Below are 51733 nucleotides of genomic sequence, written 5' to 3' on the forward strand. Positions count from 1 at the left end.
TCGTCGCCGAGCAGGTGATGGCTGAAGCCGGTCGCGAGCTGGGCCAGCTTCTCGTTGATCTCGGCCATGCGCGTCTTGGCCTCGTCGGACAGGCCGGCGCCGGACCGGTGGAAGCGGGTATAGGTGCGCTCCAAGAGGCGGAGCTGCTCCGGTGTCAGACCGAGACTGCCGCGGTTCTCGTGCAGCTGGGCGATGCGGCCAAACAGCACGGCGTTCATCATGATCGGATTCCAGTGCCGCGCCATCCGCAAGGAGACCTCCTTGTCGATCTCGAGGATGGCCGGGTTGGAATGCGCCGAGACCAGGTCGTAGAAGACCGAGGCGACCTTGCTGAGCAGCTTGCCGGAGCGTTCCAGCGCCGTGATGGTGTTGGCGAAGTCGGGCGCAGCCGGATCATTGGTGATGGCCGCGATCTCGGCGGAGTGATCGGCGAAGGCCTGCTCGAAGGCCGGCAGGAAGTGCTCCGGCACGATCTCGTTGAAGGGCGGGGTCGCAAACGGCGTCACCCAGGCCTTCAGTAGCGGATTGGTCTCGGCGTCCGTGGTTTGGCGGGGGTCTGACATCGCAAGTCCCGTTTTTTGAGGCGATTTGTTGGGGCCAGCTATAGCACGCGATGGGGCTTTTTTGGGCCATTTGGCCTTGCTCCCGCCGGGCTTTTCGGGGAGATTGCGGCCCTCGAAACCACGGACCTCAACGCCCATGAACGCGCCCTCCTCGTCGTCCCGTCAGATCGTCTGGCCGAGCGTCATCACCGTCATCAGCGCCGCCATCCTGATTGGCGCCGAGGTGTTCGGCGCCGCGTTTGCCGGCGGCTGGGCGCTCGCCATTCTGATCGGGCTCGGTGACCAGGGCGCGCACATCCTTCAGGCCGTGCTGTTCGCACTCGGCGTGCTGGTCATGACCGCCTTCATCCGCGCAGCTCAGCGCGTCGAGCCGTTCTTCAAGCGCCGCTGAGTCGTCTTGCGCGACGCCGTCACGCGCGCGACACCAAAAAATTAACGCACGTTCATCTTCCGCGTCGCTCGCGCACCACCGCGCAAGCAGATGTTAGGCAATTCTGTTCTCAGCCTAAAAAAATTCTTGCGAAGCCGAGTCAAAACCCTTATGTGCGTTTTTGCCCAATTTCGCACGTGCCTGTGGTCGTGTGTCAGTCGGTAGGTATCCGGACAAGAGGCCGGACAGCCGCCAAGGGGTGAAGAAGCCGAGGGGCTCTTCGGAAGTGCAGAAGTCGAGGACTGAAAAGTCGAACGACTGACGGCAAACCCGGAGCGCCCAGCATCTCTCTCAAAGAGATGCCTTGTCGAAGGTGACTTCGCTCTTTGCAACCGTGACTGGCAGCCGGAGGCGAACCGGCGCACCCCGCTCTCAACGGGGGACGCGACTTAAAGCAACGACGGATCGGGCTTTTTTGGTCTCTACCGGCATTCCACCGCCGGCGCGGGCTACTGAAAAGGCTTGTCCTTCATTGCCAGGTGAGCGGGCGGGAGACTCTCCCAACCAATCCACGGCAGCACAGTCTGGTTTGAGTCTTTTGGCTTCAGCGCGCCTCCATCGCGCGATGTGGCCGAAGCACTCTTATCCGACGTCACGTTGATGCGGATCCTGTCGCTGGGACCGTTGGAGAGTGCCATGACCGAACGAATCCAGGAATTCCTGCGTAACCGCCGCAAGGAAGGTCTCGACACCGAGCCGTGCCTCGTCGTCGACCTCGAGGTCGTGCGCGACAACTACCAGAGCTTCGCCAAGGCGCTGCCCGACAGCCGCGTGTTCTACGCCGTCAAGGCGAACCCGGCGCCGGAAGTGTTGTCGCTGCTGGCTTCCATGGGCTCCTGCTTCGACACCGCGACCGTCGCCGAGATCGAGATGGCGCTGGCCGCCGGCGCGACGCCCGACCGCATCTCCTTCGGCAACACGATCAAGAAGGAGCGCGACATCGCGCGCGCCTTCGCGCTCGGCATTCGCCTGTTCGCGGTGGACTGCGTTCCCGAGGTCGAGAAGATCGCCCGCGCCGCTCCCGGCGCCAAGGTGTTCTGCCGCATCCTCTATGACTGCGCCGGCGCCGAATGGCCGCTGTCGCGCAAGTTCGGCTGCGACCCGGAGATGGCGGTCGAGGTGCTCGACGCCGCCAAGCGTCTGGGCCTCGAGCCGTGCGGCATCTCGTTCCATGTCGGATCACAGCAGCGCAAGGTGAAGGCGTGGGACCGCGCGCTGGCAATGGCCTCGCAGGTGTTCCGCGACTGCGCCGAGCGCGGCATCAACCTCTCCATGGTCAACATGGGGGGCGGCTTTCCGACCAAGTACCTGAAGGACGTGCCGCCGGTCGTCACCTACGGCCGCTCGATCTTCCGCGCGCTGCGCAAGCACTTCGGCAACCAGATTCCGGAGACCATCATCGAGCCAGGCCGCGGCATGGTGGGCAACGCCGGCATCATCGAATCCGAAGTCGTGCTCATCTCGAAGAAGAGCGACGAGGACGAGGTGCGCTGGGTGTACCTGGACATCGGCAAGTTCGGCGGTCTCGCCGAGACCATGGACGAGTCGATCCGCTACGCCATCCGCACCCCGCATGACGGCGCGGACATGACCCCGTGCGTGCTCGCCGGCCCCACCTGCGACAGCGCCGACGTGCTGTACGAGAAGACCCCGTATCCGCTTCCCGTCACGCTCGAGATCGGCGACAAGCTGCTGATCGAAGGCACCGGGGCCTATACGTCGACCTACTCGGCGGTGGCGTTCAACGGCATCCCGCCGCTGAAGACGTACCACATCTAAGCGCCTCGCTGCTCCGAGGCACGACGAACCCGGGAGCCGGCTTGCCGGCTCCTTACCCGACATTGCCATTCTGACGACGCTTGAGCTCGCGTGCCTTGGTGCGCGGCTTCAAGCGGGGACTGACGCGCCATGACTGCTTTTCGGAAGCCACAAGTCGCCCTCACCTCGAAAGCCGCTCCGTTCGCGATCCGAAGCGAGCGGGCTGTCGACGTCGCCGCCCGTGAAGCGCTGCTGGATGCCTGCTTTGGCGAGGATCGCCATGACCGCACCTGCCAGCGCCTGCGCGACGGACGCGCACCTGCCGCCGGCCTCGCGCTGGCCGCCGTGCGTGAGGGAAAGCTCGTGGGAACCGTGCGGTTGTGGCACGTCAGCGCCGCAGGCAGGCCCGCTCTGGTCCTCGGACCGCTGGCGGTGGACCCTGCCTGCCGCGAGCTCGGGATCGGCGCCGCGCTGATGCAACAAGCGCTGGCCGCCGCCCGGGCGCGCGGGCATGACGCCGTGATTCTGCTCGGCGATGCGCCCTACTACGCCCGTTTCGGCTTCTCGGCCGAGAAGACCGGCGCGCTGCTGCTGCCCGGCCCGTTCGAGCGCGACCGTCTGCTCGCGATCGAGTTCACCGACGGTGTGCTTGATGGCGCCGAAGGGATGATCGTCCCGACCGGCGCGGCCCTTCCCAAACGGAGGGTAGTTCGCGCCCTCCAGGCGCGCGCGGCGTAAGGACTTGCCATGATGGCGACGACCGGAGCCGCACTGGGTGGCTTCGCCCGACCGCGTCTCCGTTAAGCTCACGTCCTTTGGGGTTGCGCGGGCCCGGAAATTGCCCATAAACCCCACGAAATCCCCTTTCAGTCGAGGCCGAATCCATGCCCCGTCGCCTGATTTCCACCGGCTCCCCCCTCGAAAAGAGCGTCGGCTACAGCCGCGCCGTGATCGACGGCGAGTTCGCCTTCGTCGCGGGAACCACCGGCTATGACTACACGACGATGACGATGCCCTCCGATGTCACGAGCCAGTCACGCAACTGCTTCAAGACCATCGAAGCGGCCCTGAAGGAGGGCGGTTTCGAGATGGCCGACATCGTCCGTGCGACCTACTACGTCACCGACGCCGGCTACATCGATGCCCACTTCGCCGTCTGCGGCCAGGTTCTCGGCGACATCAGGCCGGCAGCGACCTTGCTGGTCGTCAGCGCCCTCGCCAAGCCCGAGATGAAGGTCGAGATCGAAGTCACCGCCAAGCGGCGCAGCGTCTGACAAGCGCCGCGCCTGATCCACCCACCAGATGTCCGCCAGCACGTTCCGGAGAAACTTATGAGCCCTCCCTCGCAGATCTACGCGAAGATCACCGGTCCCATCGTCATGGTCGGCTTCGGCTCCATCGGCAAGGGCACCTTGCCGCTGATCGAGCGGCACCTCGATTACGACAAGTCGCGCGTCACCGTGATCGATCCCAAGGATGAGGGCCGCAGGGCGCATTGCGAGAAGCACAATGTGCGCTTCATCCAGAAGGCCGTGACCAAGGACAATTATCGCGAATTGCTGACCCCGCTGCTGACCGAAGGCGGCGGCCAGGGCTTTTGCGTCAACCTGTCGGTCGACACCGGCTCGACCGACATCATGGAGCTCTGCAACGAGCTCGGCGCGCTCTATATCGACACCGTCAACGAGCCCTGGCTCGGCTTCTATTTCGACGCGTCCAAGGGCCCCGAGGCCCGCTCCAACTACGCGCTGCGCGAGGTGACGCTGGCCGCCAAGCGGGCGCGCCCCGCCGGCTCGACCACGGCCGTGTCCTGCTGCGGCGCCAATCCCGGCATGGTCTCCTTCTTCGTCAAGCAGGCGCTGCTCAACGTCGCCGCCGACCTGAAGCTCAATGCGCCGAAGCCGAAGACCAAGGCCGAATGGGCCGACCTGATGCGGCAGGCCGGCATCAAGGGCATTCACATCGCCGAGCGCGACACCCAGCGCGCCAAGAAGCCGAAAGAGCCTGACGTCTTCGTCAACACCTGGTCGGTGGAAGGCTTCCTGTCGGAGGGCATGCAGCCGTCCGAGCTCGGCTGGGGCACCCATGAGAAGTGGATGCCCGAGAATGCGCATACCCACGAGGCCGGCTGTGGCGCCGCCATCTATCTGATGCAGCCCGGTGCCAACACGCGCGTGCGCACCTGGTGCCCGACCCGCGGCGCGCAATACGGCTTCCTCGTTACCCACAACGAGTCGATCTCGATCGCCGATTACTTCACGGTGCGGGACGCATCGGGCAAGGCGATCTACCGGCCGACCTGCCACTACGCCTATCATCCGGCCGACGACGCCGTGCTGTCGCTGCATGAGCTGTTCGGCCGCGCCGGCAAGATGCAGGAGAAGCACCACATCCTCGAAGAGGACGAAATCGTCGACGGCATCGACGAACTCGGCGTGCTGTTGTTCGGCCACGACAAGAACGCGTACTGGTACGGCTCGCAGCTCTCGATCGAAGAGACCCGGGAGCTTGCCCCCTATCAGAACGCCACCGCGCTGCAGGTGACCTCCGCCGTGCTCGGCGGCATGGTGTGGGCGCTGGAGAATCCGAACGAAGGCATCGTCGAAGCCGACGAGATTGATTTCGATCGCCTCCTGGAGATCCAGCTGCCGTATCTCGGCCCGGTGAAGGGTTTTTACACCGACTGGACGCCGCTGACGGATCGGCCGGGCCTGTTCCCTGAGGACATCGACACCAGCGATCCCTGGCAGTTCAAGAACATTCTGGTGCGGTGAGCGGGCTCGCTGACAAAACAGCGAAAACAACCCCATGCACAGTAGACCGCGCAATGGCAGGCCATTGCGCGCCTGCGGCAAAAACGCGTGCGCTGTCTACTGCTTATCCTTGATCGGCGGCGCGATCTTCTCGGCCGGGGCCGGCGGCAGCGCGGGCTTGGCGGCTCCCGCCGCGCCCTGCCCCCCCCCCCCCCCCCCCCCCCCCCGGGGCGCGCGGGCTCGGGCGCTGGCGTGGTCGGCCGGTCGCCGCCGGGTTTTGCCTCTGCGGGCGTCTTGGTCTGGTCGTCGGAAGGCGTGCCCTGAAGCGGCTGGGTGGCCTGCGCCAGATCCATCCGGCTTTGGGCGCGGATTTGCGCCAGCGACATCACGGACACCAAGACACCCGCTGCGAACAGCGTGCAGGCGATTGTGAGGTCGAGCTTCAGGTTTCGCTTGTTGTTCTGGCCGGTCATGTCGATCACCGCCTTTGTCCACGGGATCAACGAAACTGGAGCCGGCGGGTTCCGCGCTGGGAGAGGCGGGAACCGGGCTCAATCCGTCGTGCTGACTTCCCAGGTGGCGTGACGGACGCCGGGCAGGTGCTGGAGCTCGGTTGCCACCGCATTGAGCTCGTTCGGATCGACCGCGGTCGCGACCAGCTCGGCGACGATCTCGATGAGATCGTCCCCGGTCTCGACAACCTCGACGTCGGCGACGGGATATTTGGCATCCTCGAGCTTGTCGACGAGCCGGTCGCGCATGTCAGGCAGGGCATCCATCGCAACCGCGAGCTTGAAATAATAGGTCGCCTCGAGCGCCTTCGCGTTCAGCGGAATGCGGTTGATGGCATTGACCAGCGGACGCAGCATCGTGTTGCCGGCGATGACGAAGACGGTGAGCGCCGCGGCCTGTGCGACCATGTCGGCGCCGGCGCAGGAGCCGACAGCGGCCGAGGACCACAGCGTCGCCGCGGTGTTGAGCCCACGCACGTCCATGCCCTGCTTCATGATGACGCCGGCGCCGAGGAAGCCGATGCCGGAGACGACGTAAGAGATGACTCGCACCGCGCCCTCGGCACCGTCCAGATGCATGGCGAGATCAACGAAGGCCGCAGCGCCGACCGCGACGAGGACATTGGTCCGCAGGCCAGCCGTGCGCTGACGATATTGCCGCTCGGCGCCGATCAGTGTGCCGAGCACGAAGGCCGTGAACAGGCTGACCAGCGTGTCCGCGAAGTCGGCGAGCTGGAAGGTCGTCAGAAAGCGCATGAATGTGAACTGCCGTAGGGTGGGCAAAGCGAAGCGTGCCCACGGCCTCCCTCAAACCAAAAAAGATCGTGGGCACGGCGCAAGAGCGCCTTTGCCCACCCTACGGCTTGAACCATGACAGATTAAAGCGCCAGCAACCCGCCGTCCCCATTTTCGTCGGCGAAGGCGAGCAGCGTGCCCTTGGCGTTCCAGGCAAGCCCGGCCACTGGCGGCGTGCCGTTGCGGCGGACCAGGATCTCGGCGCCGTCTTCCATCCGCACCATGAGTATGGTGCCGTCGCTGTAGCCGGCCGCCAGGATGTCGTTCCTGGGATGGCAGGCGACGACCGCGACGCGCGCCTGCAATGGCGCGAGCATCGCGGGCTCCTTGCCCATCGGGCCGTCCTTGCTGGCGAATGGCCAGATGATGACGGTGTCGGCGCCCGAGGTCGCGAGACCCTTGCCGCCGGCGCTCCAGGACATCGAGCGGACGCGGCCGGGATAGCCGGTCATGCGCATGTGCCTGTTGTCGGCCAGCCGCCAGCCATGCAGCGCCGCCTCATGCATCGAGGTGACCAGGAACTTGTTGTCCGGGCTGAAGGTGACGCCGAGATGCGAGCCGGCCCAGGGCAGGAATTCGGCCGAACCTTCCATGTTCGGGAACCACAGCGTGGCGCCATTGTAATGCGCGATCGCGAGCCGCAGGCCTTTCGGGGCGAAGGCGAGACCGCCCACGGTCGAGGGCACGTCGAGCGACTTTTCCTCGGCCTTGCCGCTTCTAACGGTCGCCGTCTTGCCGGCCGACCAGGCAAAGGCACCATCAGGATGCAGCGCCACTGCATCGATCCAGCGCCGCTTCGGATCGGTGGCGAGCAGCGTCACCTCGCCCTTGGCGTCGAGCGCGACGACCTTGCCGTCGTCGCCGCCCATGATGAGACGCTTGCCGTCGGAGGCGGCCGAGAGAATGCCGCCGCTGTGCACGGCAACCTTGGTGACTTCGCCCTTGTCGTCGACGAACGCAACGTTCTCCTCGCCACCGGCGAAGGCGGCGCGGGGACCAAGGAAGTGCACGGAGGTCACGCCCATGCCGAGCGTCACAGGCTTGACGCGGTCGGTGACGGAGACGATCGAGGCGGAATCGGGAGGCGGCGTAAACTCTTTCATCACGAAACGATGCAGCTCTCGAAACCTTCGCGAATGGCCTTCTCCGGCAATTCGCGGCCGATGAAGACGAGGCGGCTTTCGCGCTTCTCGCCGTCCTTCCACTTCCGCTGGTGGTCGCCCTCCAGCATCATGTGGACGCCCTGGAAGACGTAGCGGTCGTCGTCATCGTGGAAGGCGAGGATGCCCTTGGAGCGCAGGATCTTGCCGCCCTCGACCTGAACCAGGTTCTGCAGCCAGGGCATGAACACGTTCGGATCGAGCGGCTTGTCGGTCTTGAGCGACAGCGACTGCATGTCCTCGTCGTGATAGTGCTTCAGGCCGTGGCCGTGATCATGGTGGTGATGGTCGTGGCCGTGATGATGGTGATCGTGGTCGTGATCATGATCGTCGGCCTCGAGGAAATCAGGCTCGATGTCGAGAATGCGGTCGAGATCGAACGCGCCGCGGTCGAGCACGTCGGCCAGCGCGACCGAGCAGCGCTCGGTGCGATGGAGCTTCGCATAGGGGTTGATGCCGCGGATGCGGGCCTCGACTTCGGCGAGCTCGCCCTTGGTGACGAGATCGGTCTTGTTCAGCACGATGACGTCGGCGAAGGCGATCTGGTTCTTGGCCTCGGGCGCGTCCTTGAGCCGATCGGACAGCCATTTGGCGTCGGCGACGGTAACCACCGCATCGAGGCGCGCGTTCTTCTGCACGTCCTCGTCGACGAAGAAGGTCTGGGCGACCGGCGCCGGATCGGCAAGGCCGGTGGTCTCGACGATGATGGCGTCGAACTTGCCCTTGCGCTTCATCAAGCCGTCCATGATGCGGACGAGGTCGCCGCGCACGGTGCAGCAGATGCAGCCATTGTTCATCTCGAACACTTCCTCATCGGCGCCGATGATGAGGTCGTTGTCGATGCCGATCTCGCCGAATTCGTTGACGATGACGGCGTATTTCTTGCCGTGGTTCTCCGACAGGATGCGGTTCAAAAGCGTGGTCTTGCCGGCGCCGAGATAGCCGGTCAGCACGGTCACGGGAATTTTGGAGGCGGTCGCTTCAGACATAAGAACTCCGGACGTAGGCTTGTCGCGCGACGCACGGCGGGGTCGCCGCGAGGGGTGGCCCCTGCCCTAATGGTCAAGCGCGCTGGTCAGGGCCTTTATATTGTGCCTGACCATGTCAATGTAAGTGGGTGCAGGGCCCTTTTCGCCGGTCAAACCGTCCGAAACCAGGGTCCCACCGACCTTGGCGCCGGTCTCGGCCGCGATCCGGCGGATCAGGCGGTCATCGCTGATATTTTCCAGGAAAACGGCCGGGATTTTTTGGGCCTTGATCTGCCCGATAATGGTGGCGATGTCCCGTGCGCTGGGCTCGGTTTCGGTGGAGACGCCCAGGGGCGCGATGAACTGGATGCCGTATTCGGCGGCGAAATAGCCGAAGGCATCGTGGGTCGAGATCACCTTGCGCCGTTCCGGCGGGATTTTTGCGACGGCCTCGCGGACCTCGCGGTCGAGCGCTTCGAGCTTTTCCAGATAGGCTTTTGCCTGGGCACGGAAGACATCCGCATCATCAGGGTCGGTGGCAGCCAGCGTGCCTGTGATGTTGGCGACGTAAATCCTGGCATTGGGGATGGACTGCCAGGCATGCGGATCGGCGGCCGAGCCGAGCTTCAATGGTGCGATGCCAGCGCTCGCGGTGACAACCTGCGCCTTGGCCCCTGATGACTGCACAAGACGCGGCAGCCAGCCCTCCAGCCCGAGGCCATTGACGATAACGAGCCGGGCCTCCGCGATGCGCTTCGCATCAGCCGGCGCCGGCGTGTAGACATGCACGTCGCTGTCAGGACCCACCAGCGTCGTCAGGTTGATCTTGTCTCCGCCGATCGTGCGGACGAAATCCGCCAGGATCGAGAAGCTCGCGACGACGTTGAGCCGTTCAGCCGCTTGCAGTGGCGAGGCCATCAGCAGCGATGCCAGAAGCAAAAGGACGCGCATCGTCACGCCTCCAGATGCCGGCCGGGAAACATCTGCCTGACGATGCCGCCGACGCGGCCGAACAGGACCGAGGCGATGTAGATCGCCGTCGCCACCAGGATGATCGCCGGGCCCGAGGGCACGCGGGTCTGGAACGACAGCACGAGGCCGGCATAGCCTGAGACTGCCGCAGCAACCACGGCGATGCAGATCATGACGGTGAGATCGCGCGACCAGAACCGCGCAATGCCGGCCGGCAGGATCATCAAGCCAACGGCGAGAAGCGTGCCGAGCGCCTGGAAGCCGTTGACGAGGTTGACGACGACGAGCGCGAGGAAAGCGAGATGCGCAGGGCCGCCAGCCCGGCTCACGGTGCGCAAAAATAATGGATCGACACTCTCGATCACCAGCGGGCGATAGATCACCGCGAGCACCAGCAGCGTCACAGTGGCGTTGAAGGCGACCACCAGCAGCGTCTGGTCGTCCATCGCCAGGATGTTGCCGAACAAGACATGGAGCAGGTCGATATTGGTGCCCTTGATCGAGACGATGGTGACACCGAGCGCCAGGGACGCCAGATAGAAGGTCGCAAGCGATGCATCTTCCTTCAGCCCGGTCGAGCGCGCCACCACGCCGGCGAGGATTGCGACGGCAAAACCCGCGATCAGGCCGCCGGCCGTCATCGCGAACAGATTGAGGCCGGAGAGCAGGAAGCCGATTGCGGCGCCGGGCAGAATCGCATGCGCCATGGCATCGCCGACGAGGCTCATCCGCCGCAGCATCAGGAACACGCCGATCGGCGCGCCCGCCAGCGACAGCGCGATGACGGCGGCGAGCGCGCGCCGCATGAACTCGAATTCGGTGAACGGACCGATCAGCGCGTCATAGATCATCTGGAATCACGCCGCCCGCGAGCTGATATCGTCAGCCGCGCAGGCGGTGGCGCTGTCGTCGAAGGCCTCGCACATCCGCATCGCGACCATCAGGTTCTCCGGCGTCAGCACCTCCGCGGTCGGTCCCCAGGCCACGGGGCCGCGCGCCAGCACCAGGGTCTCGCTGAAATGGGTGCGCACCATCTCCATGTCGTGGAGTGCGGCGATCACGGTGCGGCCTTCGTGATGCCAATGCTTCACCAGCGCGAGCAGGTCGGCAATGGTTTTGCTGTCGATGGCGTTGAAGGGCTCGTCGAGCACGATCAGGCGCGCATCCTGGAGCAGCACGCGCGCGAACAGCACGCGCTGCATCTGCCCGCCCGAGAGCGTGCCGATGGGCCGGTTCTCGAAGCCGTTGAGGCCCACCGACGCGATGGCGCGAAGGATCTTTTCGCGCGCAACCCTGCCGATGCCGCCAAACAGGCCGGCCGCGCGCCACAACCCGGTGCTGACGAAATCGAATACCGAGATCGGGAAGCTGCGGTCGATGTCCGCGCTCTGCGGCAGATAGGCGATGTCGCGGGCGTCCAGCCCACCGAGATGGATGCTGCCGTCGAGCGGCCTCAGGATGCCGACGATGCCGCGCAGCAGCGTCGATTTGCCGGCGCCGTTGGGGCCGATCACGGCCACGAGCGCACCTGATGCGACCTCGCCATTGAGATGGTGCACGGCCGGGTGGCGGTCATAGCCGAGCGTGACGTTGCGGAATGCGAGCTGGGCCATGGTCACCTCATCGCCAGGAAGACGATGCCCCAGAGCGCGGCGCAGACGGCCACAGCGGCCGCAAGGCGCCCGGCCATGGTCATGCGCAGGATCGACCAAGGCGCATCCTGGGCCGGATGCGGCGAGGCGGCGTCATGGACATGGGCGTGGGTGTGGTCATGCCCGTGGTCATGGGAGTGGCCGTGAGAGTGGCCAGAATGACCATGGGCGTGGCCGTGATGGTGGGAGTGGGACGCGGCGGGAACCATGCAGAGATGTTATATTATAACATTACAGGTGTCCACCGCAGGGAAGGGCCGACGCAGCAAAAAGGCGACCGCGTAGCGACCGCCTTTCTTGTCATTCCGGGGCGGCGCGTTAGCGCCGAGCTATGGTGCGCAATTGCGCACCTGAGAATCCATCCGGCGTCAATCCGAATGGATAAATGGATTCCGGGCTCGCGCTCCGCGCGCCCCGGAATGACGCTCAGACCTTCTCGAACAGGGACTCGACGTATTCCCAGTTCACGAGGTTCTCGACGAACGCCTTGAGATAGTCCGGACGGCGGTTGCGATAGTCGATGTAGTAGGAGTGCTCCCAGACGTCGCAGCCGAGGATCGGGGTGGCGCCGTGCACCAGCGGGTTTTCGCCGTTCGGAGTCTTGGAGATCTCGAGCTTGCCGTTCTTGACCTGGAGCCAGCACCAGCCCGAGCCGAACTGGCCGACGCCGGCCGCCTGGAAATCGGTCTTGAACTTCTCGAAGCCGCCGAGATCCTCGTCGATCTTCTTCGCGAGCTTGCCCGGCAGCTTGGTGCCGCCGCCATTGGGCTTCATCCAGCTCCAGAAGTGGATGTGGTTGTAGTGCTGGCCGGCATTGTTGAACACCGCAGGGTTCTTGCCGAATGAGCCCTTGACGATCTCCTCAAGGGACTTGCCTTCCCATTCGGTGCCCTTGAGCGCGTTGTTGCCGTTGGTGACGTAAGCCTGATGATGCTTGTCGTGGTGGAATTCCAGCGTCTCCTTCGACATGAACTGGCCGAGGGCGTCATAGGCGTAAGGGAGTGGGGGCAGCGTGAATGTCATGGGTTCTTGTCCGCAACTGGTGGGAACGTGTTCTAACGGTCACCCCTTATAGAAGGTTCCGCCGCTGTTAAATACCGCCAATTTGCGAAATTGCGTGATGCGACGGCTTGGCCGGATTGCATAAAATCAACGCAAGCGACCGCAGCAACGTGACAAGCCGCAAAATATCATTGCCTTTGAGACGCTTATGGGAGAACGAACCAACCACGACGCGAAGATACGAGAGAGAAGGCGATGAGCATCGAGATCGACATCCTGAACGGCGATGCCTCGTGGAAGACCGCCGAGCCGCTGCATCAGGCGGTCTGGGGCCCGCAACAGCTCGCAGACAAGCCTTGGAGGCACGTCAAATGGGCCAATGCCGATTTGCGCGTGCTGATCGAGACGCCCGAGGACGGGCTCGTCTGCCATGTCGGCATCTACTTCCGCACCGTCACCTGGAATGGGCAGAAGGTGCATGTCGGCGGTATCGGCGGCGTCTGCACGCGTGAGGATCGCCGTAACAGGGGTTATGCGACCATGGCGATCGACGCGGCGGTACATACGATGCGCGCCAATGAGGCCGTGAAGTTCGCGATCCTGTTCTGCGAGCCGCACAACGCCGCGTTCTACCAGGCCCGCAGCTGGCTGCCCTTCAAGGGCGAGGTCTATTGCGAGCAGCCGGAGGGACGAATCCGCTTCGATGTCATGGCGCCCTATGTCTTCAACGTCGTCCGCGCGCCGACGCTCGGCACCATCGACCTGTGCGGCCTGCCCTGGTGACAGATTCGCCGGGGCAAATGCGCGCGGGAATTTGATTCCATCAGGCGTTGCACGATTCGAATTTGCTGCTATGGAGACGCCTCCATTCCGAGGTCCCTCCCCCATGTCCTGCAGATTTGCTGTTCTCACCGTCCTTCTGGCTGCCCTGTCGGGCGCGACAACCGCAATGGCGCAGAGCGCCGAGGCAAGCGGGACCTGGCTCACCCAGGCGGGCGATGCCCGCGTCAAGATCAGCAAATGCGGCGGCGGCATCTGCGGCCACATCGTCTGGCTGCGCGAGCCCACGGACACCGCGACCGGCCAGCCCGCGACCGACAGCAAAAATCCCAATCCCGCGCTCGCCAAGCGATCGATGATCGGACTGCCGCTGTTCTCCGGCATGCAGCCCGCAGGACCGAACAAATGGTCGGGCCAGATCTACAATGCCGACGACGGCAATACCTATGCCAGCAGCGTCACCGTGACGGGAGCAGAGACCTTGCGGGTCGAAGGCTGCGTCGGCGCGCTCTGCGGCGGCGAGACCTGGAGCCGCCTGTCGCGCTAAAGCACGATGAGACTGGGATGAATCAAGCCGCTGCGGACTCGGTGCACCTCTCCCGCTTGCGGGAGAGGTCGGCGCAACGCGCCGGGTGAGGGTTCTCTCCCCTGGGGGAGTGTCCCGTTGCGGAGAAACCCTCTCCCCAACCCTCCCCCGCAAGCGGGGGAGGGAGCGCACCTCCCACGTCGCGGCAAATGAAACCTAATCTCATGATGCTCTAGCGCGCTGCGGCTGCCATCGCCTTTAGCGCCGTCGCCGCCGAGGCGTAGCCGCCGCGCGCGCCATCGATGAAGTGGACGTGATCGCTGCGCAGCGCCGAGGGCGTGAAGCAGGTCATCATCGCCGCATCCTGCGGATAGAGACCGTAGCGCACGACACCGTCGCGCGCAGCGGTGGCGAGGCGATCGCTCAAGGCGCGCTCGAGCTCCGGTGTGCAGTCGAGGATCATGCGCAGGCCGTCATCATATTTGCGGAAGTCGGAATTCTCGACCACCTGGCGCTTGTAGACCTTTGGCAGGAAGCTGCCGGCCTTGATGTCGAAGCGCATCAGGACATAGGCGAAAAACGTAAAGGCGAGCAGGCTGGCGCGGCGCATGAACAAGGAGCCGCCACGCATCGCCCGTGCCTCATAGTCCAGCCCCTGCGGCGGCCATTTCAGCGGCGGCCCCTGCGGCGGCACGGGACGGCCCGCGTCCGGACTGCGCTCGACCAGATGGATGATGTCCTCGATCACCTTGCGGAACGCAAGCGGATCGGCCCCAGCAGCCGGCATCACCAGCACCGACAGGATCAACCCGCGCGAGGCCGGCATCTCCTCGAAGCGGCAGGACAGGCCGGAGAGATCGGGCTGCGTGCCTGACGGCGCCTCGGTCACCGCGAACTCGCCGCGCTTCATCGCCGCATCGGCAAAGGCGAGCCCGCCGCCGGAGAACATCGCATAGGACAAATTGGCCGACGGACCGAAACGCGCAACGCGTACATCAAGGCCCTGGGCCCTTATTGCGCTCACCGGCACCAGCGCGACGCGCATCTTCAGATCAAGGTCTTCCCGCACCCATGTCGCGGTCGCGGCCAGCGCTTCGCGCGCCAGCTCGAGATCATCAGGCGCAACCGCAAAGCTCGCGCCGTCACCGCCGAACACGAAGGGGAATTCGCGTCCCTCCAGCGCGTTCGTCACCGCCGCGATCACGGCAGCGCCCGCCATGTTGACGGCCTTGTAGCGCTGCGCCGCGATCGCCTTGGTGGAATCAACGATGTCGGCGACGCCGATGCTCCAATCCTCCGGCAGCGGCGAATAGAGTTTCGGGTCCATCAGGCTGGTGAAGCCGCGGAAGACAGGGATGCTGCCGTAGAAGGATGCGGCGCTCATTGCAGAAGCCAGTCTGGTTTCAGGTCAGACGAGATACGTGGCAGGATGGATCGGGGTTCACCCCGGGGTGTCCCATTCGAGGTCTCGATCTTTGGCTGAAATGGCGCCCGACGACAAGGTCGCGCCGTGCCGCAATGCCGCATCTCGTCATTGATCGGCATCAAACAGCCGGCCGGAGATCACGCCTACGGTTGGCTTGTCTATGGATCACATGGGACATCAGGGGTGTCTGACTTCGACAACGAGGATTCCGCCCGTCCGGTACGTCGACGTACCGGCCTGGACATCATCAGCGCCGTCAAGATGCCGGAAGGGCTGACTGCGGCCGTGGACGCCTGGGCCGAGGCGCAGCAATTGTCGCGCGCCGACGCAATCTGCAAACTGGTCGAGCTGGGTCTCAAGATCGCTCCGGCAGCGCCGACGTCACCACACATCGCGGTCGGGTCCGACGCCGCCAGGATCGAAGAGGTCGCCGTGCACGAGATCGAGGGACTGCTCGATCCCGCTCTGCCCGCCAACGAACGCGAACGCCGCATTCGCCGTCTGACAGAGGGGCCGCCGGAATTCTCGCACGCACGGATCGATCTTCCGAAACCCCAGACGTAGGCGCGGGCGCGCGCTAATGCAGTTTTTCGCTCTCGCGCTTGCGCAAGGCGTCGAGGGCAGGATCATGACAGCCGATCAGCCGCACGAATTGCTGCGGATACATTTCGTGGCCGTGGCTGCCGGAATTCTGATGCGACATCGGCGGGCAGCGCACATCGTCCAGTTTCGCAGGCGATGGCTCCGCGGATCCCCGCCCCTTGATCGCAGCCTTGACGCTTGGCGTTGCCATGGACTGCTCCCTTTCCTTTAGGGCAGTTCGATTGACGTAACCCAATCGATGAGGCGGCATCTTACGACCAAATCCGGCTCGTTGTCATTGCGCCGGATCAACGTCATTTTGTCGGGTGGGATTCCGTCTCAGGCCGTGTTCCCGGCGTCGATCGTGAACACGGCGCCTGTCACGTTGCGACCGCCCTCGCCCAGCAAATATTCAACCATACGCGCGACGTCCTCGGTCTCCGGCAGGCGGCGCAGCGCGCTACGGCCGGCGATGCGCTTGCGACCCTCGTCGGAGAGATTGTGCGTGAGCTCGGTATCGATGAAGCCGGGGGCAACCGCGTTGACCGTGATGCCGAGCTTGCCGACCTCTCGCGCCAGCGAGCGGGTGAAGCCGGTCGCCGCCGCCTTGGTCGCACCATAGACCGAAAGGCCGTTATAGCCTGTCGTCGCGATGATCGAGGAGATGTTGATGATGCGGCCCGCGCCGTCGGCCATCATCTGGCGCGCGACATATTTGGTGAGGATGATCGGCGACAGCACGTTGAGCTGCACCAGCGCTTCGATCGCCGAATTGTGCATGGTGGCGAGCAGGCCTTCGGTGCCGAGGCCGGCATTGTTGACCAGCCCGTAAATCGGGCCGAATTCGTCGCGCACGAGCTTTGCGAACGCGGGGATCGCATCGATCACCGAGAGATCGCAGGCACGGAAATGCAGACGCCCCTCGGAGGCGGCGATCGCCGACTTGAGTTCGTCGCTCTCGCGCCGCGCAGCCGCGATCACGTTGTAGCCGGCGCCGACGAGGCGCCTGCCGATCGCAAGGCCAATGCCGCGGCTGCCGCCGGTGACAAGAACGTTATGCATCGGTGCGCGCCAGTTTGCCGGCCGGGGTGACGTCGAGCGCCTCGACAAAGCGGATCACTGCCGGCACCTTGTGCGAGGCGAGCTGGGCGCGACACTGATCCAGAATCTGGTCGCGGATCTCCTTCGCGCGTGCCGGATCGGTGCCCTCAGTGAGGATCACGTCGGCGACGACGATGCCGCCGGTAATCGGGCTGCGGCGCGACTTTGCCCGCGACATCCTGACATCGGGATGCCGATTGATCGCCGCCTCGATCTCTTCGGGGTGGACCTTGAGCCCGCCGATATTGATGATGCCGCCGCGGCGGCCGACGAAATAATAGCGGTCGCCGCGCAGCTCGACGATGTCGCCGCTGTCGACGAATCCGTCCGCATCGGTGAGCGCGGCGGCATTGCGACCGATATAGGCGTGCGCGGTGCGCGTCGAGCGAATGCGCAGCGAGCCATCGACGACCTTCATCTCGACGCCGTTGCGATTGCCGAGATAGTCGGCCGGGAAACCTTCGAGCCCGTCATTGACGGCGAAGCCGACGCCGGCCTCGGTCGAGGCATAGGCATGGCCGACGGAAGAGTTCGGGAAAGCTGCCTTCAGACCATCGAGCACGGCCTGGTCGGCGATCTCACCGGAGAGCCGAACGTAGCCGGGTGCAAACTTTGCGGCCGAGCCGCTCATCAGGAGCTTGCGCCAATGCGATGGCGTGCCGGAGATGTGGGAGACCCCGCGCGCGTTCAGCCGGGCAACGTGATCGGCGAGCGCTTCAGGCGGGTCCGACAGCACCATCGAGCCGCCGGAGAGGATGGCGCGGAGGAAGATCTGCAAGCCGCCATAGCGGCGGATGTCATAGAACGTGGCCCAGACCGGCGCGGGTCCCTTGGCAGGGCCTTCGGCAACGATCGCGCCGGTGAGCGCTTCCAGCGTGTGACCGGCGATCTTCGGCACGCCCGATGTGCCCGAGGTCAGCATCAGCCATTCGGTTGCGCGTTCGGTCTTCGCGGGCGAGGTGGCTCGAAGCGGCAATTGTGCGGTCACGACCAGCGACACGCCGGCGTCGGCCCAGCGATCGGGCTCGTCGGTGACGACGGCATCGATCCCGGCATCGGCGATCAATGCGTCAAGATGCGCCGGATTGAGGTCGGGCGGGCACAGCAGCATGCGACGGGCGATGCCGTCGAGCTCGATCATGGCAAGGCCCGAGCGGAGCTGGTCGGACAATTTCAACAGGACGGCGCGGCCGGACAGTTCGCACAAGCGGCCGCCAAGGACCGTCTGCGACAGGATATCTGTCAGCGAAACGCAATGATGAGCGTCCGACAGCGTGCGCCCGGTCAGCTCCGGACTCAGATAGTCCCGAAGCGCAAAGATCTCACGCGGGGACATTTTCGTAGGCCCGCACGAAATCACCCACGGTGGCGGGGAACGCGGCGTCCTCGGAAATGGTGAAAGGGTCGACACCGGTCTCGTCCTCGAGACGGGCGACCAGGATCGCGAAGGCGAGCGAATCAAAGCCTGTCTCATGCAGGGACAGATCGTCGGTGAGCGCGGGAAGCGCGACGTTCTGTTCCTTGGCGATCTGCTTGATCGCCTCGATGACCTTGGACCTTACCGACATGGCTGGCTCGCCTCTTCCTGAGTTAATCGATCGTGTGTCTTGCGGCGGCTCTTGATGACCGCCTCCCATGCCGGCCTGTTTACCCGACAGAAGTAAATGGGCTCTTGGACAATTCAGATAAAATTGGACCTATCTGCCGATTTTGCCGCGCCTACAGCCTGATCGTACCGTTCAGGACTTGCGCATATGCACCTGGATCGAGCGCAACATACGCGCCGGATTTCGGCTCGAGCATGTACAGCGGTTCGGCGATGCCGGCGGGGTCAAAGCCCTCGCGGGCGAGATCGCCCTTCTTCTGCTTGAAGGTCTCGGTGGCATCGAGCTCACGCGAGATACGGATGAAAACCGGGCGGGCATAGGCCGGCAGGCGCCGGGCGAGATGAGCCGGCAGCGCTTCGATGTCAAAACCCTCGTTAACCACGATCGCGCTCATGCCGGCACGGCCGTCAGTGCCGGGAATGCTGACGCCATAGGTCGTGGCATCGACCACGCCGGTGAAATCGCGCACGGCGTCATTGACCTCAGAGGTCGCGACGTTCTCGCCCTTCCAGCGGAAGGTGTCGCCAATGCGATCGACGAAATGGAAGAAGCCCTTGTCGTCGAGCCGCATCAGATCGCCGGTGCGGAACCAGGCATCGCCCTTGGTAAAGACGTCGCGCAAGATCTTCTTCTCGGTCTCCTCAGCATCGGTATAGCCCTCGAAGCGGCCGCCGCCGTCCTCGGCCTTGCCGATGCGGCCGATCGCCTCGCCGGCGTCGCCGCGGGCGCAGGCGATGCAGAATCCCTCGTCATTGCGCAGTGGCGTGCCGCTGTCGGGGTCGAGCTTGACGAGACTTGCCGGAAAGCGATGCGCCAGCAGCGGCGGGATGCGGCCGATCGCGCCCGGTTGGCCCTCGACATTGAACAGCGAGAAATTGCCTTCGGTCGCCGCATAGAATTCGAGAATGCGGGGAATAGCGAAGCGCGACTGGAAATCCTCCCAGATGTCGCCGCGCAGGCCGTTGCCGCAGACGAGCCGCAATCGGTGACGGTTCTCGTATTCCGACGGCGGCGCCTTGAGCAGATAGCGGCAGAGCTCGCCGATATATTGAAACAGCGTGCAATCGTGCCTGACGATGTCGGGCCAGAAATTCGACGCCGAAAACTTCTCCGCGATCACCACCGAGCCTCCGGCGGCCAGCATGCTGCACGGCGCGACGATGCCGCCGACCGAATGGAACAGCGGCAGGCAGTCATACAGCCGGTCCTGCGGCGTCGTGCCGGCAAGGCCAGCAAACCAAAAGCCCCAATTGAGGATGCGGCGATGGCTGATGCTGGCAGCCTTCGGCAGGCCCGTCGTGCCCGACGTATAGATCAGCAGCGCGCGGTCATCGATGGTGACGTCGTCGCGCTCTGCAGGCGACAGCGCCCCGTCATCGAGCGCGGCGAGGGCAACATCGATCGCGCGCTCCCTGCGGGCATCGCCATGGGTCCAGATTTTCGCCTCGGTCTTTAGATGCGGAATCGCGCTCTCGAGCGTCTCCGTCAACGTGTGCGCGACGATGAGATGCGAGGGCTTTGCCACATCGATGCAATGCGCGAGCGACTGACCGACAAGTTTGGTGTTCAGCAGCGCCACCACGCCGCCGACCCGGCTGATGCCAAGCCAGGCCGCGACGTAATCGATGCCGTTCGGCATGATCAGGCCGATTGTGTCGCCCTTGACGACGCCAACCGAGCGCGCCCAGCGGGCATAGCGGATAATGCGCTTCGACAGACCGTCATAGTCGAGCGTGGCATCGTCCGTGACCAGTGCGACGCGGTCGGGCTGGCGCCGCGCCCAATCCTCGACGACGTCGGCGAACAGGCGGCCGGGCAGCGTCTCGATCCGCGCAGTCAGCTCGATCGCCTTCAGCCAGATCTTTGAGGCCGAAGGCGCGCGTCCGGCCTTGGCTTGCTCGATGACACCAGTGGTCATGCCGTTCATTCTTTCGGGCGGTATCCGCTTGGTCCCGGCAGCTTATCTCGCGCGGCCTGCTCAGGTGTTAAGAGACAAGGTAAAACCCGGTTAGCTCTCGATTAACCGCGATCATCCTTTACCAAGCCGGCGGGATCGGCGTGCGGCCGCGCGCGATTCTTGCGATAGCAAATCCAGCCATTCGGATGCGCGGCGCGCGCGATGAGCTGGAGGCCACGATGATCACCAGGCGACGTTTCCTTCAGACCGCGACCTGCGCTGTGGCTGGGCTCGCAGCGCCGCGCGCCTTTGCGATCGGCAACCCCTCCTATCCCTCGCGCAGCGTGAAATGGGTGGTGCCTTACGCACCGGGCGGGGCAACCGACGTGCTGTCACGGCTGATTTGCCAGCGGCTGTCCGACCGGCTCGGCCAGACATTCATTGTCGAGAACAAGCCGGGCGCCGGCAGCAATATCGGAACGCAGGCCGTGATCAGCTCCGCACCGGACGGATACACGCTGCTGCTGACCTCGACCGCGAACGCGATCAACGCCTCGTTCGATCCGGCGCTGCCCTATGACTTCGCCAAGGGCATCGCGCCGGTCGCCGGCGTCGCACGCATCCCGCTGCTGCTGATCGTCAACAACGACTTGCCGGTGAGAAACGTCGCCGACTTCATCGCCTATGCCAAGGCCAATCCGGGCAAGATGTCGATCGCCTCATCGGGCATCGGCACCTCGCTGCATCTCTCCGGCGAGCTGTTCAAGTCGATGGCCGGCGTGCAGTTCACACATGTGCCGTATCGCGGCTCCGCGCCTGCTCTGACCGACGTGATGAGCGGCCAGATCCAGGGCATGTTCGACAACGTCACCTCGTCCTTCGAGTTGGTGCGCGCGGGCAAGCTGCGCGCGCTCGGCGTCTCTACGCGCGAGCGTTCGGACGTCCTGCCTGACGTGCCGCCGATCGCGGACACGCTGCCCTTCTTTGAAACATCCTCGTTTTACGGCGTCGGTGCGCCCTATGACACACCGCGCGAGATCGTCGACCTGCTCAATCGCGAGATCGATACGGCGCTCTCCGATGCCGAGATCAAGGCGCGCATTGCCGAACTCGGCGCGATCCCGCTGCATGGCAATGCCGGCGAGTTCGGCGGCATGCTCGCCGCCGAGACCGAGCGATGGCGCAAGGTGGTCGAGCTATCGGGCATCAGGAAGGAATAGCTCGCCGCTTCAGTACACCTTCTTGTGACGCCTGCGTTCCGGCGGCGGCTCATTGAAAGCGAAGTACGGATTGAGGTCGCAGCTGGCCGCGCGGCCCGATGCCGAGGCGCGGCACTGCTCCAGCGACGTGAATGTGCATTCGAACCAGCCGCCGCCACCGCCACCGCCGCTACCGGTAGCGCCCGAGTAGACGTGCATGCAAACCGGATAGTTCGGATCATACGTCTGGGCGCTGGCATCCGCCGCGACGAACAGCGCGGCAATGGCGGTGAGAGACAGGAGTGGGAGGCGCATCGGACATTTCCTCAAATCGGTGGCGTCGACGGATCCGACGCCGACGCCCTCCTATGGCACAACACCACGTCGGAGGCGACTGTTCCTGGGGACAATGACGGCAAGGTGAGCGCGGCTCGCACTACCCGCCCAGCCCCTGCAGCACCAGGCGGTTGAGCCTCGCCGCAAACGCTGCCGGATCTTCCGGCAGCTCACCATCCAGGATCTGCGCTTGTTCGAGCAGGAGCAGGCTGAGATCGTCGACCGTCGTCGAGCCGGCCTGGGCCCTGGTGATCGCCGTCACCATGGGGTGACGCAGATTGATCTCCAGGATCGGCTTCGTGCGCATGCCGCGGTTCTGCTGCGCCAGGATGCGCTCGAGCTCGCGGCTAGGGCCCTGGCTGTCGGCGACGAGGCAGGAGGCGGAGCTGGTGAGGCGGGTCGAGGCCTTGACGTCGCTGACACGCTCGCCGAGCGCCGCCTTGATCACCGCAATGGTGGCGGCCTCGTCCGCGGCAGGCTCGTCCTTCTTCGCCTCGTCCTTGTCGTCGACGCGCGGGATCAGGTCGAGATTGAGATCGCCCTGGCTCAGCGACTTCAGCGGCTTGCCCTCGAACTCCGATGGCATCGAGGTCCAGAACGCATCGACCGGATCGGACAGCAGCAGCACCTCGATGCCGCGTGCGGTCGCAGCTTCCAGCCGCGGGCTGGACTTCAGCCGTTCGATGCTGTCGCCGACGAGATAATAGATCTCGGTCTGGTTCGGCTTGAAATCGGCGACGACGTCCTTCAGCGCGCGTTTCTCGCCTGACGTCGTGGTGAAGCGCGACAGCGCCAGCAGCTTCTCGCGGCGCTCGAAATCCTCGTAGATTCCCTCTTTCAGCACTGCGCCGAAGGCGTCCCAGATCTTTGCGAAATTCTCCGCATCCTTCTCGGCGAGGCTTTCGAGCTCGTTGACGACACGGGTCGCCACGGCTTTGCGGATCTGCACCAGCTGCGGGTTGTTCTGCAGCATCTCGCGCGAGATGTTGAGCGGAAGATCCTCGCTGTCGACGACGCCGCGGATGAAGCGGAGGTAGCCGGGCAACAGATCTGCATCGTCGGTGATGAAGACGCGGCGAACATAGAGCTTGACCCGGCCCTTACGGTTCGGCTCGAACAGATCGAACGGCTTGGTCGAAGGCGCAAACAGCAGCACGGCGTAGGAGTAGCGCCCCTCCGCGCGGTAGTGCAGCGTCATCGCGGGATCGTCGAAGGCGGAGGCGATCTGCTGATAGGCCTTCTTGTAGTCTTCCGCCGTCAGCTCGGACTTGGCGCGCTGCCACAGCGCGCTCGCCGAATTGATCTGGCGCGGCTCACCCTCTTCCGGCACCAGCTCGATGGGAAACAGGATGTTGTCGGAATAGGCGCTGACGATGCGCTCGATCTCGTAGGTTTCGAGATATTTCTTGGCATCATCCTTCAGGTGCAGGACGATCTCGGTGCCACGTGCGACGCGCGCCGCTTCCTCGTCACTGGCGCGCGCGATCTCGAAGCCGGAGCCGCCCGACGACGTCCAGCTCCACACGTCGCTTTCGCCGGCGCGGCGGCTGATCACGACGATCTTCTCGGCGACCATGAAGGCCGAATAAAAGCCGACGCCGAACTGGCCGATCAGGCCAAGCCCGTCCTTCGCCTCCTTCAGCTTCGACACGAAGGCCTTGGTGCCGGAGCGGGCGATGGTGCCGAGATGGTCGATCAGCTCCTGCCGCTCCATGCCGATGCCGTTATCGGCAATGGTCAGCGTCGTGGCTGCCTTGTTCGGGATGATACGGATCTTGAGCGCATCGCCCTCGCCCAGCAGGGCCGGATTTGCGATCGCCTCATAACGCAGCTTGTCGCAGGCATCCGAGGCGTTGGAGACCAGCTCGCGCAGGAAAATGTCGGTCTCCGAATAGACGGAATGCACCATCAGGTGCAGCAGCTCGGAAACCTCGGCCTGGAAGGGCTGCGTATGCGTGGCGGTATCGGACGTCGTCATGCGTTTACCCGGTCAATCCAAAATGGAGAAAGCCGGGATATAACGCGATGGGAGAGCGGATCAAGTGGACGCGCAAAGCCGCCCCCCCGGCAGGAGGACGTTTTTTGCGCGAGGGCCAAGTCGATCAGGTCGATCAGGTCACGCAGCGACCGGGCTGCAGCAGCTTGGCGACTTCGGTCAGGGAGCTGACCATCGGCTCGCAGGCGATCGTCGGCTTGCGACCGGGCGTCAGAAGCAACGACGCCGGCTTGGCGCTGCCGGTCTCGGTGGTCGCGGGGACCCGCAGCAGCACGGACGTATCGGCCAGGTCGTTCAACCGCATCGAGACCGTGCGAGTCGGAACTGCGGCTGGCTTCAGATCGGCGAGGCGGTCTGACTTGCTGGTGCGGTTGACGTTATGACTGGCGAGGTTGCGGCCCGACGTCTGGCCCGGCTGATCGGCGACCGCTTCCCAGCGGTCGGCCAGATCCTGGCCGGAAGCCAGTTGCACGGCGCCGACCTGGACGGCGCCAAGCGTCGCGACGAGCGCGACGGCACCAAAAAATACCTTTTGAATCTGTGACATGACTATTGGTCCCTCGCCCCATGGCGATCGCGGGAACAACGCGAGGGGAGGACCGGAGTTTCCCAAAGGTTAAGATCACTTAACCGTGTGCCAAATTCACGCCAGAGCGCACAAAAGGCCGCATAAAAAATTTTGGCCCGCCTGGAACGACTCTCGTGCCCGGGAGTCGTCTCAACAGCCGGCTATTCCCCCCTGCCCCATAAGCCGGCGACGTAGGGCGCGACTGTGGTGATGCCAGTCGCGCCTTACTTTTGTCTGGTGCTCACTTTGCCTGCAGACTATTTGGCCTTCCCCGCCAGCCAGTCCCGTCCCTCACCATAGAGCTTCTCGACCTCGGGACCGATCAGGCCCGGCATGTCGCGCTTGACCTTGTAGCCGATCAGCTCCTGCATGTAGGCGAGATGCCGATAGCCTTCGGGCAGTGCGGCGAGCGCCTGCTGGTCGAGGCGAAGGCTCGCGGCGGGGTCGACCGGGTCGATCCGGTCCTTCTCATAGATCGGCTGGCGGCGGACGATGCCCCACCGGCCCTTTCGCTTCTCCAGGAAATCGTAGAAGCGACCGGTGCAGACGACGTCGCAAAGCACGTCGTGTACCAAGGCGCGCTGCGAGATCGTCATCTTGGTTTGCGCAATGGCACGCTCGCCGGCAAGGTCGATGCTGGTCCCGCCGAGGAAATGCAGGATGCGCACACCCCTGGCAAAGCCCTCCTGGCTGACCCGCATGAACTCCCGCGCAGGCCCCTGAAACCAGGTCGCGGACATCCAACCGTCCTCGTGCCAGACCGTGGCAAAGCGCTCCCAGTCGCCGGCATCGCGCCAGACCGCCCAGTTCTCGACGAGATCGCGGATGGCGAGGCGGTCGAGGAGCTGCTGGTCCATGCGAAATCTCCGGCTTGAAGTGGCGATGAGCGTCGTCGCCGCGAGATATCAACGAGGCAATGAGGTTGCAGTCAAGCACACGCTGACTGCCCGTTTGTTCGAATTGCCCACAACGATGCAAACGCAGTGCGAGCAGTAAGCCTTGCAATCAACCGCACCGCGATTAGTATCGGCATTGATGCAGATGAAATTTCCCCTACTGGTCGCGCTCCTTGGATTGCTGGCGACTTTTCCCGCACATGCACAGACTGACGCGACCGCCGAGAGCGCCAAAGCCTGGCGCGCAAGCATCGCGACACATATCGCCAGTAACAAGTATTTTCCAGCCAGCGGACTGGGGCAGACCGGCAACGCCAAAGTCGTATTTACCATCGACCGGTCCGGCAAATTGATCTCGCGGGTGCTGGCTGAAAGCACCGGCTCGCAGGCGCTCGACGACGCTGCGCTCACGATCATCGCTCGCGCTGAACCTTTTCCGGCACCCCCTTCGGAATTGAGGGGCGAGTCGTTCTTGTTCACCGTGCCGATCAACTTTACCGGCCGCCAATTTCAGATGTCGCCCATCGCGATCCTGCTGAGCGAGCCAGCCTCCACTCCTACGGAGTCCGGTTCGATGGCCGCCTGGCGCAAGGCTGTCACCGAGCATGTCTGGCGTCACAGGGCGTTTCCCACAGAGGCTATTGGCCAACGGGCCGGTGCCGGCGTCACATTCGTAGTTGACCGTTCTGGCAAACTGATCTCGAACGCTTTGGTTGAAAGCACTGGCTCCGCAGCGCTGGACGCGGCAGCCCTCGCCATGGTCGAGCGATCCGTGCCGTTCCCCAAGCCACCCACCGAGGCAAAGGACGATCTGCAGAGAGTGACCGTCCTCATGGATTTCGACGGGACACGGCTCAACCTGGGGCCGTCGCAGGAGCAGGAAAAATTTCTCCAATCCTGGATCGAGGATCAGGCCAAGCTGACCGCGAAATCGCCTGGGCTGAGCGATTCCAAGATGAATTCCATGCTTCGCAGCATTTGCCGCGGCTGCTGACGCAGGGCACCGGCAAACAAACGGCGCGCCTTGTGACGCGCCGTCTTCTTGTTCGACAAAGGCTTCCTTACGCCGCCGGCGCCTTCGGCGCGCGGTTGCGCGAGTTGCGCTGGAAGAACAGCGCCTGGCTCGCCACCGCCGACACCATCGCGGGCTGGAACGGCTTTGAGATCAGGAACGCCGGCTCCGGCCGCTCGCCGGTGAGGAAGCGCTCGGGATAGGCGGTGATGAACACCACAGGCACCTCGAAGGTGCGCAGCAATTCGTTGACGGCATCGAGGCCCGACGAGCCGTCGGCGAGCTGGATGTCGGCGAGGATGAGGCCCGGCCGCTTGTTCTTGGCCAGCGCCACCGCATCGGCATGGGTGCGCGCGACGCCGACGACATTGTGGCCGAGATTCTTCACCAGGCTCTCGAGGTCCATGGCGATGAAGGTCTCGTCCTCGATGATCAGCACGTCGGTTGCGATCTCCGCCGCCATCTCGCGACCGGCGGCATCGGCCAGCCGGCGCGTCTCGGCCACATCGGTGCCGAGGATGAAGGCGACTTCCTCTTCCGAAAAGCCCTCGAGCGAGAGCAGCAGGAAAGCCTGTCGTGGCAGCGGCGTGATATTGGACAGCCGCCGTTCCGGCGGCATCGGCAGCGTCGCCACCTCGGAATCGTCATTGACCGAAACCGAATTCCAGATCTGGGTGAACAGCCGGAACAGGCCGGCGCGCGGGCCATGGCTCTCGTCGAGCACGCTGGGATCTCCCAGCATGGCTTCCAACATGGCTGCGACGTAGGCATCGCCGGAAGCCTGGCTGCCCGTGAGGGCGCGCGCATACCGGCGCAGCAACGGCAAGTGTTCAGCAACGAGCTGTGAACGGGACATCCCCACTCCATTCATCATCGGACCAACCTTGAGAAACCAGGCAATATGAGGGGAGGCCCGGGTTCCCCTGCTGGGGCTGATTACGCCTCAGCATAAGAAAAGTTCCCATTGGCTGGGAACTTTTTGTCGAACGTCGAATTGAACTCGTCCAGGGAACGGCTCCCGGTTGAGAAAACTTCTCTATTTTGCAGTCACTTAACTCGGGGAAACGTGGAACAGGTCATGAAAGATCTCAAGTCTCAAGCCAGCAAAAGCACGACCCCCGGCAAGGGAGGCCTCACTCCGGAGATTCAATCCCGGATCGGCCATCAACTGCGCGCGATGTATGATGACGTGGTGCGCCAGGGGGTTCCGGACCGGTTCGCGGAGCTCATCAAAAAGCTTGATGCGCCGGGAGGTGGGTCTCCAAACGAGAATGGGGCTGGGGGCTCCAACGACAACACTGGGAGGGACTAATGCCTCTCACAAACTCCCTGCGTGACGACATTCTGGCGGCCGTGCCAAGCCTGCGCGCGTTCGCCATATCGCTCAGCGGCAATGCCGACCGCGCCGATGATCTGGTGCAGGAGACGCTGCTCCGCGCGCTCGCCAACATCGACTCGTTCCAGCCCGGCTCCAATCTGCCGGCGTGGTTGTTCACGATCCTGCGCAATCTGTTCCGCTCCGACTATCGCAAGCGGCGGCGCGAGGTCGAGGATGCCGAGGGCAACTATGCCAAGACGCTGAAGACGCAGCCCTCGCAGAACGCCCATCTCGAGTTCGAGGAGTTTCGCAGCGCGCTCGACAAGCTTCCGCAGGACCAGCGCGAAGCCTTGATCCTGGTCGGCGCCTCCGGCTTCTCCTATGAGGATGCGGCCTCGATCTGCGGCTGTGCCGTCGGCACCATCAAGAGCCGCGTCAACCGCGCGCGCTCGAAGCTCGCCGCGCTGCTCTATGTCGACGGTGCCGAGGATTTCGGGCCCGACGAAACCGTGCGCGCCGTGATCGGCGGCAGCGGCGGGTAGCGGCGCGCGTCACCAGGCTCAAGGCGACAGCTCGCGAAGGCGGCCGTTTGCGCGGCCGTCTTTGCACGCGTCCGGCTCACGTCTCGACGAAGGTCACGGTGTCGGCAACGCTCGCGCGCGAGGTGCGGTAGCTGTTGACCTTGTGCGCATGATCCGCATAGCCGAACGAGATACCGCAGACGACGCGACGATCGTCAGGCAGATTGAAGTGGCGGCGGATCAGGCCGGAATGGCGCGCCAGCGCGGCCTGCGGGATGGTGCCGAGCCCGAGCGCCTGCGCCGCGAGCATGAAATTCGACACATAGGCGCCGCAGTCGATGGCCCCGTAGATGCCGAGCGGTTCATGGGTGTGAATGATCGCGACATGGGGGGCGCCGAAAAAGTTGTAATTCTCCAGCGCCTGTTTTGCATAGGCCGCCTTGTCGCCGCGGGCGATCCCGAGCGTGTTGTAGAGCTGAAAGCCGCTCTCGCGGCGGCGCTCGAGATAGACGCCGGCATATTCGCGCGGCGGCGTGAAATCATAGTCGTCGCCAAGGCCGCTCGAGGCTTCCTTGTAGATCGCTTGCCGGAAGCGCTCCTTGGCCTCGCCGCTGGCGATGACCACCTGCCAGGGCTGGCTGTTGCACCAGGACGCGGTGCGCTGCGCCGTCGTCAGCACATGCTCGATGGTGGCGCGGTCGACTTCCCCGGGCAGAAAGGCGCGGACGGAGTAGCGCTCGTTGAGCAGCTCTTCGAGCACGCCGATGCGGTCTTCGCTCGCGTAGCGGGCCTTGGGTACTTTGGCATCCATCAATTTGCTCGCTCCCGTAGGGTGGGCAAAGGCGCATCGCGCCGTGCCCACCGACAGACCTTCCCCGGCACATCAGCATATGGTGGGCACGCTTCGCTTTGCCCACCCTACGATTCCTTGGCCAGATCACCGCCCCTTGGTCGGGATCTTGTTGTAAGGCACATCCTTGTCGACGCGGATGTCGCCCGGCAATCCCAGCACGCGCTCGGCGATGATGTTGCGCAGGATCTCGTCGGTGCCGCCGGCGATGCGCATCGAGGGCGAGGACAGCAGCATCTGCTGGAATTGGCCGTGCACCGTCTCCTCGTCGCTGCCCGTGAGCACGCCGGCCGCGCCCTGCAGGTCCATGGCATAGGTCGCGATGTCCTGGAGCATCATGCCCGAGACAAGCTTGCCGATCGAATTCTCCGGTCCCGGCCGCTCGCCCTTCGACAGCGCCGAGATGGCGCGGTAGCTGGTGTATTTCAGCCCGCTCGACTTCACGGCCCAGCTGGCGAGCTTCGAGCGCACCGCGGGATCGTCGATGGCCAGACCATCCTCCAGCATCAGGTTGGAGCAGAACTCGAACATCTCGGGCACGCCGGTCGCAAGCCGTGCCCCGATCGACATGCGCTCGTTCATCAGCGTGGTCAGCGACACGCTCCAGCCTTCGCCGACGGCGCCGAGCCGCTGGCTGTCTGATATCACCACATCCGTGAAATAGACCTCGTTGAACTCCTGCATGCCGTTGGCCTGCCTGATCGGCCGCACCTCGACACCGGGGCTCTTCATGTCCAGGAAGAACATGGTGAGGCCCTTGTGCTTGGGCACGTTCGGATCGGTGCGCGCGATCAACAGGCCATAGTCGGAATAATGCGCACCCGACGTCCAGATCTTCTGGCCGTTGACGACCCAGACGTCACCCTTCTTCTCCGCGCGGGTGCGCAAGCCCGCGACGTCGGAGCCGGCCGACGGTTCGGAGAACAATTGGCACCAGATCTCCTCGCCCGATGCAAGCTTCGGCAGGTACCGGCGCTTGGCGTCCTCGCTGCCCCAGGCCATCACGGTCGGGCCGCACATGCCCTCGCCGATCTGGAACGGCTGCGTCAGCTTGCCATAGACGCCCTCTTCCTGCTGCCAGATCACGCGCTCGATCGGGCTCGCGCCACGGCCGCCATATTCCTTCGGCCAGTGCAGGCAGGCCCAGCCGCCCTCCGCCTTCTTCTTCTGCCAGGCCTTGCCGACCTCGACCATGTCGTGTCTGGCAAGACTGATGCGGCCGAGCGAGGATTTAGACAGCTCCTGTTCGAACTCCTTTGGCGCATTGGCGGCGATCCATTGGCGCGCCGTCTCGCGGAATGCGGCTTCCTGCGGGGTGTCGTCGAAATTCATGGCGAACCTCTCTATCCTTGCGCGGTGCGTAGGGTGGGCAAAGCGAAGCGTGCCCACCACTTTCCCTCGATGGAATTCGTGGGCACGGCGCGTACCGCGCCTTTGCCCACCCTACGATTCTGCGCTTCGCGCAGTCGCAGGGCTAACCCACCCTACGATTCGAACTCATCTTCCCCTCGTCGGGATCTTGTTGAACGGCACGTCCTTGTCGACCCTGATGTCGCCGGGCAGGCCCAGCACCCGCTCGGCGATGATGTTGCGCATGATCTCGTCGGTGCCGCCTTCGACGCGCGTGCCCGGCGCGCGCAGCAACATCGCCTGGAAACGGCCGGCGAGCTCGGCATCCTCGCCGCTGACCACGCCGCTCGCGCCTTGCAGATCCAGCGCGTAAGTCGCGACGTCCTGGATCATCGAGCCCGCGACCAGCTTGCCGATGGAGTTTTCCGGCCCCGGTCGCTCACCCCGCGACAACGCGGAGATGGCGCGCATGCTGGTGTATTTCAGCCCGCTCGCCTTCACCGCCCAGTTCGCCAGCTTCGAGCGTACCGCGCGATTCTCGATGGCAGGGCCGTCGTCGAGCATCAGGCTGGAGCAATATTCGAACAGCTCCGGGAAACCGGTCGAGACGGCCGCGCCGATCGCGCTGCGCTCGTTCATCAGCGTGGTCAGCGACACGTTCCAGCCGTCGCCGACCTCGCCGAGGCGCTGGTGATCGGGGATGCGGACGTTGGTGAAATAGACCTCGTTGAAATCGGAGGCGCCGCTCGCCTGCTTGATCGGCCGCACCTCGACGCCCGGGCTCTTCATGTCCAGGAAGAACATGGTGAGGCCCTTGTGCTTGGGCACGGTGGGATCGGTGCGGGTGAGCAGAATGCCATAATCGGAATAATGCGCGCCCGAGGTCCAGATCTTCTGGCCGTTGATGATCCAGTCGTCACCGTCCTTTTCGGCGCGCGTGCGCAGGCCCGCGACATCAGAGCCGCCGGCCGGTTCGGAGAACAGCTGGCACCACACTTTCTCCCCGGAGGCGAGCGGCGGCAGATAAGTGCGCTTATGTTCCTCACGCGCGAACGCCATCATGGTCGGCCCGCACATGCCGTGGCCGATGATGAACATGCGGGAGAGCTGGCCGAACGGCCCTTCCTCCTGCTGCCAGATCACGCGCTCGATCGGCGATGAGCCGCGGCCGCCATATTCCTTTGGCCAATGCAGGCAGGCCCAACCCGCGTCGGCCTTCTTCTTCTGCCAAGCCTTTGCGACCTCGAGAATGTCTGCGTTCTTGAGCACGGTGCGGCCGAGCGAGGATTTGCGCAGCTCCTCCTCGTACTGCTTCGGCGCGTTGGCGCCGATCCAGGCGCGGGCGGTGGCGCGAAATTCGGCCTCCTGCGGGGTGTCGTCGAAGTTCATGTCTCTTTCTCTCTTCCGTCATTCCGGGGCGATGCGAAGCATCGAACCCGGAATCCAGAGGTTATCGACCCATCTCGAGATTCCGGGTTCGCGCTTCGCGCGCCCCGGAATGACCACAAGAATTTACGCCGCGTTCTTCCTGCGCATGCGGTCGATCAGCTGGTCTTCCCAATAGGACAGGCTGCCGAGCCCGAGCGCCATCGCGTTGGCGCGGCGGTAGTACATGTGGCAATCGAACTCCCAGGTGAAACCCATGCCGCCGTGAACCTGGATGTTGTTCTTGGCGCAATGCTGAAACGCTTGCGTCGCGCTGATGCGCGCGGCGGCGGCCGCCTCCGGCAATTCAGCCGCGTTGGTCGAGAGTGCCCAGGCGCCGTAATAGCTGTTGGAGCGCGCCAGCGTCGCCGAGACATACATGTCCGCGAGCATATGCTTGATCGCCTGGAACGAGCCGATCTGGCGGCCGAAGGCGATGCGGTCGAGCGCGTAGTCGCGGCCCATCTCGAGCGCACGGTCTGCGCCGCCGACCTGCTCGAACGCACACAGCACGGCGGCGCGGTCAAGCATCCGGGTGAGAATGCTCCACCCCTCCCCAGCCGAACCGAGCGGCTCCGCTTTGCAGTCCTTGAAAGTGATTTCCGCCTGCCCGCGGGTCGGATCGAGATTGGTGAGGCTTTTCACCTCAGCGCCGCCGTCCCTAAGATCGACCAGGAACAGCGAGATATCGCTGTCGCGCCCGCCCGAACCAGTACGCGCGGCCACCACCGCGAAGTCGGCGATCGCGCCGTCCGCGACCGGCTTCTTGACGCCGTTGAGCACGCCGTTCGCGGCCGTCAGCTTGACATTCTTCGGCGCGGGATTGCCCTTGCCCTCGAACAGCGCCAGCGTGCCGATCGCCTCGCCCGACGCGATCGCGGGCAGCCACTTCTTCTTTTGCGCGTCGCTGCCGGCGATCAGCAGCGCTTCGGCGGCAAGATAGACGGTCGAGGAGAACGGCACCGGCGCATTGGCGCGGCCCATCTCCTCCGCGATCACGCAAAGCTCGAGATGGCCGGCGCCGGCGCCGCCGAACTCCTCGGGGATGGCGACGCCGAGAAAGCCCATCTCGGCGAGCCCCTTCCAGAGTTCCTTGTCGTACGGCGCCTTGCCATCGAGCACGACGCGCACGGCTTTGGGCGAGCATTTCTCGGCGAGGAATTTGCGCGCCTGGTCGCGGAGCTGCTTCTGGTCGTCGGAGAAATCGAAGTTCATGGCGGGCTTACCCTCGGTTATTCGTTGTCATTGAGACCGTCATTCCGGGCGCGCCGCTTGGCGCGAGCCCGGAATCCATTCTGCCGCGCGTATTGGGCCCGATGGATTCTTCGCGCCGCGCGCGCCCCGGAATGACGAATTCAGTCGCACTCATCGCAGCACGATCACGTCCTGATCCGGTTTGTCCGCATAAAGCCGCTCCACCAGCGCCGCGCGGCGCTCGAGGCCGGCGCGCTGGTTGATGTAGCCCTTGTCGGTAAGCTCGTTGCCGTCGATCGAAGGCGGCTCGGCCATCAGCATCGCGCGCGCAATGATGCGACTGCTGGCGCCCTCGCATTCCTTGTTATGGGCCTGCAGCCCGCGCTTGAAGCACGCGATCACCGCGGGATGCTTCACCGCATCCTCGAAGCTGAGCTCGGCATTGCCGACGAGCTGCCGGCAGGCATGCAGATTCGGCCAGGCAAGGAGCCCGATGAAGGCGCGATCCTGACCCGCGACCAGCGCGTCATGCACGACAGGCGTCGCGGCCGCGATCGCGTCGGTGCGCAGCGAGCCGACATGCACGAATGTGCCGGTGGTGAGCTTGAAGTCCTCGACAACGCGACCGGCAAAGATGATGCCCTTCACCGGATCGTTGTCGTCGACGAAGATGCCGGCATCGCCGATGCAGTAAAAGCCCTCTTCGTCGAACATCTTGTTCGTCAGATCGGGCTGGCCGAAATAACCTGATGTGACGTTGACGCCACGCAGCCGCAGCTCGTATTTCGAGCCGCATGGCACCATCTTCAATTCGACGCCGGGGAACGGCAGGCCGATCAGGCCGACGCGTTCGGTGTCCCAATAGGTGCCGGTCGAGGTCGGCGAGGTCTCGGTCGAGCCCCAGCCGGTGTAGAACACGATGCGCTCGCCGGTGGTCTTCACCGCGAGCGCCTGCATGCGGTCGTAGAGATCATCAGGCAGCCGCGCGCCGCCATAGGCCATGATCGACAGGTTCTTGAAGAACGAGCGGCACAGCGCGTCGTCCTTCTCCATCGCAGCGGCGAGTGCGGCGTAGCCGGCGGGCACGTTGGCGTAATAGGTCGGCGAGATCTCGCGCAGGTTCCTGATGGTCTCTTCCAGCTGACCCGGCACTGGCCGGCCGTCGTCGATATAGAGCGTACCACCGTCGATCAGCACTGGATGGAAGGCGGCGTTGCCGCCCATCGTGTGATTCCACGGCATCCAGTCGAGCACGACCGGTAGCGGACCGCCAGGCGTGCGCGGCCGCACCTGCATCATCATCGCCGCATTGGCGCACATCATGCGTTGCGTGTTGATGACGGCCTTGGGCATGCCGGTCGAGCCCGACGTGAACAGCAGCTTGCCGATGGTGTCGGGCGTGATCTCGGCGATCGATACCTCAACGTCGCTGGTCACCGGCGTCGCGGCAAGTTCGGCAAAACTGACGCTCTTGACGCCCTCGCAGGGCCGCACCACGTGAACGACCGTGACGCCGGTTAGGTCGATCGCCCTGAGCGCCTTCTCGAAGGTCGGGCCGTCCTGCACCATCACGACAGCCGGCTTGATCAGGTCGAACAAATATTTCAGCTTGACGTGATCGTGGCTCATCAACGAGTAGGCCGGCGACACCGGCGCTGCCGGGACGCGCGCCTGCATCGCGGCTTGCGTCATCAGCGCATGCTCGATCGAATTGCCTGACAGGATCGCGACCGGGCGCCCATCGAGTTCGAGATTCAGCAGTGCCTGCGTCAGCGCATCGACGGTCCGCTTGGCTTCGCCATAAGAGACTTTTCGCCAGTCGCGCTTCGGGCCGCCGCGCTGCGCGAGCCAGATCCGCTCGGGCGCTTCCCTTGCCCATTTTGCCAGCGAGGCCGGAAGATGCTTCTCATAGGCCTGCAACGGAATGCGCGACTTCAGCACCACCGTGCCGTCGGCGCGGCGCTCGACATCGATATCGCGTGCCAGCCACTCGACCTTGCGAAAGGCGGGCCTCGCCATCACCGCTGCCGCGCTTCCACTCATTTTGCGTCTCCCGGAATTACTGTCCTTTACGGATCGTTCTCGTCTCAGCGCTTGATATAGACAGGCTTTCGCTTCTCAAGGAAGGCCCTGATGCCTTCCGAAAATTCCTCGGAGCGGCTGCACAGGACCTGGTTGCGGTCCTCCATCGCGATCGCCGCTTCCAGCGATCCCGCATCGACGCTCATGTTGAGACATTCCTTTGATAGCCGTAGCCCCACGGGTGACGCGGTCATCATCGCATCGATGTAGGGCTCAGCCGCGGCATCAAGCTTGTCCTCGTCGACGACCTCCGAGACAAGTCCCACCGCAAGCGCGCGCTCGGCGCCGATGAAACGTCCGGTCAGAATCAGCTCCGATGCCACGGAGACGCCGACGAGCCGCGGCAGGAAATAGCTGGTGCCGATGTCGCAGCCGCCGAGGCCAAGCTTGATGAAGGCGCAGTTCATCCGCGCGGATCTCGCCGCGATGCGGATGTCGGACGCAAGTGCCAGTGCAAAGCCACCGCCGGCCGCCGCGCCCTGCACCAGCGAGAGGATCGGCTGTGGACAGCGCCGCATCAGCATCACGATATCGGCGATGCGCCGCTGCGAATCCAGCGACTCCGTGACACCAGGCGGCTCGTGCTGCCCGGCGCGCCGCGCCATCGCGGCCTTGAGATCGAGGCCTGCGCAGAAATTCCTGCCGGCGCCCTTCAACACGACCACGCGCGTGTCGCGGTTGCGCTGCAGTCCCTGGAAGTAAACATTGAGCGCATCAATCAGGGCAGGATCGAGCGCATTGAGACTATCAGGACGATTGAGCGTCACCCGGTCGACGCCGTCATCATGCTCGATCAGCAGCGGTTGGGACATGAGGCCTCGTACTTGCCGCGGGTCGCGGCGCCGATTGCTGCGCCCTCTCCCCTTGTGGGAGAGGGCATGTAGATCGCTAGCCGCATACTCGCTTGGGTGAGGGTCTGTCTCCGCGGATGCAAACCCCCCATCCGGCGCTTCGCGCCACCTTCTCCCACAAGGGGAGAAGGAAGAAAGTACCTACCGCGGAGCCATACGGATGGCGCCGTCGAGGCGGATGGTCTCGCCGTTGAGCATCGCGTTCTCGACGATGTGCACGGCGAGCGCGCCGTATTCCTTGGCATCGCCGAGGCGGGAGGGATGCGGCACCTGGGCGCCCAGGCTCTTGCGGGCTTCCTCGTTCAGCCCCATCAGCAGCGGCGTGAAGAACAGGCCGGGCGCAATGGTGTTGACGCGGATCTTCTGGCTGGCGAGGTCGCGCGCGGCAGGCAAAGTCAAACCGACAACCCCGCCCTTCGAGGCCGAATAGGCGATCTGACCGATCTGGCCTTCATAGGCGGCCACCGACGCCGTATTGATGATGACCCCGCGCTCTTCACCGATGGGCTCGATCGTGACGAGACGCTCGGCGAACAGACGCAGGCAGTTGAATGTGCCGATCAGGTTGACGTTGATGATACGCGCGAACTTTTCCAGCGGGTAGACGCCGTCGCGGCCGACGATGCGCTGTGAACCGCCGATGCCGGCGCAGTTCATCAGCACGCGGGCGACACCATGCGCGGCTTCCGCCTTCGCGATCGCCGCCTTGATCTGCTCCTCGCTGGTGACGTCGGCATGAAGCGCGACGCCCTTCACTTCCGCAGCGACCTTCTCGGCGTTCTCCTTGTTCTGGTCGATCACGCCGATCTTGGCGCCCTTGGCCGCCATGGCGCGGGCCGTGGCTTCGCCGAGACCCGAACCACCCCCGGTGATGAGAACGGCTACGTCTTTCAATTCCATCGCAATCTACCTTTCCTTGGGCGTTTCTTCTCTAGACTTGAAAGTTTCGACCGGATTATCCGGCAGCTGCAGCTTCCCCGGCTTGTGTGAGGATGCCGCCGCAGATCAGCGTTTCCATGTGCTTGATGTATTGCCGGCAGACTTCCTCGGTGACCGGGCCGACGCCGGTCGCGCGAGACATCGCGTGCCGGCCGAAGAACAGGTGATCGCAGGCGCCGATCAGGCTGGTGTAGAACAGCACCGGGTCGGTCTGACGAAACTCGCCGCGGCTGACGCCTTCAGCGAGCAGCCGGCGGTGAAAGTCGAGCAATGGCGCGACGAAAAACTTCGACACTTCGTCGGCAGAGCCCGCCTCGCTCTCATGCAGGAGATAGTGAATCAGCCGGTTCATGTAGGGGAACCGGTGATAGGCGCGGATGATGCCGGCGATGTGCAGCTTCAGCTTCGCCGTCGCCGTGATCGGCTGCGCCAGAAGGTATTCGAGGTTGGACATTTCGGTCGCGGCATCGCGCGCGAGCAGCGCCAGCAGCAGGCCGTCCTTGTTGCCGAAATGATATTTGACCAGCGCGGCGTTGGCGCCGGATTTCTGGGCTATGTCGGACAGCGAGATCTCGATCGACGAGCGTTCGATCATCAGCTCGCTCGCGGCCACGAGCAATTTCTCTGCCGTGGAATTCTTACCGCTCGGGAGCCTGTTCGGTACGCTGGTAGCCACGGAGATCCCTGTTTGGCCGCTGGAGGCGGGCCGCAGATAAGCCCAAGCAGCGCCTCCCCACAAGAGTTAATTGATCGATTGACTAAATCATAGCCCACCCCTTAAAACCCCCACAACCCAATTCAGAACAATCCTGGGAGAGACCGAAATGGCCGAGGCATACATCGTCGCCGCTGCGCGGACCGCCGGCGGGCGCAAGGGGGGCCGCCTCGCCGGCTGGCATCCGGCCGATCTGGCCGCGAAGGTGCTGGACGAGCTGGTCGATCGCACCAAGGTTGATCCGGCCCTGGTCGAGGACGTGATCATGGGCTGCGTGATGCAGGTCGGCGAGCAGTCCAACAACGTCGCGCGCAACGCGATCATGGCCTCGAAGCTGCCGGAGAGCGTGCCCGGCACCTCGATCGACCGCCAATGCGGCTCCTCGCAGCAGGCATTGCACTTCGCCGCGCAAGCCGTGATGTCCGGCACGATGGACGTGGTGATCGCGGCCGGCGTGGAATCGATGACGCGCGTGCCGATGGGCCTGTCGTCACAGCTCCCGGCCAAGAACGGCTTTGGCAATTACAAGAGCCCCGGCATCGAGAAGAGATATCCGAACATCGTGTTCAGCCAGTTCACGGGCGCCGAGATGATGGCCGAGAAGTACGGCCTGTCGAAGGATGATCTCGACGAATATTCGTTCCAGAGCCATCAGCGCGCGATCGCAGCGACGCAAGCCGGCCACTTCAAGAAGGAGATTGTGCCGCTTGAGATCGTCAGAGCCGACGGCTCCAAGGATACCCACCACATCGACGAGGGCATCCGCTTCGATGCCACGCTCGAGGGCATCAAGGGCGTCAAGTTGATCGCCGAGAACGGTAAGCTCACCGCAGCCAGCGCCAGCCAGATCTGCGACGGCGCCTCCGGCGTCATGGTGGTGAACGAGCGCGGCCTCAAGCAGCTCGGCGTCAAGCCGCTCGCACGCATCCACCACATGACCATGACCGGCGGCGATCCCGTCATCATGCTCGATGCGCCGCTGCACGCCACCAAGAAGGCGCTGGACAAGGCCGGCATGACGATCGACGACATCGACCTGTTCGAGGTCAACGAGGCCTTCGCCTCGGTGCCGACAGGCTGGCTGAAGACCACCGGCGCTGATCCCGCCCGCCTCAACGTCAACGGCGGCGCCATCGCGCTCGGCCATCCGCTCGGCGGCTCCGGCACCAAGCTGATGACGACGCTGGTTCACGCCCTGCACCAGCGCGGCAAGCGCTATGGTCTGCAGACCATGTGCGAAGGCGGCGGCATGGCGAATGTGACGATTGTGGAGCGGCTGTAGGCCGAGGCGTCGCTACACAAACGGTGTCGTCCCGGACAAGCGCGCCACAAGCGCGCGCCGATCCGGGACCCATAGCCACAGGAGTCCGTGGTTATGCAACGCGGGAGCTACATCTCGTTTCAACAATGGGGGCCTGTGGTTATGGATCCCGGCCTTCGCCGGGATGACACCCTTGGTTTTGCGAGACCAACTTCATGACTCACCCCTCCATCTACGCGCGTATCACGCCAAACAAGATCGCCTACCAGATGGCCGGGACCGGCAAGGCGATTACCTATCGCGAACTCGACGAGCTCTCGAACCAGGGCGCGCAGCTGTTCCGCTCGCTGGGGCTGAAGGCCGGCGATCACATCGCGTTGCTGATGGAAAACCGCCTCGCCTTCATGGAGATCTGCTGGGCGGCGCAACGCAGCGGGCTCTATTACACCGCGATCAGCCGCTATCTGAAGCAGGACGAGATCGACTACATCATCGGCGATTGCGGCGCCAAGGTCGTGATCACCACGCCGAAATGCGCCGAGCAGATCAAGGACCTGATCAAGGGCAAGCCGGGCGAGCCCATCTTCTACATGGTCGACGAACCGCTGCCCGGCTTCCGCTCCTACGACAAGGAAGCTTCAGAGCAGCCGATCACGCCGATCGCGGACGAGGTCGCCGGTTACGACATGCTGTATTCATCGGGTACGACGGGTCGACCCAAGGGGATCAAGAAAGCCTTCGAGGGTAACAAGATCGACGTGCCGAACGCGTTCCTGCGGGTGCTCTGCGCCGACATGTGCGGCATGAACGCCGAGAGCACCTATCTGTCGCCGGCGCCGCTCTATCATGCAGCTCCGCTGCGCTTCAACATGATGGCGATCGTGCTCGGCGGCACCTCGATCATCATGGAACATTTCGACGCCGAGGACTTTTTGAAGCTCGTCGAGAAATACAAGGTCACGCAATCGCAGCTGGTGCCGACCATGTTCGTGCGCATGCTGAAGCTGCCGGATGAGGTCCGCACCAAGTACAATGTCTCGACCTTGAAGGGCGCGATCCACGCCGCCGCACCCTGCCCGGTCGACGTCAAAGCAAAAATGATCGAGTGGTGGGGGCCGATCCTGATCGAGTATTACGCGGGCTCGGAAGGCAACGGCGTCACCGTCTGCAATTCGCAGCAATGGCTGGAGCATCGCGGCAGCGTCGGCCGCGCCGTGGTCGGCAAGATCAAGATCCTGGACGAGAACGACGAGGAGCAACCGGTCGGCGAGATCGGTACGGTCTATTTCGCCGATGCGCCTGTTTTCACCTATCACAATGATCCAGAGAAGACGAGGAAGGCCTACAACGCCAAGGGCTGGTCGACGCTCGGCGATGTCGGTTATCTCGACAAGGACGGCTTCCTCTATCTCACCGATCGCAAGTCCTACATGATCATCTCGGGCGGGGTGAACATCTACCCGCAGGAGACCGAGGATGTGCTGATCACCCATCCCGAGGTTGCCGACGTCGCCGTGTTCGGCGTACCGAACGAGGAGATGGGCGAAGAGGTCAAGGCCGTGGTGCAGCCGCACGACATGAAGCGCGCCGGCAAGGCGCTCGAGGCGGAGCTGATCGCCTATTGCAAGACGCGTCTCTCCGCCATCAAGTGCCCGCGCTCGATCGATTTCGAAGCTGAACTGCCGCGCACGCCGACGGGCAAGCTGGTGAAACGGCATCTACGCGACCGGTATTGGCCGAAGACGGTGGCGAAGATTTAGCGCGGGGTCTTTTTGGGTGGGCAAAGGCGCAAAGCGCCGTGCCCACCATCTCTCCCGATTATGACCGACAGGTAGGCACGCTTCGCTTGGCGCACCCTACGATTCCAGCGCAAGGAGCCTCAATCAAACAGGCTCGGCGTGTGGTTCACAAGGGCACCTTCGATCTCGAGCATCTTCAGCTTCGTCACCACGCCGCCATTTGCCGAGAAGCCGCCGGGCTTGTTGCCGGCCGCGAGCACGCGATGGCAGGGCACGACGATCGGGCACGGATTGCGGCCGAGCGCCTGGCCGACGTCGCGCGACAGCTGCACGCCGCCCAATTGCTTGGCGATGTCGCCATAGGTGATGGTCTTGCCGGGCGGGATGGCGCGGGCGATCTCGTAGACGCCGCGGTTGAACTCGGGCACGCCGTCGAGATCGAGCTCGATATCGGTGAGGTCGTCGTGCTCGCCCGCGAGCAGTTTTGTCATGCGGTCGATGGCGTGCTGCACCTCAGGTGTCGGCTCGGCTTCGGTGGCGTCGGCATGACGCTGGCTGATGCGGGTGCGGATCTTCTGCTCGCCGCCCATCGGCAGCTGCGTGCCGTTGATGCCGCGCGGGCCCCAGGCGATGGCGCAGAGGCCGATCCTGGTGTCGAACAGGGCAAAATGCTGGTCGGTCATGACTTGGTTCCTGAGCTTGCGTCCTTCTCGCATGCCCCCATTGTGTTCTCGGCCTAAATCTAAGCTTGGAAATAGTTGCGATCCACCCGGTTTCCGGGAATCTTGCACAGGAGTTCCGCCCCTCTTTCGCGAGCCCCCAATGCAAAGCCTGCACGTCAACGGTTACGACATGCCCTATCTGGACGTGGGCGAAGACAAGGGCAAGCCGCCGCTGGTCTGCGTGCATGGCTCGCTCTCCGACTTCCGCGTCTGGGGCTGCGTGCTCGGCCCGCTGACGCAGCGGCATCGGATGATCGTCCCCAGCCTGAGGCACTTCTTCCCGGCAAAGTGGGATGGCGTCGGCGACACCTATTCGATTGCCCAGCATGTCAGTGATGTCGTCGCCTTCATCGAGAAGCTGGACCTCGGTCCGGTCGATCTAATGGGCCATTCCCGCGGCGGCCACATCTGCTTCCGCGTCGCGCAGCAGCGACCCGATCTGCTGCGGCGGCTGGTGCTGGCCGAGCCTGGCGGCGAGCTCGATGCAAGCCTCGATCCAGACTATGCCGGCGGGCCTTCGCCGCTGCTGGCGCGCTTCACGGCCTCGGCCGAGAAGATCGCGGCCGGCGATGTCGATGGCGGGCTTGCGGTGTTCGTCGACACGCTGGAAGGGCCCGGCACCTGGCCGCGATTGCCGGCGATGGTGAAGCAGAATCTGCGTGACAATGCGTATACGCTGATCGGCCAGGTCCGCGACAACCGGCCTCCATTCTCGAAGGCGGATGCTGAATCCATCAAAATGCCGACGCTGTTCATCCTGGGCGCGCGGACCAAGGGCCTGCTGCCGAAGGTGCTGCACGCGCTCGCGGCACACGTGCCCTATTCGAAGACGGCGATCGTCCCGAACGCGACGCATCCGATGTTCGAGCAGGCACCGCAGAAATATTCCGAAGTGGTCCTGGACTTCCTGGCGAGCTAATCATGCAGAGCTTTCGCGTCAACGGTTACGACATGGCCTATCTCGAAGTTGGCGAGGGCCCCCCGCTGGTCTGCGTGCACGGCACGCTCGGGGATTTCCGCACCTGGTATTCGGTGCTCGGCCCGCTGTCGAAAAATCATCGTGTGATCGCAGTCAGCCTGCGGCATTTCTTTCCTGAACATTGGGATGCCGTCGGTGACGACTACAAGATGGCGCAGCACGTCTCTGACGTGATGGCCTTCATCGAGCAGGTCAAGCCGGGCCCGGTCGACCTGATGGGCCATTCGCGCGGCGGGCACATCGCGTTTCGCCTCGCACAGGCGCGGCCTGATCTGTTGCGCAAACTGGTACTGGCCGAGCCGGGCGGCGATCTCGACGCCAGCCTGCCGCTGCCGGAAGGCACGCGGGCGTATCCACCGCTCGCGGCCAAGACGACACGTTCGGTCGAGATGATCCGCGCCGGCGACATCGAAGGCGCGCTGCAAAACTTCTATGAGGGTATCGAAGGCGACGGCTCGTGGCGGCGCGTACCGGCGGCGGCAAAGCAGCAATTGCGCGACAACACGCTGACCTTCCTCGGCCAGATCAACGAGCAGCGCCGGCCCTACACGCGCAGCGATGCGCAGGCGATCAGGACGCCGACGCTGTTGATCGGCGGCGGCGCAACGATGGGAAGTCTGTCGGTGATATGGCGCGTGCTGGCGGAGCACATCGCGGGCGCCAAGACGGCGGTGATCCCGAATGCCGGACACTGGATGTTCGAGCAGGCACCGCTGGAGTTCTGCGAAGTGGTGGATCGGTTTTTGGCGGAGTAGCGTCCGGCTCTGTCCCACAACTTCGAAAACAACCCCATGCACAGTAGGCCGCATCAATAAAATCAAAGGCTTACGCAGCCAAAACCGCCAATCATTGACGGCCTTCCCTCCGGCGATATCGTTGAATACGGAATTCCGTATTAGATGCGGCCGAACGCGCCGCGCTCGCGCATGCGCAGACGGCGGGACGGATGACTGAGGAGAGATTGAGGGCGACGGACGAGGTGGCGGCGTAGCGGCAAGCGCGCCGTCATTCCGGGCGCGCGATAGCGCGACCCGGAATCTCGAGGTTCCGGGTTCGATGCTGCGCATCGCCCCGGAACGACGAACAAAAACAAAATCGACAAAACAGGAGGAGACCCATGAAACTGTCCCAGGAGCAATTGGAGTTCTTCCACCGCGAGGGCTGGCTGTTTCTGCCCGAACTGTTCAGCCAGGAAGAGGTCGATCTCCTGGCGCGCGAGGCGGTCGGCATTTACGACGCCAACCGGCCCGAGGTCTGGCGCGAAAAGAGCGGCGCGCCACGCACGGCGTTTGCCGCGCATCTCTACAACGAGGCGTTCCGCATCCTGGCTCAGCATCCGCGCATGATCGAGCCGGTCGAGCAGGTGTTCGGCGAGCCTGTCTACATGCACCAGTTCAAGATCAACGCGAAATCGGCCTTCACCGGCGACGTCTGGCAGTGGCACCAGGATTACGGCACCTGGAAGCGCGACGACGGCATGCCGGAGCCGCGCGCGATGAACATTGCGATCTTCCTCGACGAGGTGATGCCGATCAACGGCCCCTTGATGCTGGTGCCACGCAGCCAGAATGCCGGCGATCTCGAGGCTTCGCACGACCTCGCCACGACGTCGTACCCGCTGTGGACGCTGGACGAGGACACGGTGACGCGCCTCGTCAAGCAGGGCGGCATTGCCGCGCCCACCGGCAAGCCCGGCGGCATGCTGATGTTCCACGGCAATCTGGTGCACGGCTCGAGCGGCAACATCACGCCCTACCCGCGCAAGATCGTGTACCTGACCCTGAACGCGGTCTCGAACTACATCCGTAACCCGACGCGACCCGAGTATATCGCCCATCGCGATTTCACGCCGATCAAGACGGTGGATGATGATGCGCTGCTGCGGCTGGCGCGGGCACCGCGGCAGGCGGCGGAGTAATCTGTCATTCCGGGGCGATGCGCAGCATCGAGCCCGGAATCCATTTATCCGCCGCCTCTGCGGCCCGATGGATTCCGGGCTCGCGCTTCGCGCGACCCGGAATGACGAGCTTTGGTTGTTTTACGCAGGACATCCCCCATGAACCTCTTCCGCCTCCTGCAAGCCCGCGCGTCCGCCGGCAAACCTGTCCGTGTCGCGCTGATCGGCGCCGGCAAATTCGGCTCGATGTTTCTGGCGCAGGTGCCGCACACGCCGGGACTGGAGGTGCCTGTTATCGTCGACATCGACCGCGAGCGCGCGCGCGAGGCGTGCCGCACTGTCGGCTGGAGCGCCGAGCGGATCGCCGCAACCGTTTTCACCGATGACGGCGCGCGTGCGATTGCCGGCGGCGCGATGGAGGTGGTGGTGGAGGCGACCGGCAATCCGGCCGTCGGCATCCGCCATGCGCGGGCCGCGATCGCGGCGGGCAAGCATATCGTGATGGTGAATGTCGAGGCCGACGTGCTCGCCGGCCCGCTGCTTGCCGAGGAGGCGCGCAAGGCGGGCGTGGTCTACTCGCTCGCCTATGGTGACCAGCCGGCGCTGACGGCGGAGATGGTCGACTGGGCCCGCGCCACGGGTTTTCGCGTCGTCGCCGCCGGCAAGGGCACGAAATATCTGCCCGCCTATCACGACGTGACACCTGACGGCGTCTGGCAGCATTATGGTCTCACCGCCGGCGAAGCCCAGTCGGCCGGCATGAACCCGCAGATGTTCAACTCCTTCCTCGACGGCACCAAATCGGCGATCGAGATGGCCGCGATTGCCAACGCCTGCGCCCTCGACGTGCCCTCGGAGGGACTTCTGTTTCCGCCCTGCGGCGTCGACGATTTGCCGCACATCATGCGGCCGCGGTCGCGCGGCGGCGTGCTGGAACGGTCGGGCGTCGTCGAAGTCGTCTCGTCGCTGGAGCGCGACGGCCGGCCGGTGTTTCGCGATCTGCGCTGGGGCGTCTATGTCGTGCTGGAGGCGCCGAATGATTACGCCGCCGACTGTTTCAAGCAATATGGCCTGAAGACCGATGCCAGCGGACGCTTTGCGGCGATGTACAAGCCCTATCATCTGATCGGGCTCGAGCTGAACATCTCGGTGCTGGCGGCGGCGCTGCGGGACGAGCCGACCGGGCAGCCTTTCGGCTTCCGCGGCGATGTCGCCTCCGTGGCCAAGCGCAATTTGCGCGCCGGCGAAATGCTCGACGGCGAAGGCGGGTACACCGTGTGGGGCAGACTGGTGCCGGCGGCCGCGAGCCTCGAGGCAGGCGCCCTGCCCATTGGCCTCGCCCATCGTCTCAAGCTGAAGCACGACGTCGCCCATGGCGAGATCGTGCGCTGGAGCGACGTCGAGTTCGATGCCAATAGCGAGGCGGTCAAGACACGGAAGGCGATGGAGGCGACGTTCGCGACATAGCCAGGAGTCGTCGGGAGGATGCGGATCCGCTGGCGCTCGGCTGAAGCTCACAAACGGGTTCTCCCGAGCGATCCGACCAGCCGGATCGTTGGTTGCGCGGGAACCTCTCATGCGGTTGGGAATTAACCCCGTTCCGCCTTCTGAGTTCTCGTGGAATGAAAACAACCGCCGCCGCGGATCCCCAAAGCCTTGAGTTGCTGATCAACGGGATCATCGACTACGCCATCTTCATGCTGGATACCGACGGCCGTGTCAGGACCTGGAACAAGGGCGCTGAACGCCTCAAGGGCTATGCCGCCCATGAGATCATAGGGAAGCCTTTTTCGACCTTTTACACGCCTGAAGATCGGCAGAAGGGTTTACCCACCAAGGCGCTGGCAACTGCCGCGGAGACGGGACGCTTTGCCACTGAAGGCTGGCGCGTCAGAAAAGATGGCAGCCGCTTCTGGGCGCTCGTCGTTCTTGACGCCATCCGTGACGAGGAAGGCGGTCTGATCGGGTTCGCGAAGGTGACGAGAGACATCACCGAGCGGCAGCAGGCCCATAACGACTTGCTGGAAAGCGAACGACGATATCGCCGGCTCGTTGAAGCCGTCGTCGACTACGCGATTTTTCAACTCGATCCCTCCGGACATGTCGCGACCTGGAATCCCGGAGCCGAGCGCATCAAGGGTTACCGGCCGGAGGAGATCATCGGCCGGCATTTCAGCGCGTTCTACACGCCCGAGGATCTTGAAAAGGAGGTGCCGAAACTGGCGCTGAGGGAGGCCGCGGAAAATGGGCGGTTCGAAGCCGAGGGCTGGCGCCTGCGCAAGGACGGCACGCGCTTCTGGGCCTCGGTCGTCATCGACAGGATTACCGACGAGAGCGGCACGATCATCGGCTTTGCGAAAGTCACGCGTGATCTCACCGAGCGGAAGCAATCCCAGGAGGAGCTTCACCGGGTCCAGGAGCAACTCGTTGCATCCCAGAAGCTAGAGGCGGTCGGACAGCTCAGCGGAGGCATCGCGCACGACTTCAACAATCTTCTGATGATCGTGCTGGGAAACCTCGAGAATGCAGAGCGCAACAGCCGCAATGTCGGAACACCGAATCTCCATCGCGCGCTGGCAAACGCGAAGCGTGGCGCTCAACGGGCGGCGGCGCTGACGTCTCGGTTGCTCGCCTTCTCGCGCCGTCAGGCGCTCGACCCCAAGCCGATCAACCTGAACGGCTTCCTGAGTGGCCTGCAGGAGTTCCTTCAGCGCACTTTGGGTGAACGCATCGAAGTGCAGACGGTGGGCGGCGCCGGCCTTTGGCAGATCGAAGCGGATGTGAACCATCTGGAATCGTCGATCGTCAACCTTGCGATCAATGCCCGTGATGCGATGCCTGACGGCGGGAAGCTGACCATCGAGGCGGCCAATGTCTCCGCCGACGAAGACTATTCGCGTGCCAACCCGGAGCTCGCAGCCGGCCAATATGTCGTCATCAGCGTGAGTGATACCGGCTCCGGCATGACGCCGGAGGTCCTGAATCATGCATTCGAGCCGTTTTTTACCACCAAGGAGCCTGGGCAGGGGACCGGCCTTGGACTGAGCCAGGTTTATGGTTTCGTCAAACAATCCGGCGGACATGTGAAGATCTACAGCGAGGTCGGGGAAGGCACGAGCATCAAGATGTATTTCCCGCGTTACGCGGGCAGTGCACAGCCCAGTTCCGAGCCTGCGGACGAGTTCGTAGCGGAAGGCATCGCTGTAGAGACCATTCTCGTCGTCGAAGACGATACCGATCTCAGGACCTACGTTTCGGACGTCCTGCGGGATCTCAATTATCGGGTTTTGTCTGCCGGCAGCGCGCAGGCCGCTTTGACCATTTTGTTGCAGGAAGATCAGCAGGTCGATCTGCTTCTGACCGATGTCGTCATGCCCGGCACCAACGGTCGCGATCTGGGACGGCGCGCGCAGCAGATCAGGCCCAAACTCAAGATTCTCTACATGACAGGTTACTCGCGCAACGCCGTCGTTCACCAGGGGAGGCTCGACGAGGGCGTGGAACTGCTGGAAAAGCCCGTCACTCAGGCAAGGCTGGCGCTGAAGATTCGCGAGCTTTTGGATCGAAGGTGAAACGGCGGCAAAGCCTGATGGAATGAGCTCGATCAGTGCACCGACGAAGGTGCATTCCCAGCACAAGGGCAGGGCTATCGCACGTGGTTGCACGATGCGGCGGCATCGGCACTGGGCTCCCTCTCCCGCAAGCTTGCGGGAGAGGCGGAGCAAGCCCGCAGACAGTCGCCATTTGTGTCTGGCAGAGCGCTGGCAGAGCGGCAAGCTCAACGAGCTTGGCTGGCCCTTGGCATCAGGTCTATGAGGCCCAGATCCACGAGCGTGCGATGGAAACGGCGTTTCCGTTCGGAGCTTGAGGCGAAGTAGGCTTCCCGGCAATCATCCATCAAGCTCGCACGGGTGGCGAAGACCGGATCAAGCGCAAGGCCCGCCCGTTGCAACGCGACAGTACCAAGGAAGGCGATATCGAGGTCTACGCCTGGTCCGGGGCTGAAGTGAGGGATATTGAGGGCTTCTATCGCGTAGAAGGTACGAAAAGGGCTGCGCCCATCTCCCGGCCGCTTCAGCTGTCGATCGATCTGTTTCGTCAGCACGGGTTGATGATCGCCGTAATGCACGATGAGAACAGGCCGGTCAGGGAAGCTGCTGGCCAGCCTGGCTCTGGCGGTTTGCCAGGCTGACGCGGTCTCTGCCAGTCGCGTGTAGTACTCGGCATATCCGGCATTGGGGAGGCTGGCCATGGCAAAGGCGCGTTCCCTCTCGAAATGGCCTGAGGGCACAAGCTGCCTGCTGTGCGGACCGTGATTGAAGTTGGTCAGCGCATAAAGAAATCTCGGCGTCGGGTCGTGAGCGACCCTCTTGGCATACGCAGCGATGACCGCATCCAGAAACACCGCGTCGGAATTTGTTGCCTCGAAACGCCTGAGATCGAATGGCGGGGGAAGTTCATCGACGAAGATGCGGTCGTCGATGCCGATCGAACTGTAGAATTTATCGTAGCTGAGAAATCCGCGGCGACAGCTGGATATCAATGTCGAGTGGTAGCCGAGCGAGGCCAACGAACGCGGCAGGCTGCTATGAAAGCGGCCGGCGCCCTTCTTGAAGAGATAGTAGGCGCTTGAACCGAAGCTGGCACTTGAGAGGCCGGTCAGCAGGCTGAATTCGGATTGCCACGACCCTCCGCCGAAGATGTCGACGTTCAGGCCGCCAAATTCCGCATCTGGCGGGGACAGGAAGGCTTCGACTGTTGGATCGACCGGAAGGCCGAAAATGCGCGGGTCGAAGACGGACTCGTGCTGGATGACGATAATGTCGGGAGAACAGGCGGAGCGCGCCGGCATGGCCTCCCGCAAGGGCAGTGGTTCGCTAGCGATATCGCTCAGCGCCAGCGCACCGAACTGCCGCCAGCAAGCAGGGTCGACCAGCGAGGCCATGAAGGTTGAGTAGAAGCACCGCCCTTGCGTCAGAGTGAGCCGCAAAGACGTAACACCCTTTGACGCGGAAGCCTTGGCAAAGCCGATGAGCGCAAGCAGGAGCAAGAGAACGCGAGGCGTGACGGGAATGGGAGAACCCGCGCCGTAGAGCAGAACCGCGCTTGAGGCGAACGCGAACAGCGCGCCTGCTGCCAGAACTCCCAGCATCATGCGTGGGTATTGCAGGACAAAAAACGGGACCGTGCCCGCAAACGCCAGGGGCAGATCGGAAACGGTCAGCTTGAGCGCGCTGTGGTCGAATTTGACTGAGGATATGCCTGATATCGCCACGGCCAGCAGGCCGGACAGCAGGATCGCTCGCTCGACGTCGGCAACAAAAGCCAGCAGCAGGGCTGCATTGAAGAGAAGAGCTGCGACCGCAAACGGCAGATGTTCAACGCTCCGTTCGGTCAGCGCAACGGCGGCAATGACTGCTCCCAGAATGAAAATCAAAATCATGGATTGAGGATGCCCCGAGCTCTTGAATTTTGCAATTTGGGAGCTCGGATTCATCCGGGCATCATCTGGCGTTCTTCAAGGCAGCCGCCTCTCTTCCCTGGCCCTGGCAGTGAACACCCGCAAAACCACGGAAGCGGCGTTCGCAGCGCAGCATTGACGGGCGCCGGCAAAACGGGGGATCGCCGGGGCGACCAAAGTGCGCTTGATTTGCAGGTTTGCTTTGGTCATCCTGACCACGATCCGGAATTCTGAATTTCGGACACACGTCGGCCGCCGGCGAAGAGCAAAGCGACGACAAGATCGCGATCCCTCGTCGAGCTCTCGACACCACAGAGAGGGGACACGCATGGAACGTCGTAAATTCCTGACGGCAGGCGGATTGGGCCTGGCCGCGAGTGTGGTCGCTGCGCCGGCGATCGCGCAATCGATGCCGGAGGTGCGATGGCGGCTCGCCGCGAGCTGGCCGAAGGCACTCGATACGCTTTATGGCGGCTGCGAATATTTCTGCAAGCGCGTCGCCGAGATCACCGACAACCGCTTCCAGATCCAGCCCTTCGCGGCCGGTGAGATCGTCCCGGGCCTGCAGGTGCTCGACGCGGTCTCGAACGGCACGGTCGAGATCGGCAACACCGCGCTGTACTATTACTGGGGCAAGAACCCCGCCTTCACCTTCGGCACGGCGCTGCCGTTCGGGCTGAACACGCGCCAGCACATTTCCTGGCTGCAATGGGGCGGCGGCCAGGACCTGGTCAACGATCTGCTCAAGGAGCACAACATCATCGGCATCCCGACCGGATCGACCGGCGCCCAGATGGGCGGCTGGTTCCGGAAGGAGATCAAGTCGATGGCGGACCTGCAAGGACTGAAATTCCGGGTCGGCGGCTTTGCCGGCACCATCATCGCCAAGGTCGGCGGCGTGCCGCAGCAGATTGCCGGCGGCGACATCTATCCGGCGCTGGAGAAGGGCACGATCGACGCCGCCGAATGGGTCGGCCCCTATGACGACGAGAAGCTCGGCTTCGTGAAGGTCGCCAAGTTCTACTATTATCCCGGCTGGTGGGAGGGCACCGGTCAGGGCCACAACATCATGAATCTCGACAAGTGGAACGCGCTGCCGAAGCATTATCGGGCCGCGGTCGAGAGCGCCTCGCGCGACACCTTCACCTGGGTGACCGGCAAGTACGATGCCGTCAATCCGCCCGCGCTCAAGCGGCTGCTGGTGGCCGGCGCGATCCTGAAGCCGTTCCCGCAGGATGTGCTGGAGGGATGCTACAGCGCGGCCGGCGAGATCTACGCCGATCTCGCCAAGAGCAATCCGCATTTCGGCAAGATGTATGCGAGCCTGTCGGCCTATCGCAACGAATCGCTGGCCTGGATGCAGGTGGCAGAGCTGAGCTTCGACAGTTTCATGATGCGGATGCGGACGAGAACATAGTTGCCGGCGCGCTGCGAGCGATCAAACGACGAAAGCCCCGGAGATGTCTCCGGGGCTTTTTGTCTTTGCGGCGGCGGTGTCATCGCCCGGCTCGACCGGGCGATCAGAGGGCTGCGGTGGGTGTGCGCGCACTAGACGCACCACAATCCTCAATTCTGATCGTCGCCCAGTTTCGTAGGGTGGGCAAAGCGAAGCGTGCCCACGGCTTTTTTTCGGAACGAAAGAGATCGTGGGCACGGCGCTGTCGCGCCTTTGCCCACCCTACGGCACTGACGGCGTCGTCGCCCGGCTTTCGCGGGCGATCCAGGAGTCCAGAGGGCTGCGTTGGAGAGCTCGCTCTCACCACGTCCGCCACGGCGTACTGGAGCCGGGGCATGACAGCGATGGTTGTGGCAACACACCACAATCCTCAATTCTGATCGTCGCCCAGTTTCGCAGGGTGGGCAAAGCGAAGCGTGCCCACGGCTTTTTTTCGGAACGAAAGAGATCGTGGGCACGGCGCTGTCGCGCCTTTGCCCACC

General features: G+C 63.9%; 50 protein-coding genes (1 of these 50 running past the window's edge). 20 read left to right on the forward strand and 30 right to left on the reverse strand.

Annotated features, from left to right (window positions below):
• Positions 1–563: the 5' portion of a M3 family metallopeptidase gene (locus XH98_RS07540; RefSeq protein WP_271598959.1), read on the reverse strand. The gene continues 1516 nt to the left of window position 1, outside the view; only the first 563 of its 2079 coding nucleotides appear in the window; it begins with the start codon at positions 561–563; its stop codon lies off the left edge, out of view.
• Between the two features lie 136 nt (positions 564–699).
• Here XH98_RS07540 and XH98_RS07545 point away from each other — a divergent pair, with 136 nt between their 5' ends.
• The 5 genes from XH98_RS07545 to XH98_RS07565 all read left to right on the forward strand — a co-directional run bounded on the left by XH98_RS07545 (position 700) and on the right by XH98_RS07565 (position 5525).
• Complete coding sequence (locus XH98_RS07545) at positions 700–954, forward strand: hypothetical protein (RefSeq protein ID WP_057752820.1); 255 nt, start codon at positions 700–702, stop codon at positions 952–954.
• A gap of 675 nt (positions 955–1629) precedes the next feature.
• Positions 1630–2772 carry a type III PLP-dependent enzyme gene (locus XH98_RS07550; RefSeq protein ID WP_057752824.1) on the forward strand — a complete coding sequence of 381 codons (1143 nt, stop codon included), beginning with the start codon at positions 1630–1632 and terminating at the stop codon, positions 2770–2772.
• Positions 2773–2901: 129 nt separating this feature from the next.
• Positions 2902–3489, forward strand: a complete 588-nt coding sequence (locus XH98_RS07555; RefSeq protein WP_271598960.1) for a GNAT family N-acetyltransferase — start codon at positions 2902–2904, stop codon at positions 3487–3489.
• Positions 3490–3635: 146 nt separating this feature from the next.
• Complete coding sequence (locus XH98_RS07560; protein ID WP_271618261.1) at positions 3636–4025, forward strand: RidA family protein; 390 nt, start codon at positions 3636–3638, stop codon at positions 4023–4025.
• Between the two features lie 57 nt (positions 4026–4082).
• Complete coding sequence (locus tag XH98_RS07565) at positions 4083–5525, forward strand: homospermidine synthase (RefSeq protein WP_271598962.1); 1443 nt, start codon at positions 4083–4085, stop codon at positions 5523–5525.
• Between the two features lie 530 nt (positions 5526–6055).
• On the opposite strand, the gene XH98_RS07575 is transcribed toward XH98_RS07565, so the two are convergent.
• From XH98_RS07575 to XH98_RS07610, 8 genes are all read right to left on the reverse strand, one after another.
• Positions 6056–6772 (reverse strand): MgtC/SapB family protein, encoded by a 717-nt coding sequence (locus tag XH98_RS07575; protein ID WP_271598963.1) that lies wholly within the window; start codon positions 6770–6772, stop codon positions 6056–6058.
• Positions 6773–6894: 122 nt separating this feature from the next.
• Positions 6895–7914 carry a WD40 repeat domain-containing protein gene (locus XH98_RS07580; protein WP_271618557.1) on the reverse strand — a complete coding sequence of 340 codons (1020 nt, stop codon included), beginning with the start codon at positions 7912–7914 and terminating at the stop codon, positions 6895–6897.
• A complete protein-coding gene (locus XH98_RS07585; RefSeq protein WP_271618262.1) occupies positions 7914–8960 on the reverse strand; it encodes a CobW family GTP-binding protein in 1047 nt (348 codons plus the stop codon). Before XH98_RS07585 ends, XH98_RS07580 begins: the two co-directional genes overlap by 1 nt.
• A 66-nt stretch (positions 8961–9026) precedes the next feature.
• A complete protein-coding gene (locus tag XH98_RS07590) occupies positions 9027–9890 on the reverse strand; it encodes a metal ABC transporter substrate-binding protein (RefSeq protein ID WP_271598965.1) in 864 nt (287 codons plus the stop codon).
• Positions 9891–9892: 2 nt separating this feature from the next.
• The gene (locus XH98_RS07595; RefSeq protein WP_271598966.1) at positions 9893–10762 is read right to left on the reverse strand and encodes a metal ABC transporter permease; all 870 of its coding nucleotides are present in this window, start codon (positions 10760–10762) and stop codon (positions 9893–9895) included.
• Between the two features lie 6 nt (positions 10763–10768).
• Positions 10769–11524 (reverse strand): metal ABC transporter ATP-binding protein, encoded by a 756-nt coding sequence (locus tag XH98_RS07600; RefSeq protein WP_057752844.1) that lies wholly within the window; start codon positions 11522–11524, stop codon positions 10769–10771.
• Between the two features lie 2 nt (positions 11525–11526).
• Positions 11527–11772 carry a hypothetical protein gene (locus XH98_RS07605; protein WP_271598967.1) on the reverse strand — a complete coding sequence of 82 codons (246 nt, stop codon included), beginning with the start codon at positions 11770–11772 and terminating at the stop codon, positions 11527–11529.
• 217 nt (positions 11773–11989) lie between these two features.
• Positions 11990–12586 carry a superoxide dismutase gene (locus tag XH98_RS07610; RefSeq protein ID WP_271598968.1) on the reverse strand — a complete coding sequence of 199 codons (597 nt, stop codon included), beginning with the start codon at positions 12584–12586 and terminating at the stop codon, positions 11990–11992.
• 234 nt (positions 12587–12820) lie between these two features.
• On the opposite strand from XH98_RS07610, the gene XH98_RS07615 reads away from it, so the two are divergent.
• Together XH98_RS07615 and XH98_RS07620 are read left to right on the forward strand one after the other, a co-directional pair.
• The gene (locus tag XH98_RS07615) at positions 12821–13348 is read left to right on the forward strand and encodes a GNAT family N-acetyltransferase (protein WP_271598969.1); all 528 of its coding nucleotides are present in this window, start codon (positions 12821–12823) and stop codon (positions 13346–13348) included.
• 103 nt (positions 13349–13451) lie between these two features.
• Positions 13452–13892: a DUF2147 domain-containing protein gene (locus tag XH98_RS07620; RefSeq protein WP_057752852.1), complete on the forward strand. Its 441-nt coding sequence runs from the start codon at positions 13452–13454 to the stop codon at positions 13890–13892.
• A 211-nt stretch (positions 13893–14103) separates the two neighbouring features.
• On the opposite strand, the gene XH98_RS07625 is transcribed toward XH98_RS07620, so the two are convergent.
• Positions 14104–15255 carry a DUF3095 domain-containing protein gene (locus tag XH98_RS07625; protein ID WP_271618263.1) on the reverse strand — a complete coding sequence of 384 codons (1152 nt, stop codon included), beginning with the start codon at positions 15253–15255 and terminating at the stop codon, positions 14104–14106.
• 225 nt (positions 15256–15480) lie between these two features.
• Between XH98_RS07625 and XH98_RS07630 the strand changes: the two genes are divergently transcribed.
• Positions 15481–15861, forward strand: coding sequence for a hypothetical protein (locus XH98_RS07630; protein ID WP_271618558.1), 381 nt, complete (start codon positions 15481–15483; stop codon positions 15859–15861).
• 13 nt (positions 15862–15874) lie between these two features.
• Here XH98_RS07630 and XH98_RS07635 read toward each other — a convergent pair whose 3' ends face one another.
• The 5 genes from XH98_RS07635 to XH98_RS07655 all read right to left on the reverse strand — a co-directional run bounded on the left by XH98_RS07635 (position 15875) and on the right by XH98_RS07655 (position 20514).
• Positions 15875–16090, reverse strand: a complete 216-nt coding sequence (locus tag XH98_RS07635; protein ID WP_271618264.1) for a hypothetical protein — start codon at positions 16088–16090, stop codon at positions 15875–15877.
• A 128-nt stretch (positions 16091–16218) separates the two neighbouring features.
• Positions 16219–16941 (reverse strand): SDR family NAD(P)-dependent oxidoreductase, encoded by a 723-nt coding sequence (locus XH98_RS07640; RefSeq protein WP_271598972.1) that lies wholly within the window; start codon positions 16939–16941, stop codon positions 16219–16221.
• On the reverse strand, positions 16934–18316 hold the full coding sequence (locus XH98_RS07645) for a class I adenylate-forming enzyme family protein (protein ID WP_271618265.1): 1383 nt from the start codon (positions 18314–18316) through the stop codon (positions 16934–16936). The genes XH98_RS07640 and XH98_RS07645 overlap by 8 nt, the downstream gene beginning before the upstream one ends.
• Complete coding sequence (locus XH98_RS07650) at positions 18303–18548, reverse strand: acyl carrier protein (protein ID WP_220002324.1); 246 nt, start codon at positions 18546–18548, stop codon at positions 18303–18305. Before XH98_RS07650 ends, XH98_RS07645 begins: the two co-directional genes overlap by 14 nt.
• A 151-nt stretch (positions 18549–18699) precedes the next feature.
• The gene (locus tag XH98_RS07655) at positions 18700–20514 is read right to left on the reverse strand and encodes a long-chain-acyl-CoA synthetase (protein WP_271618266.1); all 1815 of its coding nucleotides are present in this window, start codon (positions 20512–20514) and stop codon (positions 18700–18702) included.
• Between the two features lie 209 nt (positions 20515–20723).
• Here XH98_RS07655 and XH98_RS07660 point away from each other — a divergent pair, with 209 nt between their 5' ends.
• Positions 20724–21704 (forward strand): Bug family tripartite tricarboxylate transporter substrate binding protein, encoded by a 981-nt coding sequence (locus tag XH98_RS07660; RefSeq protein ID WP_271618267.1) that lies wholly within the window; start codon positions 20724–20726, stop codon positions 21702–21704.
• A gap of 9 nt (positions 21705–21713) precedes the next feature.
• Here the strand turns inward: XH98_RS07660 and XH98_RS07665 are convergent, their stop codons facing one another.
• The 4 genes from XH98_RS07665 to XH98_RS07680 all read right to left on the reverse strand — a co-directional run bounded on the left by XH98_RS07665 (position 21714) and on the right by XH98_RS07680 (position 25440).
• A complete protein-coding gene (locus tag XH98_RS07665; protein ID WP_271618268.1) occupies positions 21714–21998 on the reverse strand; it encodes a DUF3551 domain-containing protein in 285 nt (94 codons plus the stop codon).
• A 121-nt stretch (positions 21999–22119) separates the two neighbouring features.
• A complete protein-coding gene (htpG, locus tag XH98_RS07670) occupies positions 22120–23997 on the reverse strand; it encodes a molecular chaperone HtpG (RefSeq protein ID WP_271618269.1) in 1878 nt (625 codons plus the stop codon).
• Between the two features lie 133 nt (positions 23998–24130).
• Entirely contained in the window at positions 24131–24562 is a 432-nt protein-coding gene (locus XH98_RS07675; RefSeq protein WP_271618270.1) for a hypothetical protein, read from the reverse strand.
• Positions 24563–24840: 278 nt separating this feature from the next.
• A complete protein-coding gene (locus tag XH98_RS07680) occupies positions 24841–25440 on the reverse strand; it encodes a nuclear transport factor 2 family protein (protein WP_271618271.1) in 600 nt (199 codons plus the stop codon).
• A 178-nt stretch (positions 25441–25618) separates the two neighbouring features.
• Here XH98_RS07680 and XH98_RS07685 point away from each other — a divergent pair, with 178 nt between their 5' ends.
• The gene (locus XH98_RS07685; protein ID WP_271618272.1) at positions 25619–26473 is read left to right on the forward strand and encodes a TonB family protein; all 855 of its coding nucleotides are present in this window, start codon (positions 25619–25621) and stop codon (positions 26471–26473) included.
• Positions 26474–26540: 67 nt separating this feature from the next.
• Here the strand turns inward: XH98_RS07685 and XH98_RS07690 are convergent, their stop codons facing one another.
• Positions 26541–27347, reverse strand: a complete 807-nt coding sequence (locus XH98_RS07690) for a response regulator (RefSeq protein ID WP_057742550.1) — start codon at positions 27345–27347, stop codon at positions 26541–26543.
• 222 nt (positions 27348–27569) lie between these two features.
• On the opposite strand from XH98_RS07690, the gene XH98_RS07695 reads away from it, so the two are divergent.
• Positions 27570–27803, forward strand: a complete 234-nt coding sequence (locus XH98_RS07695; RefSeq protein ID WP_220002316.1) for a NepR family anti-sigma factor — start codon at positions 27570–27572, stop codon at positions 27801–27803.
• Positions 27803–28351, forward strand: coding sequence for a sigma-70 family RNA polymerase sigma factor (locus tag XH98_RS07700; RefSeq protein WP_083513939.1), 549 nt, complete (start codon positions 27803–27805; stop codon positions 28349–28351). The genes XH98_RS07695 and XH98_RS07700 overlap by 1 nt, the downstream gene beginning before the upstream one ends.
• Before the next feature lie 76 nt (positions 28352–28427).
• Here the strand turns inward: XH98_RS07700 and XH98_RS07705 are convergent, their stop codons facing one another.
• From XH98_RS07705 to XH98_RS07740, 8 genes are all read right to left on the reverse strand, one after another.
• A complete protein-coding gene (locus XH98_RS07705; protein ID WP_271618273.1) occupies positions 28428–29141 on the reverse strand; it encodes a nitroreductase in 714 nt (237 codons plus the stop codon).
• Positions 29142–29267: 126 nt separating this feature from the next.
• The gene (locus XH98_RS07710; RefSeq protein WP_271618274.1) at positions 29268–30512 is read right to left on the reverse strand and encodes an acyl-CoA dehydrogenase; all 1245 of its coding nucleotides are present in this window, start codon (positions 30510–30512) and stop codon (positions 29268–29270) included.
• Positions 30513–30677: 165 nt separating this feature from the next.
• Positions 30678–31919, reverse strand: a complete 1242-nt coding sequence (locus XH98_RS07715) for an acyl-CoA dehydrogenase (protein ID WP_271598982.1) — start codon at positions 31917–31919, stop codon at positions 30678–30680.
• Positions 31920–32042: 123 nt separating this feature from the next.
• Complete coding sequence (locus XH98_RS07720; RefSeq protein WP_271618275.1) at positions 32043–33170, reverse strand: acyl-CoA dehydrogenase family protein; 1128 nt, start codon at positions 33168–33170, stop codon at positions 32043–32045.
• Between the two features lie 150 nt (positions 33171–33320).
• Positions 33321–35192 (reverse strand): AMP-binding protein, encoded by a 1872-nt coding sequence (locus tag XH98_RS07725; RefSeq protein ID WP_271618276.1) that lies wholly within the window; start codon positions 35190–35192, stop codon positions 33321–33323.
• Positions 35193–35236: 44 nt separating this feature from the next.
• Positions 35237–36043 carry an enoyl-CoA hydratase/isomerase family protein gene (locus XH98_RS07730; RefSeq protein ID WP_271598985.1) on the reverse strand — a complete coding sequence of 269 codons (807 nt, stop codon included), beginning with the start codon at positions 36041–36043 and terminating at the stop codon, positions 35237–35239.
• Positions 36044–36223: 180 nt separating this feature from the next.
• Positions 36224–36982, reverse strand: coding sequence for an SDR family NAD(P)-dependent oxidoreductase (locus XH98_RS07735; RefSeq protein WP_220002309.1), 759 nt, complete (start codon positions 36980–36982; stop codon positions 36224–36226).
• A gap of 55 nt (positions 36983–37037) precedes the next feature.
• Positions 37038–37616 carry a TetR family transcriptional regulator gene (locus tag XH98_RS07740; protein ID WP_245316859.1) on the reverse strand — a complete coding sequence of 193 codons (579 nt, stop codon included), beginning with the start codon at positions 37614–37616 and terminating at the stop codon, positions 37038–37040.
• Positions 37617–37845: 229 nt separating this feature from the next.
• Between XH98_RS07740 and XH98_RS07745 the strand changes: the two genes are divergently transcribed.
• Together XH98_RS07745 and XH98_RS07750 are read left to right on the forward strand one after the other, a co-directional pair.
• Positions 37846–39018, forward strand: a complete 1173-nt coding sequence (locus XH98_RS07745; protein ID WP_057746782.1) for an acetyl-CoA C-acetyltransferase — start codon at positions 37846–37848, stop codon at positions 39016–39018.
• 194 nt (positions 39019–39212) lie between these two features.
• The gene (locus tag XH98_RS07750; RefSeq protein WP_271618277.1) at positions 39213–40757 is read left to right on the forward strand and encodes an acyl-CoA synthetase; all 1545 of its coding nucleotides are present in this window, start codon (positions 39213–39215) and stop codon (positions 40755–40757) included.
• 119 nt (positions 40758–40876) lie between these two features.
• On the opposite strand, the gene XH98_RS07755 is transcribed toward XH98_RS07750, so the two are convergent.
• Positions 40877–41419: a methylated-DNA--[protein]-cysteine S-methyltransferase gene (locus tag XH98_RS07755; RefSeq protein ID WP_271598989.1), complete on the reverse strand. Its 543-nt coding sequence runs from the start codon at positions 41417–41419 to the stop codon at positions 40877–40879.
• A 139-nt stretch (positions 41420–41558) separates the two neighbouring features.
• Between XH98_RS07755 and XH98_RS07760 the strand changes: the two genes are divergently transcribed.
• The 5 genes from XH98_RS07760 (at position 41559) to XH98_RS07780 (ending at position 47906) form a co-directional block, all read left to right on the forward strand.
• On the forward strand, positions 41559–42377 hold the full coding sequence (locus XH98_RS07760) for an alpha/beta fold hydrolase (protein ID WP_271618278.1): 819 nt from the start codon (positions 41559–41561) through the stop codon (positions 42375–42377).
• A gap of 2 nt (positions 42378–42379) precedes the next feature.
• Positions 42380–43192 (forward strand): alpha/beta fold hydrolase, encoded by an 813-nt coding sequence (locus tag XH98_RS07765; RefSeq protein WP_271618279.1) that lies wholly within the window; start codon positions 42380–42382, stop codon positions 43190–43192.
• 362 nt (positions 43193–43554) lie between these two features.
• Positions 43555–44355: a phytanoyl-CoA dioxygenase family protein gene (locus XH98_RS07770; protein WP_271618280.1), complete on the forward strand. Its 801-nt coding sequence runs from the start codon at positions 43555–43557 to the stop codon at positions 44353–44355.
• A gap of 138 nt (positions 44356–44493) precedes the next feature.
• Complete coding sequence (locus tag XH98_RS07775) at positions 44494–45801, forward strand: NAD(P)H-dependent oxidoreductase (protein ID WP_271618281.1); 1308 nt, start codon at positions 44494–44496, stop codon at positions 45799–45801.
• A gap of 155 nt (positions 45802–45956) precedes the next feature.
• Entirely contained in the window at positions 45957–47906 is a 1950-nt protein-coding gene (locus XH98_RS07780; RefSeq protein WP_271618282.1) for a hybrid sensor histidine kinase/response regulator, read from the forward strand.
• A gap of 206 nt (positions 47907–48112) precedes the next feature.
• Here XH98_RS07780 and XH98_RS07785 read toward each other — a convergent pair whose 3' ends face one another.
• Positions 48113–49831 (reverse strand): sulfatase-like hydrolase/transferase, encoded by a 1719-nt coding sequence (locus XH98_RS07785; protein ID WP_271618283.1) that lies wholly within the window; start codon positions 49829–49831, stop codon positions 48113–48115.
• Between the two features lie 292 nt (positions 49832–50123).
• Here XH98_RS07785 and XH98_RS07790 point away from each other — a divergent pair, with 292 nt between their 5' ends.
• Positions 50124–51212 (forward strand): TRAP transporter substrate-binding protein, encoded by a 1089-nt coding sequence (locus XH98_RS07790; protein ID WP_271598996.1) that lies wholly within the window; start codon positions 50124–50126, stop codon positions 51210–51212.
• Positions 51213–51733: the final 521 nt, after the last annotated feature.

Source organism: Bradyrhizobium sp. CCBAU 51745, assembly GCF_028128715.1.
Taxonomy (GTDB): Bacteria; Pseudomonadota; Alphaproteobacteria; order Rhizobiales; family Xanthobacteraceae; genus Bradyrhizobium; species Bradyrhizobium manausense.

Excerpts from the sequence above, each read along its gene's own strand:
- XH98_RS07545 (WP_057752820.1), top strand. The coding sequence starts at position 700 with ATGAACGCGCCCTCCTCGTCGTCCCGTCAGATCGTCTGGCCGAGCGTC.
- XH98_RS07550 (WP_057752824.1), top strand. The coding sequence starts at position 1,630 with ATGACCGAACGAATCCAGGAATTCCTGCGTAACCGCCGCAAGGAAGGT.
- XH98_RS07555 (WP_271598960.1), top strand. The coding sequence starts at position 2,902 with ATGACTGCTTTTCGGAAGCCACAAGTCGCCCTCACCTCGAAAGCCGCT.
- XH98_RS07560 (WP_271618261.1), top strand. The coding sequence starts at position 3,636 with ATGCCCCGTCGCCTGATTTCCACCGGCTCCCCCCTCGAAAAGAGCGTC.
- XH98_RS07565 (WP_271598962.1), top strand. The coding sequence starts at position 4,083 with ATGAGCCCTCCCTCGCAGATCTACGCGAAGATCACCGGTCCCATCGTC.
- XH98_RS07575 (WP_271598963.1), bottom strand. The coding sequence starts at position 6,772 with ATGCGCTTTCTGACGACCTTCCAGCTCGCCGACTTCGCGGACACGCTG.
- XH98_RS07580 (WP_271618557.1), bottom strand. The coding sequence starts at position 7,914 with ATGAAAGAGTTTACGCCGCCTCCCGATTCCGCCTCGATCGTCTCCGTC.
- XH98_RS07585 (WP_271618262.1), bottom strand. The coding sequence starts at position 8,960 with ATGTCTGAAGCGACCGCCTCCAAAATTCCCGTGACCGTGCTGACCGGC.
- XH98_RS07590 (WP_271598965.1), bottom strand. The coding sequence starts at position 9,890 with ATGCGCGTCCTTTTGCTTCTGGCATCGCTGCTGATGGCCTCGCCACTG.
- XH98_RS07595 (WP_271598966.1), bottom strand. The coding sequence starts at position 10,762 with ATGATCTATGACGCGCTGATCGGTCCGTTCACCGAATTCGAGTTCATG.
- XH98_RS07600 (WP_057752844.1), bottom strand. The coding sequence starts at position 11,524 with ATGGCCCAGCTCGCATTCCGCAACGTCACGCTCGGCTATGACCGCCAC.
- XH98_RS07605 (WP_271598967.1), bottom strand. The coding sequence starts at position 11,772 with ATGGTTCCCGCCGCGTCCCACTCCCACCATCACGGCCACGCCCATGGT.
- XH98_RS07610 (WP_271598968.1), bottom strand. The coding sequence starts at position 12,586 with ATGACATTCACGCTGCCCCCACTCCCTTACGCCTATGACGCCCTCGGC.
- XH98_RS07615 (WP_271598969.1), top strand. The coding sequence starts at position 12,821 with ATGAGCATCGAGATCGACATCCTGAACGGCGATGCCTCGTGGAAGACC.
- XH98_RS07620 (WP_057752852.1), top strand. The coding sequence starts at position 13,452 with ATGTCCTGCAGATTTGCTGTTCTCACCGTCCTTCTGGCTGCCCTGTCG.
- XH98_RS07625 (WP_271618263.1), bottom strand. The coding sequence starts at position 15,255 with ATGAGCGCCGCATCCTTCTACGGCAGCATCCCTGTCTTCCGCGGCTTC.
- XH98_RS07635 (WP_271618264.1), bottom strand. The coding sequence starts at position 16,090 with ATGGCAACGCCAAGCGTCAAGGCTGCGATCAAGGGGCGGGGATCCGCG.
- XH98_RS07640 (WP_271598972.1), bottom strand. The coding sequence starts at position 16,941 with ATGCATAACGTTCTTGTCACCGGCGGCAGCCGCGGCATTGGCCTTGCG.
- XH98_RS07645 (WP_271618265.1), bottom strand. The coding sequence starts at position 18,316 with ATGTCCCCGCGTGAGATCTTTGCGCTTCGGGACTATCTGAGTCCGGAG.
- XH98_RS07650 (WP_220002324.1), bottom strand. The coding sequence starts at position 18,548 with ATGTCGGTAAGGTCCAAGGTCATCGAGGCGATCAAGCAGATCGCCAAG.
- XH98_RS07655 (WP_271618266.1), bottom strand. The coding sequence starts at position 20,514 with ATGAACGGCATGACCACTGGTGTCATCGAGCAAGCCAAGGCCGGACGC.
- XH98_RS07660 (WP_271618267.1), top strand. The coding sequence starts at position 20,724 with ATGATCACCAGGCGACGTTTCCTTCAGACCGCGACCTGCGCTGTGGCT.
- XH98_RS07665 (WP_271618268.1), bottom strand. The coding sequence starts at position 21,998 with ATGCGCCTCCCACTCCTGTCTCTCACCGCCATTGCCGCGCTGTTCGTC.
- htpG (WP_271618269.1), bottom strand. The coding sequence starts at position 23,997 with ATGACGACGTCCGATACCGCCACGCATACGCAGCCCTTCCAGGCCGAG.
- XH98_RS07675 (WP_271618270.1), bottom strand. The coding sequence starts at position 24,562 with ATGTCACAGATTCAAAAGGTATTTTTTGGTGCCGTCGCGCTCGTCGCG.
- XH98_RS07680 (WP_271618271.1), bottom strand. The coding sequence starts at position 25,440 with ATGGACCAGCAGCTCCTCGACCGCCTCGCCATCCGCGATCTCGTCGAG.
- XH98_RS07685 (WP_271618272.1), top strand. The coding sequence starts at position 25,619 with ATGCAGATGAAATTTCCCCTACTGGTCGCGCTCCTTGGATTGCTGGCG.
- XH98_RS07690 (WP_057742550.1), bottom strand. The coding sequence starts at position 27,347 with ATGTCCCGTTCACAGCTCGTTGCTGAACACTTGCCGTTGCTGCGCCGG.
- XH98_RS07695 (WP_220002316.1), top strand. The coding sequence starts at position 27,570 with ATGAAAGATCTCAAGTCTCAAGCCAGCAAAAGCACGACCCCCGGCAAG.
- XH98_RS07700 (WP_083513939.1), top strand. The coding sequence starts at position 27,803 with ATGCCTCTCACAAACTCCCTGCGTGACGACATTCTGGCGGCCGTGCCA.
- XH98_RS07705 (WP_271618273.1), bottom strand. The coding sequence starts at position 29,141 with ATGGATGCCAAAGTACCCAAGGCCCGCTACGCGAGCGAAGACCGCATC.
- XH98_RS07710 (WP_271618274.1), bottom strand. The coding sequence starts at position 30,512 with ATGAATTTCGACGACACCCCGCAGGAAGCCGCATTCCGCGAGACGGCG.
- XH98_RS07715 (WP_271598982.1), bottom strand. The coding sequence starts at position 31,919 with ATGAACTTCGACGACACCCCGCAGGAGGCCGAATTTCGCGCCACCGCC.
- XH98_RS07720 (WP_271618275.1), bottom strand. The coding sequence starts at position 33,170 with ATGAACTTCGATTTCTCCGACGACCAGAAGCAGCTCCGCGACCAGGCG.
- XH98_RS07725 (WP_271618276.1), bottom strand. The coding sequence starts at position 35,192 with ATGAGTGGAAGCGCGGCAGCGGTGATGGCGAGGCCCGCCTTTCGCAAG.
- XH98_RS07730 (WP_271598985.1), bottom strand. The coding sequence starts at position 36,043 with ATGTCCCAACCGCTGCTGATCGAGCATGATGACGGCGTCGACCGGGTG.
- XH98_RS07735 (WP_220002309.1), bottom strand. The coding sequence starts at position 36,982 with ATGGAATTGAAAGACGTAGCCGTTCTCATCACCGGGGGTGGTTCGGGT.
- XH98_RS07740 (WP_245316859.1), bottom strand. The coding sequence starts at position 37,616 with ATGATCGAACGCTCGTCGATCGAGATCTCGCTGTCCGACATAGCCCAG.
- XH98_RS07745 (WP_057746782.1), top strand. The coding sequence starts at position 37,846 with ATGGCCGAGGCATACATCGTCGCCGCTGCGCGGACCGCCGGCGGGCGC.
- XH98_RS07750 (WP_271618277.1), top strand. The coding sequence starts at position 39,213 with ATGACTCACCCCTCCATCTACGCGCGTATCACGCCAAACAAGATCGCC.
- XH98_RS07755 (WP_271598989.1), bottom strand. The coding sequence starts at position 41,419 with ATGACCGACCAGCATTTTGCCCTGTTCGACACCAGGATCGGCCTCTGC.
- XH98_RS07760 (WP_271618278.1), top strand. The coding sequence starts at position 41,559 with ATGCAAAGCCTGCACGTCAACGGTTACGACATGCCCTATCTGGACGTG.
- XH98_RS07765 (WP_271618279.1), top strand. The coding sequence starts at position 42,380 with ATGCAGAGCTTTCGCGTCAACGGTTACGACATGGCCTATCTCGAAGTT.
- XH98_RS07770 (WP_271618280.1), top strand. The coding sequence starts at position 43,555 with ATGAAACTGTCCCAGGAGCAATTGGAGTTCTTCCACCGCGAGGGCTGG.
- XH98_RS07775 (WP_271618281.1), top strand. The coding sequence starts at position 44,494 with ATGAACCTCTTCCGCCTCCTGCAAGCCCGCGCGTCCGCCGGCAAACCT.
- XH98_RS07780 (WP_271618282.1), top strand. The coding sequence starts at position 45,957 with ATGAAAACAACCGCCGCCGCGGATCCCCAAAGCCTTGAGTTGCTGATC.
- XH98_RS07785 (WP_271618283.1), bottom strand. The coding sequence starts at position 49,831 with ATGAATCCGAGCTCCCAAATTGCAAAATTCAAGAGCTCGGGGCATCCT.
- XH98_RS07790 (WP_271598996.1), top strand. The coding sequence starts at position 50,124 with ATGGAACGTCGTAAATTCCTGACGGCAGGCGGATTGGGCCTGGCCGCG.